The sequence below is a fragment of the Acidobacteriota bacterium genome, assembly GCA_016196065.1.
GTDB lineage: Bacteria > Acidobacteriota > Terriglobia > Terriglobales > Acidobacteriaceae > Acidiflorens.
Genome location: JACPYL010000025.1, coordinates 403,567 through 461,237, shown reverse-complemented (window position 1 = coordinate 461,237; position 57,671 = coordinate 403,567). Strand labels below are relative to the sequence as shown.

At 57.6% G+C, this 57,671-nt stretch carries 51 protein-coding genes and 1 tRNA gene (2 of these 52 only partly in view); 30 read left to right on the top strand and 22 right to left on the bottom strand.

Going from position 1 to position 57,671, the window contains the following annotated elements; all coding sequences use genetic code 11:
• The 3 genes in view from HY010_19840 to HY010_19830 are tightly spaced (at most 8 nt apart) and all read right to left on the bottom strand, a layout consistent with a single transcriptional unit that may run on beyond the window.
• Positions 1–729: the 5' portion of a histidine kinase gene (locus HY010_19840; protein MBI3477992.1), read on the bottom strand. 339 nt of this gene lie to the left of the window's left edge; only the first 729 of its 1,068 coding nucleotides appear in the window; its start codon is at positions 727–729; the stop codon falls past the left edge of the window.
• A gap of 8 nt (positions 730–737) precedes the next feature.
• Positions 738–1,412, bottom strand: a complete 675-nt coding sequence (locus HY010_19835; protein ID MBI3477991.1) for a hypothetical protein — start codon at positions 1,410–1,412, stop codon at positions 738–740.
• Entirely contained in the window at positions 1,402–1,659 is a 258-nt protein-coding gene (locus tag HY010_19830) for a hypothetical protein (GenBank protein ID MBI3477990.1), read from the bottom strand. Before HY010_19830 ends, HY010_19835 begins: the two co-directional genes overlap by 11 nt.
• A gap of 328 nt (positions 1,660–1,987) precedes the next feature.
• On the opposite strand from HY010_19830, the gene HY010_19825 reads away from it, so the two are divergent.
• A complete protein-coding gene (locus HY010_19825; GenBank protein MBI3477989.1) occupies positions 1,988–2,401 on the top strand; it encodes a hypothetical protein in 414 nt (137 codons plus the stop codon).
• A 273-nt stretch (positions 2,402–2,674) separates the two neighbouring features.
• Positions 2,675–3,622 carry a branched-chain amino acid transaminase gene (locus HY010_19820; protein ID MBI3477988.1) on the top strand — a complete coding sequence of 316 codons (948 nt, stop codon included), beginning with the start codon at positions 2,675–2,677 and terminating at the stop codon, positions 3,620–3,622.
• A 44-nt stretch (positions 3,623–3,666) separates the two neighbouring features.
• Here the strand turns inward: HY010_19820 and HY010_19815 are convergent, their stop codons facing one another.
• Positions 3,667–4,569 (bottom strand): hypothetical protein, encoded by a 903-nt coding sequence (locus HY010_19815; protein ID MBI3477987.1) that lies wholly within the window; start codon positions 4,567–4,569, stop codon positions 3,667–3,669.
• Positions 4,570–4,874: 305 nt separating this feature from the next.
• Here HY010_19815 and HY010_19810 point away from each other — a divergent pair, with 305 nt between their 5' ends.
• Together HY010_19810 and HY010_19805 are read left to right on the top strand one after the other, a co-directional pair.
• A complete protein-coding gene (locus HY010_19810; GenBank protein ID MBI3477986.1) occupies positions 4,875–5,306 on the top strand; it encodes a hypothetical protein in 432 nt (143 codons plus the stop codon).
• Between the two features lie 208 nt (positions 5,307–5,514).
• Positions 5,515–6,408 (top strand): hypothetical protein, encoded by an 894-nt coding sequence (locus tag HY010_19805; protein ID MBI3477985.1) that lies wholly within the window; start codon positions 5,515–5,517, stop codon positions 6,406–6,408.
• Positions 6,409–6,454: 46 nt separating this feature from the next.
• Here HY010_19805 and HY010_19800 read toward each other — a convergent pair whose 3' ends face one another.
• Positions 6,455–8,827, bottom strand: coding sequence for a winged helix-turn-helix domain-containing protein (locus tag HY010_19800; GenBank protein MBI3477984.1), 2,373 nt, complete (start codon positions 8,825–8,827; stop codon positions 6,455–6,457).
• A gap of 257 nt (positions 8,828–9,084) precedes the next feature.
• Here HY010_19800 and HY010_19795 point away from each other — a divergent pair, with 257 nt between their 5' ends.
• From HY010_19795 to HY010_19775, 5 genes are all read left to right on the top strand, one after another.
• Positions 9,085–10,143 (top strand): hypothetical protein, encoded by a 1,059-nt coding sequence (locus HY010_19795; protein MBI3477983.1) that lies wholly within the window; start codon positions 9,085–9,087, stop codon positions 10,141–10,143.
• Between the two features lie 124 nt (positions 10,144–10,267).
• Complete coding sequence (locus tag HY010_19790) at positions 10,268–10,984, top strand: hypothetical protein (GenBank protein ID MBI3477982.1); 717 nt, start codon at positions 10,268–10,270, stop codon at positions 10,982–10,984.
• 166 nt (positions 10,985–11,150) lie between these two features.
• Positions 11,151–11,681, top strand: a complete 531-nt coding sequence (locus tag HY010_19785; GenBank protein ID MBI3477981.1) for a DinB family protein — start codon at positions 11,151–11,153, stop codon at positions 11,679–11,681.
• 209 nt (positions 11,682–11,890) lie between these two features.
• Complete coding sequence (locus HY010_19780) at positions 11,891–13,012, top strand: type IV pilus twitching motility protein PilT (GenBank protein ID MBI3477980.1); 1,122 nt, start codon at positions 11,891–11,893, stop codon at positions 13,010–13,012.
• A 242-nt stretch (positions 13,013–13,254) separates the two neighbouring features.
• Positions 13,255–13,866: a hypothetical protein gene (locus HY010_19775; protein MBI3477979.1), complete on the top strand. Its 612-nt coding sequence runs from the start codon at positions 13,255–13,257 to the stop codon at positions 13,864–13,866.
• Positions 13,867–13,921: 55 nt separating this feature from the next.
• On the opposite strand, the gene HY010_19770 is transcribed toward HY010_19775, so the two are convergent.
• From HY010_19770 to HY010_19760, 3 genes are all read right to left on the bottom strand, one after another.
• Positions 13,922–15,055: a tetratricopeptide repeat protein gene (locus HY010_19770; GenBank protein MBI3477978.1), complete on the bottom strand. Its 1,134-nt coding sequence runs from the start codon at positions 15,053–15,055 to the stop codon at positions 13,922–13,924.
• A 105-nt stretch (positions 15,056–15,160) separates the two neighbouring features.
• Complete coding sequence (locus tag HY010_19765; GenBank protein ID MBI3477977.1) at positions 15,161–15,637, bottom strand: hypothetical protein; 477 nt, start codon at positions 15,635–15,637, stop codon at positions 15,161–15,163.
• Between the two features lie 98 nt (positions 15,638–15,735).
• Positions 15,736–16,380, bottom strand: coding sequence for an NAD(P)-dependent oxidoreductase (locus HY010_19760; GenBank protein ID MBI3477976.1), 645 nt, complete (start codon positions 16,378–16,380; stop codon positions 15,736–15,738).
• 196 nt (positions 16,381–16,576) lie between these two features.
• Between HY010_19760 and HY010_19755 the strand changes: the two genes are divergently transcribed.
• The 5 genes from HY010_19755 to HY010_19735 all read left to right on the top strand — a co-directional run bounded on the left by HY010_19755 (position 16,577) and on the right by HY010_19735 (position 24,580).
• On the top strand, positions 16,577–17,890 hold the full coding sequence (locus HY010_19755; GenBank protein ID MBI3477975.1) for an amino acid permease: 1,314 nt from the start codon (positions 16,577–16,579) through the stop codon (positions 17,888–17,890).
• A 39-nt stretch (positions 17,891–17,929) separates the two neighbouring features.
• Positions 17,930–19,705, top strand: a complete 1,776-nt coding sequence (locus HY010_19750; protein ID MBI3477974.1) for a CocE/NonD family hydrolase — start codon at positions 17,930–17,932, stop codon at positions 19,703–19,705.
• Positions 19,706–19,748: 43 nt separating this feature from the next.
• Positions 19,749–22,274, top strand: coding sequence for a CehA/McbA family metallohydrolase (locus HY010_19745; protein ID MBI3477973.1), 2,526 nt, complete (start codon positions 19,749–19,751; stop codon positions 22,272–22,274).
• Positions 22,275–22,485: 211 nt separating this feature from the next.
• A complete protein-coding gene (locus tag HY010_19740) occupies positions 22,486–24,174 on the top strand; it encodes a PD40 domain-containing protein (protein ID MBI3477972.1) in 1,689 nt (562 codons plus the stop codon).
• Positions 24,175–24,199: 25 nt separating this feature from the next.
• Positions 24,200–24,580, top strand: a complete 381-nt coding sequence (locus tag HY010_19735; protein ID MBI3477971.1) for an energy transducer TonB — start codon at positions 24,200–24,202, stop codon at positions 24,578–24,580.
• A 55-nt stretch (positions 24,581–24,635) separates the two neighbouring features.
• Here the strand turns inward: HY010_19735 and HY010_19730 are convergent, their stop codons facing one another.
• Together HY010_19730 and HY010_19725 are read right to left on the bottom strand one after the other, a co-directional pair.
• Positions 24,636–24,968: a carboxymuconolactone decarboxylase family protein gene (locus tag HY010_19730; GenBank protein ID MBI3477970.1), complete on the bottom strand. Its 333-nt coding sequence runs from the start codon at positions 24,966–24,968 to the stop codon at positions 24,636–24,638.
• Positions 24,969–25,039: 71 nt separating this feature from the next.
• Complete coding sequence (locus HY010_19725) at positions 25,040–25,768, bottom strand: SDR family oxidoreductase (protein ID MBI3477969.1); 729 nt, start codon at positions 25,766–25,768, stop codon at positions 25,040–25,042.
• A gap of 79 nt (positions 25,769–25,847) precedes the next feature.
• On the opposite strand from HY010_19725, the gene HY010_19720 reads away from it, so the two are divergent.
• The 3 genes from HY010_19720 (at position 25,848) to HY010_19710 (ending at position 27,858) form a co-directional block, all read left to right on the top strand.
• Entirely contained in the window at positions 25,848–26,198 is a 351-nt protein-coding gene (locus HY010_19720; protein MBI3477968.1) for a helix-turn-helix transcriptional regulator, read from the top strand.
• 95 nt (positions 26,199–26,293) lie between these two features.
• Positions 26,294–27,070, top strand: coding sequence for an SDR family oxidoreductase (locus tag HY010_19715; GenBank protein ID MBI3477967.1), 777 nt, complete (start codon positions 26,294–26,296; stop codon positions 27,068–27,070).
• A 35-nt stretch (positions 27,071–27,105) separates the two neighbouring features.
• Positions 27,106–27,858: a hypothetical protein gene (locus tag HY010_19710; protein ID MBI3477966.1), complete on the top strand. Its 753-nt coding sequence runs from the start codon at positions 27,106–27,108 to the stop codon at positions 27,856–27,858.
• Between the two features lie 27 nt (positions 27,859–27,885).
• Here the strand turns inward: HY010_19710 and HY010_19705 are convergent, their stop codons facing one another.
• Both HY010_19705 and ada read right to left on the bottom strand, forming a co-directional pair.
• The gene (locus HY010_19705) at positions 27,886–29,076 is read right to left on the bottom strand and encodes a hypothetical protein (protein MBI3477965.1); all 1,191 of its coding nucleotides are present in this window, start codon (positions 29,074–29,076) and stop codon (positions 27,886–27,888) included.
• Positions 29,077–29,287: 211 nt separating this feature from the next.
• Positions 29,288–30,352: a bifunctional DNA-binding transcriptional regulator/O6-methylguanine-DNA methyltransferase Ada gene (gene ada / locus HY010_19700; protein ID MBI3477964.1), complete on the bottom strand. Its 1,065-nt coding sequence runs from the start codon at positions 30,350–30,352 to the stop codon at positions 29,288–29,290.
• 153 nt (positions 30,353–30,505) lie between these two features.
• Between ada and HY010_19695 the strand changes: the two genes are divergently transcribed.
• Positions 30,506–31,216 (top strand): carbohydrate-binding family 9-like protein, encoded by a 711-nt coding sequence (locus HY010_19695; GenBank protein MBI3477963.1) that lies wholly within the window; start codon positions 30,506–30,508, stop codon positions 31,214–31,216.
• Between the two features lie 150 nt (positions 31,217–31,366).
• Positions 31,367–31,861, top strand: coding sequence for a hypothetical protein (locus HY010_19690; protein ID MBI3477962.1), 495 nt, complete (start codon positions 31,367–31,369; stop codon positions 31,859–31,861).
• A gap of 112 nt (positions 31,862–31,973) precedes the next feature.
• On the opposite strand, the gene HY010_19685 is transcribed toward HY010_19690, so the two are convergent.
• Together HY010_19685 and HY010_19680 are read right to left on the bottom strand one after the other, a co-directional pair.
• Positions 31,974–32,615: a hypothetical protein gene (locus HY010_19685; protein MBI3477961.1), complete on the bottom strand. Its 642-nt coding sequence runs from the start codon at positions 32,613–32,615 to the stop codon at positions 31,974–31,976.
• Positions 32,616–32,745: 130 nt separating this feature from the next.
• Positions 32,746–34,188, bottom strand: a complete 1,443-nt coding sequence (locus tag HY010_19680; protein MBI3477960.1) for a tetratricopeptide repeat protein — start codon at positions 34,186–34,188, stop codon at positions 32,746–32,748.
• Positions 34,189–34,461: 273 nt separating this feature from the next.
• Here HY010_19680 and HY010_19675 point away from each other — a divergent pair, with 273 nt between their 5' ends.
• The 4 genes from HY010_19675 to HY010_19660 all read left to right on the top strand — a co-directional run bounded on the left by HY010_19675 (position 34,462) and on the right by HY010_19660 (position 38,408).
• On the top strand, positions 34,462–35,541 hold the full coding sequence (locus HY010_19675) for a DUF481 domain-containing protein (protein MBI3477959.1): 1,080 nt from the start codon (positions 34,462–34,464) through the stop codon (positions 35,539–35,541).
• Between the two features lie 152 nt (positions 35,542–35,693).
• Positions 35,694–35,770, top strand: a tRNA-Val gene (locus HY010_19670).
• Positions 35,771–36,002: 232 nt separating this feature from the next.
• The gene (locus tag HY010_19665; protein MBI3477958.1) at positions 36,003–37,010 is read left to right on the top strand and encodes a hypothetical protein; all 1,008 of its coding nucleotides are present in this window, start codon (positions 36,003–36,005) and stop codon (positions 37,008–37,010) included.
• A 15-nt stretch (positions 37,011–37,025) separates the two neighbouring features.
• Positions 37,026–38,408 carry a sigma-54-dependent Fis family transcriptional regulator gene (locus HY010_19660; GenBank protein MBI3477957.1) on the top strand — a complete coding sequence of 461 codons (1,383 nt, stop codon included), beginning with the start codon at positions 37,026–37,028 and terminating at the stop codon, positions 38,406–38,408.
• Positions 38,409–38,508: 100 nt separating this feature from the next.
• Here HY010_19660 and nrfD read toward each other — a convergent pair whose 3' ends face one another.
• The 4 genes from nrfD to HY010_19640 all read right to left on the bottom strand — a co-directional run bounded on the left by nrfD (position 38,509) and on the right by HY010_19640 (position 42,920).
• Positions 38,509–39,681 (bottom strand): polysulfide reductase NrfD, encoded by a 1,173-nt coding sequence (gene nrfD / locus HY010_19655; GenBank protein MBI3477956.1) that lies wholly within the window; start codon positions 39,679–39,681, stop codon positions 38,509–38,511.
• Positions 39,682–39,684: 3 nt separating this feature from the next.
• A complete protein-coding gene (locus tag HY010_19650) occupies positions 39,685–40,437 on the bottom strand; it encodes a 4Fe-4S dicluster domain-containing protein (protein ID MBI3477955.1) in 753 nt (250 codons plus the stop codon).
• A 31-nt stretch (positions 40,438–40,468) separates the two neighbouring features.
• Entirely contained in the window at positions 40,469–41,128 is a 660-nt protein-coding gene (locus HY010_19645) for a glycine cleavage system protein H (GenBank protein MBI3477954.1), read from the bottom strand.
• 286 nt (positions 41,129–41,414) lie between these two features.
• Positions 41,415–42,920, bottom strand: coding sequence for a sodium/solute symporter (locus tag HY010_19640; GenBank protein MBI3477953.1), 1,506 nt, complete (start codon positions 42,918–42,920; stop codon positions 41,415–41,417).
• A gap of 107 nt (positions 42,921–43,027) precedes the next feature.
• Here HY010_19640 and murQ point away from each other — a divergent pair, with 107 nt between their 5' ends.
• The 4 genes from murQ to HY010_19620 all read left to right on the top strand — a co-directional run bounded on the left by murQ (position 43,028) and on the right by HY010_19620 (position 48,222).
• Entirely contained in the window at positions 43,028–43,972 is a 945-nt protein-coding gene (murQ, locus tag HY010_19635; protein MBI3477952.1) for an N-acetylmuramic acid 6-phosphate etherase, read from the top strand.
• A 119-nt stretch (positions 43,973–44,091) separates the two neighbouring features.
• The gene (locus tag HY010_19630; protein MBI3477951.1) at positions 44,092–45,849 is read left to right on the top strand and encodes an ABC transporter ATP-binding protein; all 1,758 of its coding nucleotides are present in this window, start codon (positions 44,092–44,094) and stop codon (positions 45,847–45,849) included.
• Between the two features lie 56 nt (positions 45,850–45,905).
• Positions 45,906–46,745, top strand: a complete 840-nt coding sequence (locus HY010_19625) for an alpha/beta hydrolase (GenBank protein ID MBI3477950.1) — start codon at positions 45,906–45,908, stop codon at positions 46,743–46,745.
• Positions 46,746–46,944: 199 nt separating this feature from the next.
• Entirely contained in the window at positions 46,945–48,222 is a 1,278-nt protein-coding gene (locus tag HY010_19620; GenBank protein MBI3477949.1) for an alpha-hydroxy-acid oxidizing protein, read from the top strand.
• A 14-nt stretch (positions 48,223–48,236) separates the two neighbouring features.
• On the opposite strand, the gene HY010_19615 is transcribed toward HY010_19620, so the two are convergent.
• The 4 genes from HY010_19615 to HY010_19600 form a co-directional block, all read right to left on the bottom strand.
• Positions 48,237–50,168 (bottom strand): NAD(P)/FAD-dependent oxidoreductase, encoded by a 1,932-nt coding sequence (locus tag HY010_19615; protein MBI3477948.1) that lies wholly within the window; start codon positions 50,166–50,168, stop codon positions 48,237–48,239.
• 118 nt (positions 50,169–50,286) lie between these two features.
• Complete coding sequence (locus HY010_19610) at positions 50,287–51,474, bottom strand: hypothetical protein (GenBank protein MBI3477947.1); 1,188 nt, start codon at positions 51,472–51,474, stop codon at positions 50,287–50,289.
• A 169-nt stretch (positions 51,475–51,643) separates the two neighbouring features.
• Positions 51,644–51,871, bottom strand: a complete 228-nt coding sequence (locus HY010_19605; GenBank protein MBI3477946.1) for a CDGSH iron-sulfur domain-containing protein — start codon at positions 51,869–51,871, stop codon at positions 51,644–51,646.
• A gap of 49 nt (positions 51,872–51,920) precedes the next feature.
• Positions 51,921–52,490 carry a YdcF family protein gene (locus HY010_19600; GenBank protein MBI3477945.1) on the bottom strand — a complete coding sequence of 190 codons (570 nt, stop codon included), beginning with the start codon at positions 52,488–52,490 and terminating at the stop codon, positions 51,921–51,923.
• 154 nt (positions 52,491–52,644) lie between these two features.
• On the opposite strand from HY010_19600, the gene HY010_19595 reads away from it, so the two are divergent.
• From HY010_19595 to HY010_19585, 3 genes are all read left to right on the top strand, one after another.
• The gene (locus tag HY010_19595) at positions 52,645–54,003 is read left to right on the top strand and encodes a nucleotide sugar dehydrogenase (GenBank protein MBI3477944.1); all 1,359 of its coding nucleotides are present in this window, start codon (positions 52,645–52,647) and stop codon (positions 54,001–54,003) included.
• A gap of 278 nt (positions 54,004–54,281) precedes the next feature.
• Positions 54,282–55,532 (top strand): glucose-1-phosphate adenylyltransferase, encoded by a 1,251-nt coding sequence (gene glgC / locus HY010_19590; GenBank protein ID MBI3477943.1) that lies wholly within the window; start codon positions 54,282–54,284, stop codon positions 55,530–55,532.
• A gap of 103 nt (positions 55,533–55,635) precedes the next feature.
• Positions 55,636–57,671: the 5' portion of a M13 family metallopeptidase gene (locus tag HY010_19585; protein ID MBI3477942.1), read on the top strand. The gene runs 28 nt beyond the window's last position; the window shows 2,036 of its 2,064 coding nt (coding positions 1–2,036); it begins with the start codon at positions 55,636–55,638; the stop codon falls past the right edge of the window.

The following is a 57,671-nucleotide window of genomic DNA, read 5'->3' as shown; positions in this document are numbered from 1 at the left end:
TGCCATTTTCACCCGTGCTCCAAAGCGAACTTTCTCGATCGCCAGATAACCGCGGATGAGCGCCAGTTCTTCCTCGATCGTGATCGCTTCCTTCCCGCCCACGCGCAGCGTTGTGCGCAGAAAGTCAGCCAGCAGGATGCACATGTCCCGCGCCTTGCCTCCGTCCACGCTCGTCAGTGCACTGATCGAGTGCAGGCAATTGAACAGGAAATGCGGATTGACCTGAGCCCGCAGCGCTTTCAGTTCAGCATCTCGCGCGAGAACACGGGCCTCGAGTGCTCGCTCTTGGGCCTCTCGCGACGCTTGTTCCGCTAACAACACATAGTGAAAAGTCACCGACAGCACATACAGTAAAACGCCGGTCACCCACGTGAGGGGCAGATACCCCACAACGCGCTCATTCAATCCCGCGAAGATTGCCCAGTGTGCGAGTCCAGACGCCAACGCTCGTGCCAGCTGGACCCATACCGTACTGATCACGACGGCTGCGGTGAAATGCGTCAGCAGCAGCCTCAGAAAGCTTGACGACTCCACCGGCGTCGTCTTGCACGGATACCACGCCGCCAGGCAGAGAAACGCATACACAAAGCACAGCGGCACCGTGAGTGCCGCTGCCACCATCCAACTCTCTCCCGCCCGCACGAGCAGGTAGACCAGAATTCCTGCCAGCGGAACCCATGCGAGTAGATACAACCCGAGGCGGCGGAGATGGGAGAGTATGGGATGCATCCGGTCCCTTAGTTCCTCACTTCAACGCCACCCATAATCGCGATGCCCTTCACAACGAGCGTTTTGGTCGGGTTTACACCTTCTCGAGCCTTCAAGCTGTGTCCACCCATAAACGCGCCCACCTGCATCGAGACCGCCCAATTTTCCGGAATGCGCAACACGCCGCCACCCATGAAGGCGGTCACGTTCACGACCGCCCGATCGCCGGCGATGTCCGCATCCCGTAGATCGATATCAAACCCGCCCATGAACGCGACCAGGTCGCCGCCGCGAAAATCCTTGGAGCGAATGCGATATTCCCCGCCTCCCCAGATGGCCACCACATTCAAATGCCCCGACTGGACGCCGTCATCGCCCGTCTCCGGTTGCTGGAACGCCCGCCAAACCATCACCCCTCCAGCCGCAATGATGAGGACGGGCCAGAACTTCTCGATCCGCACATGAAAAAAGCCCAACTGGTTCAGTTCGATCAAAACGCCGGCCGTCATGAGCAAGATTCCCCACGGCCGCGAGCGTTCTGACTGAAATATGTTGATGAAGCCCACGAATATAAAGACGGTCGCCCAGAAATTGAACCAGTCGTGGATCAGCCCAATCTGACTGAGCAGGAGCAGCGCGCCGAAAACGATCAACGCTACGCCGCTGAGCACTGCCGAACTGATGCCATCATTCTTACAGCTCATGTCGGTCTCCTTCGTTCGCTGCCGGCTGGTAAGGTTCCGCCGGCATTGCAATCTGGTCGGCCATCACGAGAATTGCTCCTACCGCTACCAGCAACATGGAGGACAGGCTATGCGCCGCTGCCGGATAAAGGGAACTGGTCCGCACGAGGACCGTAAGTTTATCAAAGAGGAACGGGGCGCCTGCCACGACCATGATCCCTGCCAGCAACGTCGATTCCCATCGGTTCGGTTGATTTTTGCTTGTCATCGCTAACTCTCCTGCCTGAACTTCTTTGCTCTGGGGACAAGTTAGCCGTTCTCTGGCAGCCCGTCCTGCGGTTTTCGGCCAACGGAGGCCCCCTACCGGCGAATGACGGTTCCGGTCGGCTAGGACTGGTTCTCAGGGCCTCTCCGCTAAACCCCTTTTCCGTCAATCACTCAGAGGGCGTTGATCCTCTAAGAACTTACGTAACAGTTACTTATAGCCTATGCCGTCCTTCCGTCAGGCCACCCCTCCTACGGAATCGGGCCATGTACGTTCGCGTGGCCTCCGCCTAAGCTGATGTTGTTCCCCCAATGGGGCTGGAGACAAAAAAATGAAAGCACTTCTGGTAATCCTGGCACTGACGATGACCGCGGCGGCACAGAACTTCGTGGGATCGAGTTCTTCGCTCTCGTCCATGCCGGACGCGCCCAGCCAGCATCGTTTCTGGACCCTCGAGACCAAGATCAACACTGGTATCTTCGCCGGCCTGGTTGCCGCCGACGCCATCACTACCCAGCGCGGACTGGCCCAGGGCTACCGCGAAGCCAATCCGATCATGCGTCCCTTTGTTACCCGCGGGACCATCGGACAGGCTGCTGGATCGGCCCTCGGCTTCGGCGCTGGCCTCGGTACCGTCTATCTTCTGCACAAGACCAATCACCACAAAGCGGAACGCATCGCGATGCGCCTGATGATTGGAGTCCAGAGCGCAGTGGTTGCCAGCAACTCCTTTACGACTCGCTAGAAGCTGCGAGTTGAATTACCGCTCTACAGTTTGTGGATTGTGATGTTTCGAGTTATACAGGGGCTGCGGAGGAACAAAGCATCGTTTCCTCGCAGCCCGCAACTTTTTGTGCCCCACGAAGCTTCCCGCCGAGTCGCCGCACGCTATAATTTCAACAACGATTTTGTTCCGCCTCGTTGGCCTGGCGCCGACGAAAGCTGCACCGGATGTGTTGAAACCCCCGGCAGCTTCCGCGAATCTCTAATAACGTGATCGAAACCCGAAGGAGCCTTCATGGCCATTCAGAAGACCGACAAAATCTGGCACAACGGCAAGTTCATCCCCTGGGATGACGCCACTCTCCACGTGATGTCGCACGTGGTCAATTATGGCTCCTCGGTATTTGAAGGCGTTCGATGCTACGCGCTGCCTACTGGCCCTGCCATCTTCCGCGCCCAGGAGCATGTCCAGCGTCTACTGGATTCGGCGCGCATCTATCGCATCGACGTGGACTTCACTCGTGAAGATATCCTCGCCGGACTTGTCGACCTCATCAAGAACAACGGAGTGTGGCCGTGCTACATCCGCCCCATCGTTCTCCGCGGATACGGCGAAGCGGGAGTGAATCCTTTCAACTCGCCCACCGAGGTCTACATCTGCAATTATCCTTGGGGAAAATATCTTGGAACCGATGCTTCCGAGGGCGTCGATGTTTGTATCTCTTCGTGGACGCGCATCGCTCCCAACACGCTGCCTGCTATGGCGAAAGCGGGCGCGAACTACATGAACTCGCAGCTCATCAAGATGGAAGCCATCATCAACGGCTATGCTGAAGGAATCGCCCTCGATGTGAACGGCTACGTGAGCGAAGGTTCCGGTGAAAACCTGTTCGTTGTCCGTAATGGAATCCTGCTGACCGCGCCGCTCGGAAACTCCGTGCTACCCGGTATCACCCGCGACTCGGTTCTGCAGATTGCGCGCGATCTCGGCATCAAGATTGCCGAACAGCAGATACCTCGCGAATCTCTCTACATTGCCGACGAGGTCTTCTTCACAGGGACCGCTGCTGAAATCACTCCCATTCGCTCGGTCGATAAAATCAGCGTGGGACAGGGTGTGATCGGTCCGATCACCAAGTCGATCCAACAGGAGTTTTATGGCATCGTTCGTGGTGAGAAAGCCGACCGCCACAACTGGTTGACCCCGGTCCCGGTAGGATCCAAGCAGCCAGTCGGAGTCTAAAAGAAGGCTCGCGAGCCACCGCCTGGTGGTCGCGAGCCTTGTCCTTACGAAGCGATGCTCTCCATCGCCGCGTGGCCGGTCTTCGGATACATCTCACCGATCATCTGCTCGTCGAGTTTCGAAAGATGAGTATTGAGCGGAGTGCCCTTGCCATCCGTGAACAGCGACCCGTCGAACTGGTACAGCATGATCGACTTCTTGTCGAAGCGCGTCGCGCTGATTCCGTTCGGCGAATACTTCTGGAGAATATTCTGATCAATGTCGTCCTTGGTCCAGTAGTTGGGAGGCCCCGAGAACGCCGCATACACGGCATTCACATCCCACTTCAAGTGTTCGTTCGGTTGCTGGTGTTCGTGGATGCACCCGAGCGCATGCCCGAATTCATGCACGACAACGCGTTCGTATTCCTTATCATCGGTCTCGTCCGTCAGCCAGCCGAAGTTCATGGTGGGCTGATATTTCGGAAAGTAGTCGGTAACGAGGCAGTCCGTCCCGACGGCCGACCATGATCCCGAGTCTGCCTGAAACGAAATACGGATTTCCGAATCCGGATCGTCGCCGAAATTGAGTTGAACGTTCGCATAGTCTTCCCACTTGCGAGCATTGTCCTGTACTTTCTGACGCTGCACATCGTCTCCATCGAGAAACTTGCAGCGTAGAGTATGGCCATTGTCCCACTGCTTCTGGACAATAATGGCCATCCTCGCCACGGTGATGGGATGGTTCGCATCCAGTTCTCCCAGATTTTCCACCTTGGCCACCTGCTGGCCAAAACTGGCCCGCGGAGAAGCTTCCCTGGATTTGACCCCGGTCTTTGCTTGTAAAACGGCTGCGTAACGTGAGACTGCGGCCCGCTGCGCCATCGAACGCGCAGGCGCGTAGCCCTCGGGAATGACCCGATCGAAGCAGATACGACGTACTTTCTCTTTTCCTGAATTGTCAGCCATGTTGCCTCCAAAAAGACGAAGAGACATTTGGAGCCCGGACTTGCTGGTCGGGAAGTGGCGGCGCGAAAGGGAAGGTCGTGCGCCTGGGGAACTTCCAACTTCTACTCCCTGCCAAAAGCGGTGTCAAGCATCTTGCAAGGGAGTCTGTTGAAAACCGCATTTCCGTTCGCAACTCACTCCATGAAAAGCCTTTGTCGCGGGGATACAAAATTCACCCCATAGGGATGCCGCGGGAATTGCTCCCCGAAGCGAACCATGCAAAAGTCTCGCCATTACGAGCGGCACCGCCGCCCAGGAGAAGAAAGATGACGAAACAATATTTCAAATGGATGAGTTTTTGCTGGGCCACTCTCGTGGTTTTGTCGATTTCGCAGTTGGTCTCGGCGCAAGTCCGGGTTGAAGGCAACGCGCCCGATTTGCCGCTTGCGAAAGTCGACGCAATCTACGAGACCGCCTTTCGAGTTGTTGCCCAGGAGTTCCATCTTCCCGATGGTTCCAGGGATCGCGTACCGGTCACCTTGGTTCTCGGTGATCGCGACGAAGGAGTAACCGGAGATGAAGTTCAAAAAATCTACACCATCTACATGCAGCGCTGGGATGAAGTCAGGTTCGCCCTGGCAACGAGCCGGATTGCCGTCCAGCATCTCGTGTCCGACGAGCGCAAAAATAGAATGGTCGAGGACATTCTCCGTCGCGCGAATCGGATTGCCCCGGTTTCCGCGCACCTCATGCGATAGAACCGGGTGACTTTGCTGCAGGATCAAAGCCGAAGGAAGCCATCGGTCAATCTCCCGGAAAAAACTACGGCAAGTCCTCTGAAGTGGGCGACCAGCAAGGAATCCGGCTTGACATTCGGATAGGAAACCGACAAACTTTCGAGCAATCTGTCGTTCTTCCCGTCAAAAGCAATTCAATTTCAGACTCAAGAAGTTCTTGGAGGTTTCCATGAAGCGAGCATGGCGTTTTCTCATGTTGGGCCTAACGCTGACAACGGCAGCGCTAGCGCAAGTGCCGGATCAGTCTACCCAGGATGTGCCCCTCACCGGCCTGGTCGATGCTCTTCTGGGAGTGAATGTGCGTCCGTCTCTTACGGCCAACTGCCCTCCGCCGGTGGTGGGGTTGCACTGCGTTTACTATGCGGGCGATTTCAATCCCAAACCGGCCAAAGAGCCCAATGGATTGTTGAACGGGATTTTCATCGACGGCTCCAATATCGTCGATGGCCAGGTATGGGTTCCGTTCCCGATCAAGAAAAAAATCGTTGTGCACGGTGTGCTCATTAACGAATTGTTTACGAGTCCTCCTCCGGCCAACCCGCCCGCCCATTGGGAAATTCGTCAGGGCATCACGACCGGCAATGGCGGCACGGTGCTGTGCGGAGGGGACGAGACGGCAACGTTAAACGGGCCGACTGGCCGGACGTTCCTCGTCGGTGTCACGACCTACGTCGAATATAACTACGTGATTCTGATCGCGGACCCGAACAACTACTGCACGCTGACGATTCCCCCCGTGGGGCCGGAGGACCAGATTCTTCCTCCGGGCGGACACGGCCAGTGTCCTCCGAACTGCTATGTATCCGGTGGAACCAACACTTCCGGTGCCGCGGCGGCGGACGCGCCACTGACCACGAACATCGGGTATTTGTCGGACGCTCCCATTACCGCGCAGCATCATCGCGGGTTGCCGAACATTCCCGACAATTCATTCTTTAAGTCGACGTTTTATGGAGTGAATTTTGTACCCGCCACGACAGTATGTGCCGCCGGTCCACCGGAAGCTCTTTCGACGGTAGGTTGCCACACCTTCTCGATTGGCATCATCGGGACGGGAAGGTAAGCGTGGCAGGAGCAGATTGCTGGGGAGAGTATGCGTGAATCGAGCTTTACTGCAAGGCTGCAAGCTCAGCTTTTGCTGATCGGAGCGTGGGGTGATCAGAATCCGCGTCACTCCACAGGGAAAGGAAGCGCCCGAAGGAACTGCGCGCATTGGCGCTATCGCCCGCGCCGGCGTAGGCGCGTCCGATCTGAAGATGGGCCAAAGCAGCCAAGGGAGAGTTCCAGACGATACCGCGGTGGGACAAAATCTTCTGGAACTCAACTGTGGCCTCGTTCCACTTATGCAAGGTGAGATACGCCTGACCTCGCAAATAGACGGGATACATGGTTGCTCCGGCCGTAAAGGGAGGCTTGCCTCCTCCGAGTTCGTAGGGAGTCACTGATTGCAGGTGAGCAATCGCAGAAGCGCCGTCGTGCCGATCGATTGCAACCGCGGCCCGGATTGTGGGCAGCCAGTACTCGGTCAACAGAGTATTTGTCGGGTAGTTCTTGTGCAGTGCTTCAAGCAGTGCTTGCGCGCGGCCTACATCGCCGGCGCGGGCAATCGCGAGTGCGGCGGCAAGCTGTTTGTCCCTCGCTGAGGTCAGGGTGAGAGCTAGTTCAGCCTTCTTCGCCGCCGGGCCGCGGTTGCCTAACTCAGACTCTCGCAGCGCCTCACTGACCAACCAGCCGGCTGCCGCTTCCTTGTCGTTCGCGCGCAGCGCGGCCGCCAACGCTCGACCCGAAAAGTCGCTCGCTCTCCGAAGCCGTCCGTGGAAAGCTTCGGTGTCAGCCTGGCTTGCCAGGAGCAAGTCTTCACTTCCGGCGTCAACGGCTGCCGAAACACACCGCTCCATCTCCTTCTCGTCATTCTGCAGAAATGCCAGCTGGTAGTAGTTGATCAGCAAGGGGTCGGACAGCTTCCGCGTGCGCGCCTGTTCCAGGATCGTTTTTGCCTCCTGCAAACGATCCAGGTTTACGTAGTCAGAAAACAGGTTGGAAATCAGGAGCGAAGTATTGGGCGCCAACTTCACGGCCTCAAGATCTTCGGCCCATGCTTTTTCAATCCACCCGAGATTTGCGTAGCCGGCGCCAATATTGACGCGCGGAGCCAGATCGCGAGGGTAAATCTGTCGCCACTGCTCGTTTACCTGGATCGCTTTCTCTTGCTCTCCCGTAACGTTGAGAAAGTATGCCGAGTCGATGGAGAATCGCTCCCGCTCGCTTACCCGGTCTCGGAGGTGGTAAGCCTTTGCGATGAACTCCGCGGATAACGCGGCTTGTCCAAGATTCGCATGCACAATTCCCAGTCCCACGTTCGCTACGGCGAAATTCGGATCGATCGCGATGACCCGCTGGAACAGCGGCAGGGCTGCCGCATCCCCTTTGGATCTCCAGGTCCTCATGGCGACGCCGTATGCTTCGAGTGCTTCGAGCGATGCCGTTCCCTCGAAGAGCGGTGTGTCGTGCTTCTGAATTGACGCCAATGATTCACCGAGCTTGCCTCGAACTGATCTCGCTGCCTCATGCAGTTTGGCCAACACGTGCTCGCGGCGGTCGGCTTCCTGCTGTTCCACGTGCAGGGCATTGCCGTCATCACAGGCGACGGCCTTCAAAGTAATCGCGTAGTGTGTCCCGAGTCCGGTGATCGAACCGAGCAGCATCGCTTTGCTGTTGGCTCGCTGACAAACTTCGCGAGCCACGTCCGGAGTTAGCGGAGTCTCAACCGGACGTTCCATGAATCGCAATTGCTGGCGGACGGAACTGTCGGACAGGATATTCAGGAAAGGCGACTGGCTCAGGTCGGCCAGCAGACCTTCTTTCAGGGCGTCGTCAAAGACGCTGTCGCCGGTCTTGTTAACAAAGTCGGCCACCAGGATGGTGTCGCGATCGGTAAGCGTGTGTGCCGAAGCCCGCCCAAAGACTGCATTTCGGAACGCCGGAATCGCCAGCAGCAACAATCCTGCGCCAACGATCCCCAACGTGATCGCCAGATACCTGTGACGCGGGGTTACGACTGCAAACGTTTCGGGTTTTGTTTCCTGGGGTGAAATTTTAACGGTTGCGGTCGCCGCCGGTTCCTCCAGCTCTGGCTCAATTGATTCCTTTTCGACTGGAGCAATCAGTCGATACCCCCGCCGTGGCAACGTTTCGATGTAGGTGGGCTTGTCGGCCGAGTCCCCCAGGGCATCGCGCAGTTTATTGACCGCCTTGTTCAGGCTGTGGTCGAAGTCGACAAAGGTGTCCGACGGCCACAGTCGGCGCACGAGTTCCTCACGTGTGACCAGTTCGCCGGGGTTTTCCAGCAAGGCGAGAAGGACTTGCAGCAGTTGGACGGTGAGCTGGGCCTTACCACCGTCGCGGGTCAGTTCTCCCGTGCTGGTGTGCAGTTCAAACGCCCCAATGCGGATCACCCGGGAACTGGGGGTCGGCTTCGGCATAGGCCCCCTCCCTGGAAGATTGTGGATGAGTCTACCATCTCGCGGCGCGCCTGCGCTCAGCCACTAACTCACACCGGAATAACAAGTTCCGCTGGGGACTGAGAAGTCACCTCACGGGGATGCCACGGGCATTGTCCTTCTGACGCGACTGACGGAAAGTGCACCCATCGCAAGCAGCTTTTGTGCGGCGGCGGTGCAAGACGGGAAGCTGTCGCCGCACACGAAGCGTTCGCGAAATTATTCAGGAGAACAATCCAATGACATCCGCGATTTCAGCCGTAGGGAAGCCAAAACAAACGTTCAACCGTAACCTGCTCGCCGTCGCGGTGCTGGCGAGCCTCATTCTATTGACCTTTCCGGGAAAGACCTTTGCCAGTGACACCGAGCAGTCGGCCGGTGCCTGGGGAACAACCTCTTGCCCGGGCGGCGCCAACCTTGCTGCTCCCACGCCCATCACAGTCGCTCCTTTTCTTACCCTTTCCAACGCCGAATTCACCAGCGCCGGGGCGTCACTACGAAACCGCGGCGGCAGTGCCATCCAAATCAGCGGCATCGTGCCGCCGGTTAGTGCCGCCTTTCTGTATTGGGCGGTGATCACGAACGGCGCACCGCCCGCCGCGGTGCAAAGCCTGAGGATCAAGCGGCTGGCACCCGCGCCCGCATCGGGCAACGTGAGGGTTGTTGGCACTCAGGTTGGAACCGGGCCCGCACCCTGCTGGCCGGGAACGCAAGTGACCGTGTATCGAGGCATGATTCCCGCTGCGGTCGCGACGGGCAACGGCCTCTATCAGGTAACCCTTCTGGCCGGAGCAGGCGGCCGAACCGACGGAGCGGATCCATTTGATCTTCCGATCGTGAATCCACTTTGGGAGGGTGCCTCCATCGTCATGGTCGGCGCTGGCACCGGACTGGTCTCGATCTACGATCGCGGCGGCCTTGCCGGCAATACGTTCGTTCCATCTGTTCCGTTTAACTACACGCTCGCACTGCCCGTGATGGCGACCCGCTTTACCTACATGGACAACATTGGCGCGGACGGTCAACACGACCAGAGTCGCAGTCGCACGGCTGTCCGGGAAGAGTCCAACGAGACCACCAACGTGAACGGGCTTGCCATCGCAGGCATCGGTGCCGAGTACGTCGACAGCGACTGGAACGGTAGCTCGGGCCTGCCCGTGCCCGGTCTGTGGGACGACACCGGACACGACATCACAACAGCCGCCCTGGGTGCCGGCGCGCTGAACATCACCATTTTCAACTCCGGACCGACCGCGACCGATTGCCTGGTCACGGTTGCCAACGTGGTCCGGCAATAGTTCCCCGGCTTCAGAGCAATTCGGGAGCAACCACTGGAACGCAATGTATTCGCGCAGGGTCGCTGCTGCCAGCGCATCGACCAAAACCATCACCTCAAAACCCAATACTCAAGGAGAAACAGTCATGAAAAACCTACTCACCCTGATCGCGGTTCTGGTAGTCCTCAGCTCCGCTGCCTTCGCGCAATACGAAACCGACCATTTCAAGTGCTATCTGCCAACCGCGACGAGCGCTATTCCCGTGCAACCCGTCGTCCTGGTCGATCAGTTCGGTACCAGCGCCGCAAAAGTGGGGAACATCTGGCGCTTTTGCAATCCCACCGTTAAGGATCACAACGGGATAATTACTCCCATCACCAATCCGGATGCGCATTTGGCCCTTCACAAAGCCGCCGGACAACCAATCGTGACCCGCGAAGTGCAAATCGAAAATCAATTCGGCGCGCAGACAATCGTGACCGGGCAGGCACGCTTTCTCGCTGTTCCAACTCAGAAGGAACCACACGGACCGGCATTCAATCTGGATCACTTCAATTGCTACGTGGTCACGAATGGCAATCCGATAAACACGAAAGTCGGTCTCACCGATCAATGGTTCAACTCGGCGCACAAGGTGGGCAAACCGTTCCTGTTCTGCAATCCTGTGCAAAAGACGCACAACGGAATCGTGACCCCGATCACTCACCCCAAGGATCACCTGACTTGTTACAAGATGACGGTTCGTCCATTCGACAAGACGGTGCAGCTGCACAACCAGTTCGGCGATCCGCTGTTCCGCAGCAAGCAAGCCGACATGCTGTGCGTGCCCACCACGAAGTTACAGTGGAAGGTAATCCCCTGATGAAATAGCCACCTGGCAGATCCCAGGCCTCGTGTTGGTCGAGACCTGGGAAGTCTGCTCCCGCTCGTTTGCTCTCCATCATCCCCGTGGACTAGAGTAATTAGCGCCTCTCCAGAGGCGTCCCTGTCCACGCTTCTGCAACCTGCTTCAAGAAGGAGAAACTCCGATGGCTACCACTCCTGAATTTGCTCTGGCTTTTCGAGACGCCATGCTCGACGGCTTCACCAACGAAGTAGAAACAACCAAGAAGGTCTTCTCGCGCATTCCCGACGACAAGCGCGACTATCGACCCGATCCGCACGCGCGCACTGCCTGGGAATTGGCCTGGCACATCGCGAACACCGACATTCAGTTCCTCGACGGAATCGCCGACATGAAATTTGCGATGGCGAGTCCAGCCGAAGCCGACAAACCCAAGAATGTGGCTGAACTGGTGGCGTGGTACGACCAGAATTACAAGCGCGCTGCCGGACGCGTCCGTGCACTGACGGGCGAACAGCTGGCGACTCCGGTCGATTTCATGGGTGCATTCAATTTTCCAGCCGCGATGTATCTCGGATTCCTCAACAACCACAGCATCCACCATCGCGGCGAACTCGCGACTTACCTGCGTCCGATGGGAGCGAAATGCCCGTCTATTTACGGAGGCAGTTACGACGAGCCCTTCCAGCCTGCCAGCGCCGAGACTGCGGCCTGATTGATCCCTTGTGCGAGATGTGCAGAGCCGCCCAATTGGGCGGCTTTTTTAGTGGCCTGACGCCAGGAGTTCTCTATGGCCCTGCCGGGCACTGCCAAGTGTCTGATACTAAAGGGCCTTGCAACGCCTCGGAAGTCCCATTACCTCCGTCATCTCGTACCCGCCCCCGCTTCGCGCCATCATAGGGGAGTTGCCGGAGTCTTGCCCGAATGAATATTGATGACCTGTTGCGCATTGCTATGGAGCGTCGTGCATCCGACTTGCATTTGAAGGTCGGGAACTATCCCCATCTGCGCATCGATGGCGAACTGACTCCGCTCACCGACCAGTCGCGTGTCTCCGCCGAAGACATGCTGAACATGGCGTTCAGCATGATGTCCGCGCGCCAGAAACAGAAGTTTAAAGAGACCACCGAAATCGATATGGCGTACGGCGTCGCTGGCTTGGGACGATTCCGTGTCAACGTCTTTCAGCAACGCGGCAACGTCGGACTGGTGCTTCGCGTCATTCCGACCAAGATCCGCGCACTTGACGAACTGTTTCTGCCCAAAGTGGTGGAACAGATTTGCGACATGCCTCGCGGCCTGGTGCTGGTCACCGGCGTCACGGGTTCCGGCAAATCGACCACTCTCGCTGCGATGGTCGACCGCATCAATTCGACTCGCGCCGAACACATCATCACGATCGAAGACCCAATCGAATTTCTGCACCGCGATAAAAAGGGATACGTCAACCAGCGCGAGATCGAAGTAGACACGCCTTCGTTTGGTGCCGCGTTACGCGCCAGTTTGCGTCAGGATCCGGACGTGATCCTGGTCGGCGAAATGCGCGATCTGGAAACGATCGGAACCGCGTTGCATGCGGCAGAAACCGGCCACATGGTTTTCTCCACGTTGCACACCCTGGACGCGGTCGAAAGCATCAACCGTATCATCGCGATCTTTCCGCCGCCGGAACAGAAGCAGATCCGGCTGCAACTCGCAGCGGTCTTGCGAGCGATCGTCAGCCAGCGCCTGGTGCGCCGTTCGGACGCCGAAGGCCGCGTGCCTGCGGTCGAAGTCTGCGTCACTACGGCTTACATTCGCGAATGTATTCTTGTGCCCGAAAAGACGCGCGCCATCCGCGACGCGATCTCTTCCGGTACATCGCAATACGGCATGCAGACGTTCGATCAGTCCCTCTGGGATCTGTTCCAGGCAGGATTGGTCGGCTATGAGACGGCTCTCGAGAACGCCTCCAACGCCGACGAATTCAAACTCCGTATGCAGGGCATTGCATCGACATCGGACTTGTCGCGGCAATCCATGCAGTCGGCCGGGTTCGGACGATAGATCACGGATTGGAATCGGTATCTGGGACGCGCGAAAGCGCGCCCCTTTCTATCGCCTAAAGCCGGCGCCTGCCCCAGTCAGAAGTGGTCCTTCCCATCGTGGCTACCCACGGGCGTGGAACTAACACCCCTCCAGGCGCGTACCTATAGCACCATGTCACGGAGCTGACAGGCGTTCGCTGTTAAGTTGTATGTCCTCCAAGAGCGCAAGGCTCAAGGTCCTGTTCCGGCGGGGAGAGACAAATGGAAGCATCAACGAACAACGTGGGGACTGTAAAAAAGTTTTTTGGCGCCATCGGAATTAGCGTTCTGGTGATCGTTTCCGTGTATTTGCTGTGGAGTTCGAGCGTTTCCGATGTCGGGCGGTTAAGGAGCGGCAAGCGGATTGAGATCCGGGCTACCAGCGGCAAGGTCGAAGTCCTGGGCACGCAGAGTCCGGACGTGCACGTGAACATCGAAAATGTCAGCGCCGAATCGGCAAAAACTGCGCGGGTAAAGATTGATCGTAATCGCAATCCGGTTCTCATTGAAATTGAAGACCTGCCGACACTCTCCACCGCAGTCGTAGAAGTGCCCAAGGACTCAAGCCTCGCGATATCAATGATGGCGGGCGAACTTCAGATTGCGAACGTGGACGGAGACAAGGTGTGCCTGCTGCGTTCGGGCAAACTGTCGATCGACGTGGGCGACCCGGAAGAATACAAATCCGTGCGCGGCTTTGTGTTTGCCGGCGATATTCACGCGCCGGCCTTCGATCGCGAAAAAGGCGGCTTGTTTCGGATGATGACCTGGAAAGGTCACGGTAAGACCATGCTGGATGCCCACGTGAGCGCGGGGATGCTGGAATTGAAGTAGCAGTTTCCAGTATTCAGGTCACGCCGGGCAAACTGAACTGCATCGGCGAGAATCGTTATTTGTTTTCGCTTGCCGGAGGCGTTGCAGCAGCTGACAGCCGGGCGATCTCGTCGAGATGTCTTCGGGCTTCGGCGATTTCCGCAGGTTTGTTCGAGAGGTGCAGGAACATCTGCAGGTGTTGCGCTGCTTCCCGGTAGTCTGGTTTCTTCAGCAGGGCCATTCCCAGCATGTATTCCAGTCGAGGGATACGATGCTCAGTATCCATCTGCAGTCCTCGACGAGCGCTCTTTTCCGCGCTGGCGAAATCCTGCAAGCAGTAGTGCCCGATCGCATTCGCGAACCAAGCCTCCGGAAAACTGACTGGATTGAGAGCGAGCAATTTTTCGCTGATGTCGGTCAGTTCTTTCCAATGTTCGGCATGGTGAGCCAGTTCCATCAGGCCGTGATAGGGGTTCACATACTTGGCGTCGGCGGCGATGGATTGTTCGAAAGAAGTGCGCGCGGCTACGAGATCATTCTTCTGCTGTTGCACGCGCCCTAGTTCAAACCAGGCAACAGCAAATCTCGGATAGAGCGCCACCGCCTTTTCGAGTGATTTCTGAGCGTCGTCCCAGTGGGCTTTCTTTTCCTGCTCTTGGCCCTTCTCCAGAGCTTTCCTGGCGGTGGAGGGAGCCTCCGCAGTCGTGGCGCTGATCGTGAATCCTTCGACGTTGGCCATGCGGTGGAGAATGATGCGACCGACATCGGCGCTCTGGTCGCCGGAAAAACGGGCGCCGAGTTCCAGGACGTCGGAGGTGAATCCTGCGAGCGAGGCTTGCAGTTCACAATCCTTCAGGTCGCGACGTTCGTTGCGTGCGTTGGCCGTGCTTTGCATCGGTGTATCCGCATCAAAGCCAATTTCACTGGTGACCGAAGCGCGGCTCCCAAACTGGAAACTGAAACTCCCGTGTGAATCGGTATGAGTCTCCGGGCGTCGTTGTCCACGGCATATTGTTTGGATCATCGCTGGTTCCGTTAGCGGACTGCCATCCTCAACCACCACCTTCCCGCTCAGAAAGATCGTAGTGTTGGGCGAAAAGTCAGGGGCGGTAACTCGTGGACGGCTGGGCGTCCGGCGCCCAACTTGGGCGGAAGCAATCAAGGTGGTCGAAACGACGATCAGGCTGGATATAGCGAGAAGGCTTTTCATGGACGCCCCCACGGCAGCAACATTGGGAGGAATTGTACTCCCGATGGAATCGCCCAATTGTCAATTTATTGTCTGGGGCGCGGTGCAGGGCTACCAACTGAAGGCCTAGTTGGGCTTGCGGAACTTGCTGTCGGCGAGATAGCGCAGCATGATGGCGTCGGACGCGTTCTGCATATGCTGCTGCTTTTCCGTTTCGGGTACGTGGGGCACGGGATCCTGCCGCAGGCTCTGGCGGAGCTTCTCGCCCATCTCGGAGCCGCTGGTCATGACTTGCATGTAGAACCACAGGAAGTGGCGCATCTGGTCGAGCGCCGATTTCAGCACATTCAGTGATTCCATCTCGGGGGGATCGGAGAGGGCTTCCATCAGTTCGGGATCGTTGGGCGCCTGCATGGCGGCACAGTTCAGTTCACGCTGGATGGCGCGCAGGTCTTCGGTAACGCGCAGGATGCGTAGGTGGATCTCGTCCATGCTGGCGCGGTTTTCGCGGTCCATGAGGTCCTTTCCAATTTGCAGGCCCGCAGTCGGGCCGATCTTGCAGGTACGGCCGCTTCGCGGCTCTATCTGTTCCGGCTTGATCACCTTCGCATCTGCTGCCGCAGGCGAACAGATTCCCCGTGTGCATGTGCTTCCGTAATTGAAGAAATGGGATTTCTAAAAGGCACGCCGGGCGGGCGTTTTCATGCGGTTTGGCGGGCTTGTGCGCGGGCCAGCGAGGCTTGGGCAGTCCGAATGCCGGGTACCCCTACGATCCTTAGGCCCTGAACTGGCGATTCAACGGCCTCGACGAGCGCCATGATCATCTGCTCGAGAGTGACCAGTCCGAGGCGCTGGGCGCCTTCCCGAGTGAACGGCAAAGCCTCCATGACCTTGTAGAAGGGCAGGAGCGCGTAGGGCCACTTGTGGCCGGGGCCGAGGACATACCAGGGGCGCAGAATTGTGGCGTTGAGGCCGCGCTGCTTGATCAGGGCTTCGCATTCGGTGCGCACGGCTATGTAAGCCTTCATCATGGGCGCGGGGTGCGCGACGCTCAGGTAGACGAAATGGGCGATCCCGCTGTCCGCGGCAGCATTGATTGCCTCGCGGGCGGCGACCAAGTCGATGGACTGGAACTCGGCAGCCTTGGCGGGCGATGGATGGGCGACTCCGACCAGGTGAATGAAGGTGTCGGAGGGGCGTATCAGATGTTTGTAGGTATTGGCATCGAGAGCGTCGCCAGAGACGACTTCGCTTCCGCTCGGCAGGTTACCTTTGGACGCCGGACGGACCAGACCGCGGACGCGGTGGCCACGGTGCAAAAGGGCGGGGATCAGGGAACTGCCCATGTAGCCCGTTCCGCCCGTAACGAAAACTCGACGGGACTCAGCACATTGGGGAAGCTGTTTTACCTTGAGCAACAACCGGATGTCAGAAATCGAAGGTGGCACTTTCTTAGTACACTCCGCAGGGCTTTTTGGATTCTCAAAAGCGAGACAAGAAGTTTACCGCGGATTCGACTCGCTGTGATACAAACGGGGCGCGATGACGACCACGATCCCGAATCCAAAGGCCGGACTGGTGCGGGCAATCGGGCGCTGGAGCCTGGTCGCGCTGACCGTGAACTCGATGATCGGCAGCGGCGTGTTCGGACTCCCAGGAACGGTGGCTGCACTGCTGGGAAAGGAAAGCGTTCTGGCGGTGCTGATTGCAGGAGCCGCGATCGGCGTCATCATGATGTGCTTCGCAGAGGTGGCATCGCAATTTTCGGAAGCGGGCGGACCATATCTATATGCCCGCACCGTTTTCGGGCGACTCGTCGGCTTGGTGGTGGGATGGACTTTCTACCTCGCGCAGTCGGCGGCGCCGGCTGCGAATGCCAATTTGTTTGTCATCTACCTGGCGGAGTTCTGGCCGGGGGCAAAGGCTGCGCGATTCTTAATCCTGACGGCTCTGGTGGGATTGCTGGCCCTCATTAATATCCTGGGCGTGCGTGCGGGGACGCGAGTCAGCAACATCTTCACGATAGCCAAACTTCTTCCATTGCTGATGGTGATTCTGGCAGGTGCGGCGGTCACGATCTTTCATCCGGCTCCGATGGCGCCAGAAGGACCGCTCGCGACCAGCGTCTGGTTGAAGGCGATGGTGCTGCTGGTGTTCGCCTTTGGCGGGTTCGAGACTGCGTTGGTGCCGCTCGGGGAAGCGAAGAATCCGAAGCGCGATGTGGGATTCGCACTGCTGATGGCGCTGATCGGGTGTATCGCGATCTATGCCTTGGTGCAGTGGGTGGTGGTGGGAGTTCTGGGTAGTGGAGCGACGACGGACCGTCCTCTGGCAGAAGTTGCACGGATCGCGATGGGAAATCGCGGTGCTGCGCTGGTGGCCATCGGCGCTCTGATCTCGGTGTATGGATACCTTGGCGCAAAGCTTCTGTCCATGCCGCGCACCACATTTGCTCTCGCCGAAAGTGGAGATCTGCCTGGGCCGTTTGCGTGGGTGAGCCGCCGATTTCATACGCCTTGGCTTTCGATCCTTGTATACGCCCTGACAGTTTGGGGGCTGGCGCTTTTCGGCAACTTCTCCTGGAACGTCACGCTCTCGGCAGTCGCACGATTGTTTTACTACGGAGTCGTTTGTGCTGCGCTCATCGTGTTGCGCTACAAACAACCGGGGGTGGCGCGGTTTCGCATCCCGGGAGGGCCATTGCTGGCGGTGATTGGAATCGGACTTTGCATCGCGATGTTTGGGCAGGTGGACTTGAGCCAGTCGCGGATTTTGAAAGTGACGGTAGGTGCCGCCCTGCTGAATTGGGTGTGGGTATGGCTGCGTGACCATTTGAAAACGGCTGCGCAAGCCTGACTTGTCCCGAGGCCTGTGGCAGTGTTAGCCTCAGCGCCGATGAGATTCCGATCCCTGGTGTGGTGCTGCCTGGCCCTGCTCCCGGCGAATTTTTGTTTTCTGATCGCGCAGGAGTCGAAAACTTCCGCAGCGGAATATTTCGTCGAAAAAAATGTTGCCGTTCCGATGCGCGATGGCATTGTGCTCCGGGCCGACGTACTTCGTCCGCAAGAGTCAGGCCAATATCCAGTCCTGGTTTACCGCACTCCATATGGAAAGGACGCCGCGCAGGAGGACTACACAACGTTTCGCCATGGCGTTGAGCGTGGGTACGCAGTCGTGGTCGTCGACGTGCGTGGCCGTTATCACTCGGATGGTCAGTTTCGGCCGTATGAAAACGAGGGGCGTGACGGCTACGACACGATCGAATGGGCAGGCACGCAGCCATGGTCTAGCGGTGCAGTCGGAACTTTCGGGCTCTCGTATCCCGGGGCAGTGCAGTGGCTGGCGGCGGTGGAAAGTCCTCCTCATTTGAAGGCGATGGTTCCGGCGATGACGTTTTCTACTCCGCAGAATTTTTTCTATGCGTGGGGAACGTGGGACCTGTCCTGGATCGAGTGGATATGGGACAACATCGCGTGGGACACGCGGGTGAAGAAAGACCTGCCAGGACCGCGCACGAATGATGAAGCGCTGGCCACATGGAAGGACGAAGGCCGGAAGATGCTTGCGACAGTTCCGCTGCAGGACGTCGAGGCTCTGAAGAAGGTTGCTCCTTATTACTTCGACTGGTTGCGGCATCCGGCAGAAGATCCGTGGTGGGACTGGAGTGAACTGCGCAATAAATACGGCCGCAATCCCGCGGCGGTCCTGAACCTATCGGCGTGGTATGACGACAACTATGGCCCCGAGGGCGCGACCACGAATTTTGCTGGTTTGCTTAAGGAACGTTCCGGGGAAAAAGATCCGCGCACGCACGTGCTGTTGGGTCCGTGGGTGCATGGGGTCGACAACACTGCGAAGACACGTTCCGGGGAGCGCGAGTTCGGAGCCTCGGCCGCAATTAACTACGACGACGTTGTATTGCGCTGGATGGATCACTATCTGAAAGGCGCGGACAACGGCGTGGAGCGCGAGAAGCCTGTCCGTTATTTCGTCATGGGGAGGAACGAGTGGCGCGAATCCGATGTGTGGCCGCCGGCAAGTGAGAAGACCTCCTTCAAATTGAATGCGGCGAAGAATGGGGCCCATATCCGCACTCTGGCGACCGGTTCAGCGGCGAGTCAGGAGACATTCAGCGAATTTGTTTCCGATCCGGCGCATCCAGTCGTGAATGCCTACGCTTCGTCCGGCGGACACGACTATCGCAAGTTGGTCGATCGCGAGGATGTTCTGACGTTCGATTCCGCGCCGCTCGAATCCGATACTGAGGTTACCGGCCCCATTTCTGCGCATATGTTCGTTTCCTGCGATTGCCGGGATATGGATGTCTGGGTGCGCCTGTTGGATGTGGCCCCGGATGGCACGGCGTTCAATCTGATGAGTCCGGGACTCGATGTTCTGCGTGGCAGTTATCGCGATGTGGCTCACGGAAGGCAATTGCTGGAACCCGGGAAAGTGTATGAGCTAACCCTTGATCACCTGATTACCAGTAACGTTTTTCTGAAAGGCCATCGCATGCGGGTGCAGGTGTTTGGCAGCTTTTCGCCGAACTTCTCGCGAAATTTGCAGACCGGGATGTCGGAAGTGACGAGTGCGAAGATGAAGCAGGCTCGCATTCGGGTGTATCACGGCGGCGCGCGGTCGTCCGAAATCGTTTTGCCGGTGATTCGCTAGCGCCGTCACGTTGTTGTGAAATGCTTGATTGAGCGGAGGGCTCTTGTTCAAGTCCGGTCTTGTATTTCTTCTTTTCCTCGCAGCCAGTCTTAGCGCATTTGCCCAGCGTGAGCCCGTCCTCAAACAGATTGACCTGCCTCATTCTTATTACTTCCGCGAAATGTATTTGCCGCAGTTGACGACTGGTCCGAGTGCGGCGACATGGTCTCCGGATTCGAAGAGCCTGGTGTACTCGATGGCGGGGTCGCTGTGGAAGCAGGAGGTGGGCTCTACAAAAGCGGAGCAGCTCACCGCCGGTCCGGGCTATGACTATCAGCCGGATTCGTCGCCGGATGGGCGCTGGGTGGTGTTCGACCGTTACGATCACGACGCGGTGGAGTTGTGGGCACTCGATCTACACAGTGGATATGAGATGGCGCTCACTTCGGGCGGCGCTGTGAATCTCGAGCCGCGCTTCTCGCCTGACGGAAAGCGGCTGGCATTTGTGTCGACTTCCTACAAAGGCCACTTTCATATTTTTGCCGGCAGCTTCGAGGGCGGCAAACTCAGTGATGTCCAGCAACTCACTCCAGAGAATGTGAGTGCTTTGCCTCGCTACTACTACAGCAGAGTCGATCACGAGATCAGTCCTGTGTGGTCGCGAGATGGATCGGAAATCCTTTTCATCTCCAATCGCGGACATATTCATGGAACCGGCGGATTCTGGAGAGTGAAGGCACAGCCCGGGGCGGAGGCTCGCGAAATTCATTACGAGGAGACGACGTGGCGTGCGCGTCCGGACTTCTCGCCGGACGGCACACGGATGGTCTATGCGTCCTATCTGGGACAGCCCTGGCACCAGTTGTGGGTGATGCCGTCCGCGGGTGGCGATGCGCTGCCGATTTCTTATGGAGACTACGACAATACGAATCCACGATGGTCGCCCGATGGGACGAAAATCGCTTTCATTTCGAACCGCAGCGGAAATACTTCGCTCTGGGTGCAGATGATTCCGGGCGGCGCGCAGACTCAAGTCGCAGCTCGCGAGCGCAAGTATCTGAAGCACATGGGACAGTTGTCTCTGGGCATCGTCGGACCGAACGGAAAACCGGTGGCCGCACGGATATTTGTGACTGCGTCAGACGGCCGGGCCTATGCGCCCGATAGTGCCTGGATGCATGCCGACGACAGTTTCGTGCGCTCCGAGCGTCCGTTCGAAGCGCACTACTTCGACACCGCGGGGAATACGAAATTTATGGTGCCCGCGGGGCCGGTGAAGATCGGCGTCATGCGAGGATTCGAATTTGGATTCGAACAACGAACCGTGGGAGTCGTCGCGGACACGATTTCGGCCGTCACGGTTCATTTGCGGCCAAACATTCCTTATGAGCCCGCGGAGTGGGTCAGCGGCGATGTGCACGTCCACATGAATTATGCGGGCACGTATCGCAACACTCCGTCACATCTCATCGAACAGGCGGCGGCGGAAAATCTGGCGGTGATTGAGAATCTGGTCGTTAACAAAGAGCAGCGCTTTCCGGATATCGCCACTTTCTCGCCGAAGATGGATTCGGCTTCGAATCTCAATCATCTCTTGTTGCACGGGCAGGAATTCCATACGAGTTATTGGGGACATCTGGGCCTGCTTGGGCTGAAGAACAATCTCATTCTGCCGGGCTATGCCGGATATCCCAACACGGCGGCTTCGAGTTTGTATCCGGCAAACCTCAACGTAGCCGACATGGCGCATGCGCAAGGGGCACTGGTGGGATATGTGCATCCGCTGGAGAGTGTGCCCGACCCGTCGAAGGACGATCCTCTTAGTTACGAACTACCCGCTGACGTTGCTCTTGGAAAGGTGGACTACATCGAGGTCGTCGGCTTTGCGGATCATAAGTCGACAGCTGAGGTCTGGTACAAACTGCTCAACTGCGGGTTCCGTTTGCCGACCGCTGCGGGCACGGATTTTATGGGCAACTACGCGTCTCTTCGTGGCCCAATCGGACTGAACCGGGTGTATGCGCAAGTTAAACCGGGTCCGTTGAAGATCGGGCCGTGGCTCGCGTCGATCAAAGCTGGACGAACGTTTGCGACCAACGGTCCGCTGCTGTGGTTTGAGATGGGAGGGAAGACTGCGGGCGAAGAGATTCAGCTAAAAGGCAAAGAGACGAAGCAGGAAGTGCCATTCAAAGTTGGACTCCGGTCTATCGTGCCGCTCGACCATTTGCAAATCGTGTGCAACGGGAAAGTGACGCGGGAAATTGAGTTGAAAGGCGATCGCAAGGCAGCGGATGCTTCGGGCACAGCCGCGCTCGACGGCAGCGGGTGGTGCGTTCTGCGGGCCTATAGCGACAAGGCCGAGTATCCGATCCTGGATCTGTACCCGTATGCCACGACCAGCCCGGTGTATGTGTCGATGGCTGGAGCGCCTCTGCACAGCCCGGCGGATGCAGCCTATTTCGTTGCATGGGTGGATCGGCTGATCCTGGCTGCAAAGAGCAACAAGTCCTGGAATACCGAGGCGGAGAAGCAGTCGGTGATTACGGCTTTTCAAGAGGCTCGCAGCAAGTACGAGGCGTTGTCACACTGAATCCGGCAGTGGCTCAATTTTGAGGTTAGCCTCTGCCTGCGGACTCAAAATGACCAATACCAGGATCCCAGTGAGTTGCCTGCTGTGGCCGAAAGGCGTTACGCCCGTAACACATTGTGTGACTTTGTTAATGAGACTCGGATGAGTACTTTGCTAGCATCCCGGCATGCTCTATACGACCGGGGGAGTCTGTAGATTTTCTCTGTCTCGATTGGCGTCGCTTTTGCTGTTTGCCGCCATTGCAGCGCCTTGCGCTGACCATCCAAACGATTCCATCACCAGCACCCAGCCGACGGTGACTTCGGTTACCCAGATCACTCGCGACGGCATGAGCAAGACCAACCTGTTGGCGGATGAGTCAAGCCTGTATGTCACGGAATGGCCGGCGGCGCGTCATCTGGTCGCGCGCGTTTCGTTGCAGGGCGCGGACCGAGCTGTCATTTCCAATGCATTTTCGAACGTGCAAGCACTGGATATCTCTGCTGACCGCTCCAAACTCCTAGTGGCCCCGATTCAGGGTGGCGCGGACAGCGAATTCTGGACTCTGCCAACCCATGATGGGACTCCCAAAAGAGTCGGTGAGATGACTGGCCGCGATGCGGCCTGGTCCGCCGACGGCCAGCAATTGGTGTTTGGCAAAGGGTCGAAACTCTACCTGGCTAAGGCCGACGGATCATCGGCCCACGAACTGTTTACAGCGACGGGATCGGTGTTTGGAACTCGATTCTCGCGCGACGGAAAGCGCATCCGCTTTACGGTTGGGAACGCAGATCAGAATGCTACTTCGATCTGGGAAGTGGGCAGCGACGGATCGAATCCGCATGCCGTGCTCAGCAAATGGCAGAGCGGCAACGAGGCGTGCTGCGGCAACTGGACCGCCGATGGCCGCTACTACATTTTTCAGGTGAACCAGAGCGCGCCGACTGCGATCACCACACTTTGGGCACTCGCCGAGTCCGGTTCAACGGGGATTCCGGTACAACTGACGCGCGGACCGATGTCGTTCGGGAACGCTTCTCCGGCAGCCGACAGCAAGAAAATATGGGCGATCGGGGTGCAGCCCTTTGGCGAAGCGGTGAAGTACGATGCCGCCACCAAGGGTTTCGTGCCGCTGTTGTCCTCGGTGTCAGCCACGGATCTCAACTACTCGCCTGACGGCAAGTGGGTGGCTTTTGTCTCGGTTCCGGACGCCACGCTATGGCGGTGCCGGGCTGATGGCAGCGAAAAAGTCCAGCTCACCAAGGCGCCCGAACGAGTGGCGTTGCCTCGGTGGTCTCGCGATGCCAGTCGAATTGCGTATGTGAGCATGGAGCCCGGCAGTCCGGCCAGAATTTCGATTGTCTCGAGAGCTGGGGGAGATGCCCAGGACATGCTCAAAGAGAGCCGCGGACAGATCGACGCGAACTGGTCGGAAGATGGCAATCACATCCTGTTTGGCTACTTCCATGACACGGCCGACCTTGATATTCGCATGATCGACCTGAAGACGCATCAGGTGACGACGATCCCCGGGTCGCAGGGATTGTTCAGCCCGCGATGGTCTCCAAACGGAAAATACATCGCCGCACTGTCGCCGGATTTCACGAAGGTGATGCTGTTCGATTTTCAAACGCAGAAGTGGTCCGTCTGGTTGGCCGAGCCCGCTGGCGCGGTGAATTATCCAGACTGGTCAGCCGATAGCCAGTATTTGTACTTCGACGATCTGGTCACTGACGAGGAATCGATTCGCCGAGTGAAAGTCGGGGAAAGCCATGCCGACCGAGTGTTCAAGCTGGAAGGGATCGAGCGCTATTCGGGTCCGTTTGGCCTTTGGAGCGGACGCACAGCCGATGGTTCCTGGATGTTCGTTCGTGATCGCAGTACGCAAGAGGTGTATCAGTTAAGCGTAGTACTACCCTAAGACTGACGACGAGGTCGTGTGACTTATGTCGAAGTGTCTCGCTAAGGTCGGACACCAAGAGATCGGACTGCGGTTGTTGTCGCTCGCCGTCATGGTGACGGCGGCCTGGCTCGTGAACCCTCAACCTCTACGCGCACAGACGGTCGACCAGATCGCCGTGGAGAGAAAAGTTGTCGCGCGAGTCGAACCGGAATATCCAGAAGCTCTGAAGCGCCTCTACATCGGTGGCGTCGTGAAGGTGGAGGCAGTGGTCAGCGCCAGCGGTGCGGTGGAGAGCACACAGTTGCTCGGAGGAAGCCCGATCCTCGGCCAGTCCGCGATGAAAGCCATCAAGCAATGGAAGTTCGCACCCTCTGCCGCCAAGGAAAAGCTGGTCGTGCAAGTGGGGTTTGATCCGCACCGGTAGCCGGCGTTTCCTGAAGCAACCGGGTTTCGTTTTTTGATTTCGGCGAATTACGAGATCAAAACTGATCGTAGAACTTGAGCGCCATCGCCCCGTGTGTGGCTGCGCCACCGGCACGCAGGGCCGCGGCAATCAACGAGCTTTCGGTGATCTCTTCACGAGAGGCGCCCGCTGTCTTCGCGGCCTTCACATGCGCCTCGATGCAATACGGACACTGCGTGGTGAACGCAACCCCCAATGCTATGAGTTCGCGGTACTTCCTGGGAATGGCGCCGTCTTCGCGCGCAACAATCTTGTCCAGGTTGAGCCATGCGGTGAATTCGGTGGGCGCAAGTTTGCTCATCTCCTTGAGGAATCGTAGGTCGGCCGCATCATGATAGTGTTCGCTCATATTCTCCTCTTCGTTACAAAGATGTCAGCTACTTTGCCATGAATCCGTTCAATGCAACAACGTCTGGCGTCCTACCATTTACCCGCGTGAGCGCCACCGTCAACGTGGATCACTTCTCCGGTGATGAATGGAGCCCGCACCAGGAACAGGGCGGCGTCAACGATCTCCTGGACCGTGGCCAACCGCTTGATCGGGTGCAGTCCCTTTAGAAATTCGTGGTTTTCGGGTTTATGCATCGGCGTGTCCACGATGCCCGGTGCGATCGCATTGACCCGGATTCCCTCGGCTGCATATTCAATCGCCAGGCCGCGCGTCACCGCGTTGAGGCCGCCCTTGGTCAAGCTCGTCAGCGCTGCGGTTACTCCAGCAACCGGTTGCTGGGCCAGTGTCGTACTGATCGTGATGATCTGACCCCCGCCGTGCTTCTGCATATGGCGGGCGGCCGCCTGCGACATGTAGAAGAAGCCAGCCAGATTGGTTGAGAGTACGCGCTCGAAGTCTTCAGGCGTGTAGTCGACAAATGGCTTGGGCACGAAGATACCCGCGTTGTTGATGAGCACATCGACCGTGCCGAATCGTTGCTCCGCTTGTCGGATCACATTCTGTGCGGTGGACGCTTCGCCGACGTCGCCATCGACAAGGAGCAGGTCGTCGGATGGCACCAGCGTGCCAGCGGTTGTGATGTGGCGCGAGTTTGCGACTACGTTGAAGTCTTCCGCGAGGAATCCGCGCGTGAGTCCGAGACCGATGCCGCTTGAGGCTCCGGTAATGAGTGCCGTATGTTTGCGATTTCTGTTCATGCCTACATAGATGGAACGGGCCGGAGCCAGGATTCGCCTGCTGTGCAGAATCGGGTTACCATTTGGAAAGGCGTTGCCAATGGTGAAGAGACGGAAAAGCAAAGTGCTGCCACCGCCCGCGGAGTGCCCCTTGAGTCAATGTATGCGTCTGCTCGCGGGGACATGGACCGCCCATGTGATCTGGTATCTGCGGGAAGGGGAACGCTGCTTCACGGAATTGCAGACCGACATCGGCCGAGTCTCGGCGAAGATGCTCACGACCCGGCTTCGCAAGCTCGAACAGAATGGAGTGATCGAGCGGATCACACGGCGAACATCCCCGCCGACCGTCTGGTATTCGCTGACTCCCGTCGGACTGGAACTGTGCGCCGCGCTCACGAATGTTGTTGGCGTCGCCCAGCGGCTGCAAGGGCGGCAGCTCTGTCCGTAGAGGGCCCGTTTCGTACGTTCTGCCGTGTGGTTTACAATCCCCCCTCACACTTTCATTTGTCCGCTTCGACGGTGGTCTCACTTCAAGGAGAGTTCATGGCAAAGGATCTAAACGGCAAAGTTGCAATTGTTACTGGCGGGACTTCAGGGATTGGCCGCGACGCCGCCATTCTTTTCGCTAAGGAGGGCGCCAAGGTGGTGGTTGCCGGCCGCCGGGAAGTGGAGGGCAAGGAAACCATGGACCTGGTCGGTGCCGAGGGCGGCGACGGCCTGTTCGTAAAGACGGACGTGTCAAAGACTGCCGACGTGCAGGTGCTCGTCCAGAAAACGGTGGAGAAGTTTGGCCGCCTGGATATCGCGTTCAACAACGCCGGGGTCGAGGGCGCATGGACTCCGATCGTCGATCAGAGCGAAGAAGCCTGGGACAGCACCATCAACATTAACCTCAAGGGCGTGTGGCTATGCCTGAAGTACCAGATCCGCCAGATGCTCAAACAGGGAAGCGGCGGAGCGATATGCAACATGGCGTCAGTCGCGGGATGGATCGGTTCCGCGGGAGCGGCCACGTATTGCGCGAGCAAGCACGGCGTGATCGGCCTGACCAAGTCCGCCGCGCTGGAAACCGCTCGCAGCGGAATACGAATCAACGCAGTGTGCCCGGCAGTGATTGAAACGCCGATGGGAGAACGCATCTTCGGCGCGCCAGAAATGAAGAAGTATGCCCTCGGACTTCATCCCATCGGCCGCTTTGGAACTCCGATGGAAATCGCGGAAGCGGTCGTCTGGATGTGCTCAGACAAGGCTTCGTTCATGACTGGGCAATCCCTGATTCTCGACGGTGGATTTCTGGCGGGACCGAACTCGCCTGCGTAGAATCAGCTTTAATCGGTTAGATCTCCGGAGGAATGATGGCGACAGCCACGGTACCTGGAAATCCGGTAAAGACCTCGTCCAGCCTGCCCGGACGGCGTTTCGATCACGTCTTTTTTTCGACAATGGCCGCGCTCATTCTGGTTACGGTGTTTGTTGGTTTTGCGCACACCTACTATCTTGCGGGATTGGTTCGTGCGCCTCTACCTAGCCTGATTATTCACTTCCATGCGATCGCATTTTCCAGTTGGATACTCTTGCTCATCACCCAGACGTCGCTTGTTGCAGCGGGCAGAGTGGACATTCATCGCCGTCTCGGGATCGCGGGGTTCATCCTTGCGTGCGCGATGGTGATCCTGGGAGTGATGGCGGCTACTGATTCGCTTGTCCGGGAAGCTGGGCCGCCGGGCAGAGACGTGAAATTCTTCTATGTCATTCCGATGTCAGCGATTCTGATGTTCGGCACGCTGATGGTGTTCGCGTATCGCAATCGATCGAATCCCCCGGCGCACAAGCGGCTCATCTTGATTGCAACGATTGAGCTATTGGTGGCCGCCATCGCTCGCTGGCCCTTCTCCATGGTCTACAAGCATGCGGCCGTGGCGACACGGTTTTCCTATCTCTTCCTGTTGGCCTTGGTGGCCTATGATTTGTGGTCGACCCGCAGAGTCCATCGCGCGACGCTATGGGCGGGCGCGTTCCTGGTATTTATGTCGCAGGCGAGATTCCTGATTGGGCAGACCGCCGCCTGGCACTCGTTTGCGGGTTGGGTGCAACAAATAGCCCGCTAGGCCACGGCGCACCGCGGTGTCTGACGATCAAGGCGTGAATTTGAAAATGACTCCGCAGCCTGCAGGATTGCAGTTCAAGTCCCCGCCGCCGGATGCAGCACCATAGATGTTGCCGGCGGCATCCTGGATGAGTGGTCCGGGACCAGCACCGTCTGCGCCACCAGTGAAGGTGTGGAGCACCGTTTTGTGCCCCGACGGATCGAGCTTGAAGAGCGTGCCTCCGGTGTCGAGAAAACCAGTGGTTCCATAGAGACTCCCGGCCGCGTCCATCACCATGCCGCCTGCACGGGCGCCGTCTGCGCCGCCAGCGAAAGTGTAAAGCACAGTCTCTTTGCCATTCGTGTCCAGCTTGAAGATGACTCCAGGGTTGCCGGGAAACAGACTGGAGAACGTGGTTCCGTACAGATTGCCGGCGGCGTCCCGGATTAAATTGTTCCAGGGTTGATCGCCATCGGTGCCACCGGTGAAGTTGTAGAGGACGGTTTCGTTCGCTGCCGGATCGATCTTGAACACGGTTCCGTGGCCCAATGCCCCGCCAAAGCCGGTCGTGCCATACAGGTTGCCGGCCGCGTCCCGAAGAAGAGGTCCCTGAGGATACTCGCCATCCCCTTGCCCGGTTGGAAACGTGTGCAGCACGGTGTAAACCCCTTTGGCAAGGCGAAATGCTGTTCCGTGGTCAGCCGGCCCACCGAGTGTCGCGGTTCCGTAGAGCGCGCCTGTGGCGTCTCGAATCACGCCAAATTGAGGGAAGGATCCAAACAGGGCGCTCTTTCTTCCGAAGCGGAAAATAATGGTTTCCTTGCCCGCCTGGGTCAATTTGAAAATAATTCCGCATTGCCCGCCGCAGGCTGGATTCGTCCTGCCGCCGCGTGGAGTGGTGCCATAGATATGGGCGCCGGTTTTGTCGACGACCGGTCCCCAGACGGGCCACCAGCCGTCGGGCGTGCCCGCAAAAGTATGGAGCAGCGTGAAATTGCCGTGGGTGTCCACTTTGAATACAGTTCCGAAGTTGTCGGGCACGCCGCCGTGCATCGCCATCCCGTAGACGTTGCCGGCCGGGTCGAGTGCCACCGGCCCTATGGGCTGAAATCCCTGGGAGAGATCGGAGAAGGTGAAGAGCACGCTGAAAGTCTGCGCGCCGGCGCTTGTGGTCAACAACATGAACGCTGCCACAAGCAGAATCAGGCACGCTGGACGCTGGGAACACTCCGATTTCATAACTCCACCTTGGCTTTCGGACCATGACGCCCGACAACGCCAGTCGGGGGGAAACACAGCATTCTCGGACGGGGGCTGTCCAAGTTGTGCCCGCGGACGCCAAGCCAGCCGATGCTACGCCGCGGACTACGGGTAGTCAATTTGTAGAGGTTGGAACTGCGGGCGTCCGCAGAAACCTTGCAAGACGCCCGAAGCGATTTGCGATTGAAGACTAGACTCCTGCACCTTGCTCCATCGCAAGCAACTGCTCCTTGCGCTCAAGCCCCCAGCGATAGCCGCCGAGTTCGCCGTCTTCGCGGACCACGCGGTGGCAGGGGATCGCCACGGCAACCGGGTTGGTTGCGCAGGCGCGGGCTACGGCGCGAGTGGCTTTCGGCATGCCGATCTTCTTGGCTACGGCGCTGTAGGAACGAGTTTCTCCACGCGGGATACGTTGTAGCGCTTCCCAGACGCGGCGCTGGAAAGCCGTCGCGCGTATGTCGAGGGGAATCGAGGGATGTGCATCCTGATTCGTCCCTTCAATCAGGCGCTCGAGTTTTTCGTGCCACTCGGCCATGGCTTCGTCATCGCGGCGGCGAGTCGCGAAAGGGAACTCGCGCATCAGGCCTTGCTGGAGTTCGGCTTCGCTGTCGGCGAACTGGATCGCGCAAATACCTTTGTCAGTGGCGGCGATCAGCATCGGTCCCAACGGAGATTTCGCGATCGTGAAACGCACTACGGCCGCAACCGCTCCCCGGCGATATTTTTCCGGCGTCATGCCGAGTTGCGTTGCGGTGCGCTCGTAAAGGCGGCTGCTGGAGCCGTATCCAGCGGCATAGAGAGACGTGGTGACGGAGTGCCCGGCCTGGAGGTTGTGCTTCACCTGGCGCAGGCGGACCGCGTCCATGTAGGCCTTGGGCGAAACGCCGAGCACGGACTTGAAGGTGCGCTGCAAGTGGAACGGGCTGCGTCGAAATTCCTTAGCCAGTCCAGCGAGGGTCAGGCGGTCTTCGATATTCTGCTCAATGTAGCGGCAAACGGAGCGTACCAGTGCGGCCTGCGGATTCCCGTCAATTGCCTTCGGACGGCAACGCAGGCAGGCGCGGTATCCTGCCTTTTCGGCCTCCATCGGGCGCTCGAAGAAGCTTACGTTTTCGCGGCGCGGTCGCCGAGAGGGGCACGATGGACGGCAGAAGATTCCGGTGCTCGCGACAGCGAATACAAAAGCGCCGTCCAGTGCGGAGTCGCGGTCGGTAACAGCTTGCCAGCGGCGGGTGTCGATGGGATTCGTTTTCATGACTGCTGCCTCGGAGAGTATCGCATTGGTTGCCATGCAGATAACATAGGGCAGGACGGCCGGAACGGACTATCCGATTGTTGCGGTCAAAACGAAATCGGGAATGCAGCGATAGCTTCGGACTGGGATCACCATGGGATCGACGAGATCTTTATGCGAATATGGATGGCCGCGTTATTCTGCTTCTTGCCCTCTCTAGCTATGAGCCAAGTAAATACAAACGATTGTTCCCCGGGAGCGGATAACATCACGGCCACACGGGTAACCCGCGACATCCCACTCGATGCGAGGCATCCCGCTCCAGAATGGCAAACGGCGCAAGGCGTTTCGTTCTGCTCGGATTGGCAGGGAAAGAATCCGGATGCAGAACGGCAGACGGAAGTCCGTTTGCTGTGGACGTCGCAAACGCTCTACCTGCGTTTTGAATGCCGTTATCGGGAATTGTTTTTGTTTGACGACTCGGATGCGAGCGGCCGTCGCGATCAGCTCTGGGATCGCGATGTGGCGGAGACATTCCTGCAGCCGGATCCCTCGCGGCCTCGCTATTACCGCGAATTGGAAGTGAGTCCGAACGGGATGTGGGTGGATCTGGATATTTTTCCCGAGGGGCGTCGCGATCTCAAAAGCGGCCTGCAGAAATCGGTGTGGCTGGATTGGGAACATCACACCTGGGCGGCGGAGTTGGCGATTCCGATCAAGGCGCTGACCGATCATTTCGATCCCACGGCAGAATGGCGCGTCAATTTCTTTCGCGTCGAAGGACCGCGGGAGCCAAGATTTTATGCTGCATGGCGAGCGACCGGAACGCCGGAGCCGAATTTTCACGTGCCGTCGGCGTTTGGAAAGTTGCGGTTTTCGTATTGAGGAAAACTAGAAGTGCTTATCCGCGAAGTCGCGGAGAGTCCGCAGAGGACGCAAGGAAAAACCGGGTAACCCGTCACAGCAAAACGTGGCGCCTTCGTTTACTATTTCACGTTCAATGGCAAGCAATTCAAATTTAGCGAGGAGCACTATATGTTGAACTACCGTCGTACTGGGATGTGGTTGATGGTTTTTGTGGCGTTGGCCTTGAGCCAGGCTGGCGCGCAGATTCTTGCCGGCGATGCGTTGAAGAAAGTCGTTCCGAGCGGATATTTCTTTGCCAGCCAGAGCGCACAGGTGCAAGTGCGCAACTCGGTGGCCGCCAAGACTGCCGCCGGACATATCGTCGCCGCCGGCATGGTGGATACCTCGGGATACTCGACCTCGATCCAGGAAAAATATCAGGGCTTCTTCATCACCGAAACCAAGGTGACGTTTGACGGAGGTTCGCTGGAGCCGGGTGCCTATGGTTTTGGATTTAAAGACGGAAAGTTCCTGGTCATGAATATCGCGGCTACGGATTTGTTCTCTGTCGCGACCAAGGCCGATGATCAGCAGAAACACCCCGTCCCGATGAAGTTGGAAAAAGACGGCGACGGATACCGCCTGTATGCCGGCAAGAACTACGTGGCGTTCAAAGCAGAATAGCTAGAAAACAGTTCTCGGTTCTCAGTTGTCAGTTCTCAGTAAGCCCGTTCCTCATCTCCGGTGGAGGCTTTTGACTCTACTGAGAACTGAGAACCGGGAACTGAGAACTGTCTCAATGCGACAGTGGCTGATTCGAGCCTAGCAACAGGCCGATTCCTGCGCGCCTGCGCAGCTCCGAGAGCAATGCGGCGGCGGCGTTGATGTAGGTCTTGCTGGGATCGGAAGTGTCTGCCCACACTGCCGCGTAGACGATCTGAGCGGCTTCTTTCACGTCCATGTGAAGCGTGGCTTCCAGGCGATCCGCCTGCTGGCGCAACTCGCCGTAGCAGGTGTGGCACACGGCCGCCGGCTCAAAGTCGGTGGAGTGATTCTGTTCAAGCACGCAACGGAATGTCGCGGCTGCGTTGATCTGGGTGTGCGACGCGAAAGCTTGCGACTTCAGTTCCCGCAGAAACTTCTCGCGCTCATCTTCTAACGGGGCGCTGGATTCCGCACTGGCCGCGACCGGAGCCACCGGCAACGGTGGGACGGCGCGCGGCGATACTCGCTCGGCCGTCTTGCAGATCGGGCAGGCGTCGATGTCCGCGGGATAGTAGGCCCGGCAATTGGAGCAGGGTAGTCCATAGCCAACCGCCTTGGGATCTGGCGAAGCCCCGAGTACACGCGGTGGATGCTCCCTGCCAGTTCGTTCCGCGGTGATTCCGGCTGGAGTGGCGGTTTTTGCCTTGGCTTGTTTTGCGGCAGTAGTTTCCATCGTTGCACCCCTGCGGTACAGCCGAGCTTCTGAAACGCCTTGCTATCAGCCATTTTAGGGCGGTTAGGGCTGGGGGGCGACGCACGTCAGTGCATATTTGGAGCCTGCCCACTGGGACAATGGCCGGTCGCTACTTAGAGGCGGTAATCAGCTTCACGACCTCCTGCATACGGGCCCGGTAAAGGTCCTGCGCGGGGTCCATGTGGGAGGCGATTTCAAGCTCCGAGAGAGCTTCTTCGTAGCGGTTCAGGGCCACCAGGCAGGCGGCCAGGGAATAGTGGTTTTGCGCGCTATGGTCGAGGCGCAAGGCCTGACGAAATTCCGTTTCTGCCTCGTCCAGTTGCTGGACATTCACGAACGCGGTGCCAAGATAGTGATGGGCGAGCGCGGAGTCCGGGTTAAGGGTCACCGCCTTGCGCAGAATCACGACTGCTTCTTCGTCTCTGCCAGACAACAGCAAGGCCTGACCGAGAACGCGATGTTCGGCCGCTCCAGTCGGATTGGCACGGATGGCGGCCTGCAACTCATGAATCGCAGAAGCGTAATCGCGTTTCGACATGTAGGCACGGGCCAGGCAATTGTGACCGCCGTCCCATTCCGGATTCTGTCGTGAAAGCTCCTGAAATTCTGCGACCGCGCTGTCAAAGTTGTTCTGATCGCAATACGTGTTCCCGAGATTGTTGCGGACGCTGGCTTCCTGCGGATTCAGTCGCTTGGCCGCGCGGTACTCGGTGACGGCATCCTCGAGTTTTCCCATATCGTGCAGGACCACGCCCAGGTTGCTATGCGCTTCCCAGAAATCAGGACGCAAGCTGAGCGCGTGACGATACGCAATCGCGGCGCGCCGCAGATCGCCCTGGTCGCGCAACGTGATTCCCATGTCGTAATACACGTCTGCGTTGGCGGGTTCGCGATCGAGTGAATGCTGAAAGGCGTTCAGGGCTGCGTCGTACCGTCCGCCAGCATAAAGGGCCAAGCCGAGATAGCGATATGCTTCAGCGTTTCCGGGATCCATGCTCAGGGCTGTGCGCGCTTCAGAAATTGCGTTTGCGGAATCGTCGTCGCGGTAGAACAGATAGGCAAGCTGGTTATGTGTTTCCGGGAAGCCGGGCATCAGCTTGGCGGAGTCGCTGAAGACGTCGAACGCTTCCTCGAAACGGTTTTCCTGACGCAAAATCGTTCCCAGAACAAACTGTGCCCACGGGTTCTCGGGATTGTTCTGAATAAAGGAGCGGACCTTACTTTCCGCAACGTCGTATTTCCGCGCACGGACTAAATCAGCAATTCCGGCGGCCGGACTGGAACAGTTACAGGCTGGATTGGCAGTCGATTTTCTTGTTGAAGCGCGATTCGCGAGGGAACTGGTCGCGGTCTTGTCGGCCGCGCTCCTGCAGGCACTCGCTGCGTGGCACGACAAGCTGTGCTGCTGCGTGAGGCGCTCGATGCGGGGTGCCGAAATGCCCCCTGCTTGCCACCAAAAAAGAGCGTCTGTCGACGTGGTTGAAGGAGTCTGGTCGGCGAACGAAATACCCGCCAGCGCGATTACGATCCAACCCAGGAGACAGCGATTCACGAGAACCTCCACCATTGCGCCACAACGGCCTGTGGCAAAAATAGTCCGCTGCGCGGTCGGACGATAGGTCACGGAAGTAATCAGTCAGGCAGATTCTGTCTGGCGCCGCGACCGCCGTGTTCGGATTGCGATACAATTTATGAGATTTAGAAGTTGGCCATCCGGAGTCATAACCGATCTTGCCAACAATGACTCGTATGTTTCGCTGTTCCAGTAAATTCATTTTTCCCACTTCGTGAAACAAAATATCGAAACAATACTTAGGAGGAGTCTGTGCGTAGCTGGATAGTGGTGAGTTTTCTTTGTTTTCTATTTGCGGTATCTGCATTCGCGGATCAGGTCACGCTCAAGAATGGCGACCGTTTGACCGGGTCGATCAGCAAGTCCGACGGCAAGGAACTGGTCATCAAGACCGACTATGCCGGAGATGTGACCGTGAAGTTCGATGCGATCCAGTCCATTACCTCGGCAGGTGATCTGAACGTTTTCATGGGCGACAAAACAGCGGTCGGTCCGGTAACGACTAATGGAGACAACATCGTGGTGGCCACCCGGTCCGCCGGTGCGGTGGAGGCGCCGAAGGCTTCGATCACGACGCTGCGTAGTCCCGGCGAACAGGCTGCCTACGAAAAGAGCCTGCATCCCGGCTTCGGAGAAGGCTGGAACGGTGGTCTGAATCTCGGTTTCGCGCTCACGCGCGGCAATAGCGCCAGCAAGAATCTCAATATTGCTTTCGCAGCCACGCGGAAGGGATTCAAAGACAAGCTGTCTCTGTACTCGACCTCGGTGTATGCCACCAACGACAAAGAGGGCGCGTCGCCATCGACCACTGCGAATGCGATCGGCGGCGGGGCTCGTTACGACCGCGATTTCGCGCCGCGAGTGTTTGGGTTCGTCAACGGTGATTTTTATCATGACGAACTTCAGCACCTCGACCTGCGCTCGGTCTTTGGTGGTGGAATCGGCTGGCATGCGATCAAGAGCGAGAAGACCAGCCTCGACTTGCTGGCCGGCGTCAACTACACCCACGAGAGCTACGGTGCGTTCCTGCTTGGCGACGGTACGCCGGTGGGCGCAGTTTCGCGCAGCCTCGCCGGTCTCACGTTGGGCGACGAGTTCACACACAAATTGTCGAAGAGTACGGTGATCACGCAGAACCTGTATTTCTATCCCGACCTGACCAATACGGGAGAGTATCGCGGGACCTTTACATTCGGGACCGTGACGAAGATCAACAAGTGGCTCGGCTGGCAGAATACATTCGGAGACATCTACGTCAGCCAGGTCCCGGCTGGGACAAAGAAGAACGACATCTTGTTCTCCACTGGTCTCAACTTCTCATTTGCTCACTGAGAAGTCGCTTTCTGGGAAGAAGAGCAAGGCGGTCGCTAGGGAGGACGGAGTTCCACAACTCCTCCCGTCCCCGCCCAGAATTGCCTAGTCTCGAATAAAGTCGGTACAATGAAGCGGCCGCTGTTTGGTAGCAGAAGCCGCAAAGCACGTATAGGCCCGTAGCTCAGTTGGTTAGAGCGCCTCCCTGACACGGAGGAGGTCGATGGTTCGAGTCCATTCGGGCCTACCAAACACTCTTCCTGCCTGTGATCTCCCACCGGTGATCGTTGTTGCATCAATCTTGACCCGTACGTGATTGCACTCGTGGTGTCCATCTCCTGAATTAGACGCCTGTTGTCAAAGACTTGGAGGGGTATTCCAACCCTCCGGGCACCCTGCGCTGTGATACCGATCACTGCGATTCCGGACGATCCGTTCCATGTTGTAAGAAGGATGCATCCGCACTGGACAGAGGCACGAGTGTGCTGAACTTGACTGGGAGCGTGTTGCCCGTCCTGGAAACATCCGGAAACTTCGAGTTGCCGGCGGCACGCTACTTGTTTTCGATTGTAGTCGCAGGGCTAGTAGTGATGTTCGTCATGTGGCGCCTTCAGCGCCGGGAGTGGGAACGAGCCTGCGCATCCCTGAAACAAGCGAAGGAAGCGACCCAGCAGTTGGAGCGTGAGCGCAACACGGCTCAGAACGAACTCTTTCGCCGCCTGTTTGAAGATCGGGAATTGAACAAAGAGAAGTTTCAGTTCCAGGCTCAATTGGCGGAATACGAAAAATATTCCACGCTCGCTCAGTTGGCTTTGGGAGCGGCTCACGGGATCAACAATCCACTGCTTGGCATCCTCTCGCATCTGGAGCTGGAGCTAAAAGGCGCCACCGATCCCGAGCAGCGGTGGGAGGTCGAGCAATGCATCGCGGGCACGAAGCGTATTGCGGCTACTCTACGCGGGCTCGTCAACTATGCTCGTCCCGGCCCACTGGTATTGAGTAACCTCAACCTGCATCGTCTGATTGCCGATACGCTCGGCTTTCTCGAAGGGCAACCAGCACTCCGCGGCAAACACGCCGAGAATCGAGTCCCCGAAGACCTGCCTAATATTCTTGTGGACTCCAACCAGCTTTCGCAGGTCCTGATGAACCTGCTCATCAACGCGGCAGAAGCCACGGACAACGGTGGCCGTATTGTCGTGTCAGCGAGCAAGCTGCCCTTCGAAGAAAATATTGAAATCCGCGTGCATGACACCGGCTGCGGTATTTCTCCGGAGATTCTGCCCCACATCTTCGAACCATTTTTTACGACCAAATTAGGCAAGGGCACGGGCCTGGGGTTGAGTATCAGCCGTACGTACATCCGCAGAAATAATGGCGACATTCGAATCGACAGCGTGTTGAATCGTGGAACCACTGTGACCGTTACATTGCCCATCCGGCAGGAGGAGTCACACAAGTCGAAAGAACAGTCGGAAATCGTAGTGTAACGATTCCCAATCACCATGCCCTATTCCGCACTCATCATCGACGACGAAGAGCTGACGCTGCGAACCATCTCGCGCGGTTTGCGCCAGGATGGATTCGAAGTGTTCACGGCCTTGTCGGGTGAAGATGGCCTGAAGCTTTTTCACGAAGAAAAGCCGGACCTTATCTTGCTGGACATCGTCCTTCCTGGTATCGATGGCGTCGAAGTGTTGCGCCAGATAAAACAGGCGAATCCGACTGCAATCGTCGTCATGATGAGCGCTTATCACATGGTCGAGCGAGCCGTAGAAGCCATGAAACTTGGTGCGTTCGACTACCTCGTCAAGCCCTTCCCGCGCGATGACATGATGGCGGTCCTGCAGCGGGCAGAAGAAGTGCTGACGTTACGAGTGCGCGTGCGGGATTCCGTAGAATCCGAAAAGGGGCGCTACAACTTCGGACGCGTGATCACGCACAATCAGGTCACGATCAAGATGCTGGAGGTCGCGCGCAAGGCCGCGGAAAGCGATCACACTACGATTCTGATCCAGGGCGAGAGCGGCACCGGCAAAGGAGTGCTTGCTCGTGCCATTCACTATGCGAGTCCGCGCAGCGCGATGCCCTTGCTGGAACTCAACTGTGCCGCTCTTCCCGATGCGCTGTTGGAGAGCGAGTTGTTCGGCTACGAACCGGGAGCCTTCACCGATGCGCGGCGCCGGAAGGAAGGGCTGCTGGAGCGGGCCAGTGGCGGCACCTTGTTCCTCGACGAAATTGCAAACATGTCCGCGAGCGTGCAGGCGAAGATGCTGCGTGTCCTTGAGGAAGGAACGTTCATGCGGCTGGGAGGAACGGCCACGATCAAAGTGGATATCCGTCTGGTCGCTGCCACCAACGACCAACTGCGCAATGCCATCACGCAAGGCCGGTTTCGTGAAGACCTCTATTACCGCCTGAATGTGGTACAGCTTTACATTCCTCCGTTGCGCGAGCGTCGCGAAGATATTGTGCCGTTGGCACTGGAGATTCTCCAGCACTTGAACCACGAGCTAAAGAAAAACTTCACTGGATTCAGTCATGGAGCCGCAGACTTGCTGGAGCAATATCACTGGCCCGGCAACATCCGCGAACTGCGAAATGTGATTGAGCGCACCATGATCCTGACGCCCGAAGGAGAAGTAGAAGCGGACCACCTTCCGGAAGAAATTCGTGACCAGCATGAGGAGAAAAGAGCGGGAGAACCCTTTTCGGTGGTCGACATTTCTCCGACTGGCGAACAGTTCCTGAGCCTGCGGGAGATGGAGGACCACTACATCGATCAGGTTCTCGCTGCGACTCGAAATAACAAGACGCAGGCATCGCGCATTCTCGGGATTCATCCCACCTCACTGCAGCGAAGGCTTAAAGGGAAGTCGTCGGAATAGCAGTGCTGCTGCATTGAGGCGGACTGGGCGTCCGTTAATCATTCTGTATCAACTGAAAAGCCCCGGACTCTTCGCCCGGGGCTGAGCAGTGCATGCGAGTTTATGCGTTACCGGGTTGCCCCATAACCATCAGCTGTTGCGGTGGTGTCTTCCTCGGCAAGATATCCAGGTAGATCACGGCGTAACGGAAGGCCACGACGGCAGCAGTGATGGTTGCGAAAGTGGCTGCGAACTCTGTCCACTTCGGAATGTAGTACGTCCCCGAGGTTGCCTGCAAGCCAGTGATGGAGACATTCAGCCGGTTGGTCATGAAGCCCATCACGACCAGCGCGCAGACCCAGTACAAGTTCTGCGGAACATTACGCACTTTGTCCATGTTGAGCAGGATCACAGGTGCAATCACCAGCAGTGCGATCTCCAGCCAGAAGGAGAGTGTTTCTTCGCGCCACATCCAGAGGTAGGGCAGGGCATCGCGGTTAATCAGATCAATCGCCCGGAACAAGCCATAGACTCCGAGCAGTGGTGCAATTACCCAGCTTACGTCGCTCAGGATATTCATGTCCACACGAACGTTCAGCGAGCGCACGCACAGGTAGATCGCCATGATGGTGACTGCCAATCCAGCCGGGATCGCGGACAGATAAAACATCGTGGTCAGGTGCGGTGTGTACCAGAGCGGATCGAGTCTGCCTTTGGTGATCAGGTACAGTCCGCCGAGGAATGATTGATGCATGGAAGAAAGCAGTGTGCCGACTACCACCAGTGCGATCAGAATGCTGTGATGCCAGCGCAGGTATAACTCGCGCGCTTTCTTCCAGGGAATTTTCTCTACCAGCGCAGGAGAGAACTCCAGTGCCAGCACCGAGCTGTAAAGCATCACGCACCAGGAAACCTCAAACAGTACGGAATGCCGGTTCCACATGAAAATCGGGTGCCAGATTCTCCAGGGCAGCCCGAGTTCGTACAGCATGCCGATCATGACGGTGGAATATCCCAGGAACGAGATGAGTACGGCCGTCCGCAAGATCGGGCGGTAGCGCTCAAAGCCCAGAAGGTACACGGCTGCGGCAATCGCGAACCCGCCGGCCGATAAGCCAACGCCGCACAGCGTTCCTAATCCAACCCAGAGGCCCCAGGGCTGAGGATCAGTAAGGTTGGTGGAAGCTTGAAAGCCGAGCGCGAATCGCGCATACATCGAATAGATACCAGCAGCGAAAATCAACGCAACGATTGTGCGCCAGAGACTGATCTTTGGAAATCGAGTGGTGGTCATGGCTCAACCTCTTTCCTGTGTAGAATTTTCGCGGGCTTCGGCGAGCGCGACTTCCGCGCGGCGTCGTGTGATCCAGTTCAGGCCGCCGAGCACGGCGCCACCCAGCAGGATCACCGTGGGCCCTTCGCCCAGCGCACTCGCTGTCAACATCGGCAGCGGTTGCTTCGGAGCGGCAGCGAATCCAAGTTTTTCGAACGGCACGTCAGAAATGAAGAAGATCGAAGTTCCGCCCGCTTCGTCGCTGCCGTAGATATGGTTGACGTATTTCGAATTGTTGACGATGCGACGTTGCGCTTCCTGCAAAATATCTTCGCGATTGCCTGCGATGGAAGCCTGCACGGGGCATGCCTCGACACAGGCTGGCTGCTGGCCGTTCGCCAAACGCCCGGCGCACATATCGCATTTCTTCACATAGGGAGCGAGCTTCGTCCATTCGTAACGAGGCACGCTGAACGGGCACGCCACCAGGCAGTAGCGGCAGCCGATACATTTGGCGCCGTCATAAGTGACCGGACCAGCCGAGGTCTTCTTCAGCGCGCCGACTAGGCATGCTGATGCGCATGCCGGATCCTGACAGTGCATGCACATCCTGCGCGTGAATCGGTCACCACGCTCTTCAATCACCGTGAGTGCGGTGGGAGAAAGCTTGGCCTCGGTATCCATCGGGAAGCCGTGGATCTGCTTGCACGCCTGCTCGCAGCTCCGGCATCCGATGCACTTCGTGATATCGACCAGGATTGCTTCTGTGGTTGCCATAACTCGTATCCTTTCCGTAGCCGGGTTCTATTTAGGACAGGAAGAACTCTTCGGCTACTTTCTGTCGCAATTCTGGAGAAAGCTTCGGCAGCAATCCGCAGATCGGGCCGCCGCCATCCTGCGCCAGTGCAGGAGTGGGCGATAGCATCGCATTCAGCCGGATCAGGTTGTGCTGCATCCAGAGCGGCACCATCCCGCCCTGTACGAGATTGCGCTGATTTAACTGGAGATCGGGAGACTTCACGACCGCGATCCAGGCGTTGTCGTAAGGGTCCTTCATCAGCAGACTTGGATCTTGCAGGACATCGTTGTTGATCGCCGTGATTACACCTTCGACCGGCGAGAGAAGATCGATGCTGGTGCCGCCACCGCTGATGGTGATGAGCTTCTGTCCTTGACGGACCCAGTGATCGGCTCCGCGCACATCAATGTGGTCGATCGTTCCCATGAGGTTGGTGACGAACTTGTCGATTCCCACTCGCGCATCATCTGCGCCTTGCTTCATGGCCCACATGTGTCCGGGATGAAAGCAATAGCCCTGCGGGACATCGAACCCGTACTCGCGCTTAACCAAAGGCTGCTGCGGTCGGGCAACGATTTCCGTTTCCAGTGAGGGCCGAACTTTTGGGTCAATAAAATATCGGACGCTGATAATCAGAAGGAACATCAGCAGTACCACCAGAATGGACATAGATCCTCCTCGCACGCTCAATGCCGCTGCTCTGCGAATCCGACGCATGCTCTGCGCTGGTTTCATCCTCATCAAGTGCACGTCAGTGACAAAATCGAGAGGGTGTGCGATTTGTTACAGGGCTTGGAGTTAGCGCGACGGAGGACCTACGAAGCGGATTGCAGCTACCGCACTTTGCAGCTGGTTACCGCATTTTGCATGAGTTGTATGCGACGGGCAGAGCCGAGCACTAACAGACCTAGTTTCAAAACCTTGCAAGATGGCCAGGGAACTTGGATGCGGCGATTCAGCGGGTGACTCGCGAGTGGAAGTCCTCGCGGATCTTCTTGGATTCAGCCCCTTCAGGCAAGAGCAGGCTCGCAAGGTAGCCAACCGCAAACGTCACGATGCTCCCTAGCGCCACGTACCAAGTGAATGGGACCTTGGTGAACTGCCACAAGTAGACATTAAGGATGAAGCCGCAGAGCATGCCCGCCATGGCGCCATGTTCGGTGGCTTTCCGTGTAAGCACTCCGAGCAGAAAGACACCGAGCAGGGAACCGTAAGCGACCGAGGCGATCGACAGCCCCATCTCGACGACCTTGCCTCCCTGTCGCGCCAGAATCGCGAGTCCAAAAAGGATCACTCCCCAAACCACGGTGGCAACGCGCGAGAGGAAGAACTTGCGGCTGTCACTGGCATTCGGGCGCAGGTGAGCGTAGAAATCTACGATCGAAATTGACGAGAGCGAGTTCAATGCCGCGCTGAGATTCGACATCGCGGCCGCCAGGATCGCAGAGATCAGCAATCCGCTTATGCCGTGGGGCAAGTGAGTGACGACGAAAGTGGGGAAGATGACATCGGTTCTCCGAAATGCGGCTTCTGGCGGAAAGAAGCGGTAAAAGACGAACAGCATCGCGCCGATGAACAGGAAGAGTCCAAACTGGAAGAAGATCGCGACTCCACTGAAGAGCAATGCAAGCTTGGAGTGGCGTTCATTGCGTGCCGCAAGCAAACGTTGCACGATGAGTTGGTCCGTGCCGTGACTAGCGGTGGTCAGAAACGCGCCGCCGATCAGGCCGGACCAGAACGTGTATGTCTTGAAGAAATTCCAGGAGAAATCGAATACGCGGAACTTGCCAGCGTCGCCTGCGACCTGGTGAATCGTGCTCCATCCACCGGGCACCAGGTGGAGCAAGGTCACGAACGCGACCAGAGTGCCAGTTACATAAATCCCCATCTGCACGACATCGGTCCAGATGACCGCCGCCATGCCGCCTTCGAAAGTGTAGAGCAGTGTCAGAAAGGTGACGATCGCGATGGCGGCCAAGTCGCGTCCGAAATCGCCCAGGCCGACGAGGAAACTCGAGAGCGCGATCCCGATCACGATTGCCACCGCGAATACCCGGACGCCTTCGGCAGCTGCGCGAGTAATCAGGAACAGGCCGGCCGTGAGTGCGCGAAGCTTCTGGCCAAAACGGCGCTCGATCAACTGGTACGCGGTGAAAAGCTCGCCGCGAAAATAATGGGGAATCAGCAGAAAACTGATAATGACACGCCCGACCAGGTAGCCGACCACCAGTTGAAGAAAGCCGAAGTCCTTTTCATACGCCAGTCCAGGGACGCTGATGATCGTCAGCGTGCTGGTTTCCGCTGCAACAATGGACAGCGATATCGCCCACCATGGAATACTGTTGTCGGCGAGGAAGTAATCCTTTAAGGAGCGCTGCTTTTTGCGAAAGCGCAGGCCAAAGACCGTGATACCCGTCAGGTAGAGAGCGATGACAGCCAGATCCCAGGCATTTAAACCCATCGAGCTTTTCCATTTTGGCGCGCATAGGCGCCAACGGTTCACGAAGCACGAGGATATCATTAGAAATTGGTTCATTCGAAAGTTGAAACGAGCCATCTCGAACCACCCTGGAGAAGCGAGTGAAACACGCAAGAGTGCCGGACCTGAGAAAGTTAGGCACAGAAAAAATCAATGCGGCATCGATCAATCTCAGCCGGAAGAGTTCCATCGAGATTGCGCGCATCATCAACTCGGAAGATGCCAAGGTGGCGGGTGCGGTCAAGCGCGCACTGCCGCAGATTGGACATGCCATCGATCTTATCTCCGGCGCGTTGCGCCAGGGCGGGCGCCTGATTTATGTCGGTGCAGGCACGAGTGGCCGGCTGGGTGCGCTCGACGCCTCCGAATGCACACCCACGTTCAATACGAATCCTCGGACGGTGCAGTACGTGATTGCCGGGGGAAAGCGGGCGCTCGCGGCCGCAGTGGAAGCAAGTGAAGATTCCCTGACTCTCGGCCGCAGCGAACTTGCTCGAAAGAAGCCGGGCAAGAAAGATATTGTGGTCGGCATTGCAGCTAGCGGTCGTACTCCGTTTACGATCGCAGCACTCCGCTACGCGCGTGCCCATGGATCGAAAACCATCGCGGTCTCCTGCAATCGAAATTCGCCGCTTGGACGGTTGGCGGACGTCTCGATCGTCGCCGAGGTTGGTCCCGAGGTTGTCGCAGGTTCGACGCGAATGAAGGCGGGCACGGCGCAGAAGATGATCCTCAACATGCTTACCACCGGCGCCATGACGCGGCTGGGCTACGTGTACGGCAACCTGATGGTGAACGTGCACGTGAAAAATGAGAAGTTGGCTGGGCGGGCGTTGGCGATCCTTGAGTTGACCGCCGGGGTTGGACGGTCCGTCGCCAGGCAAGCTTTGAAGAACTCAGGCAAAAACGTGCCGGTAGCGCTGGTGATGTTGGAAGCGAAGGCCAATCGTGTGGCCGCGGCCAAAGCTCTGAAGCTAGCGTCCGGAGACGTTGGACTTGCCATTACAATCGCCCGGCGCGGTCAGCGACTGTAGTGGCCAATTGGCCTCTTAAAAGCGGCCTCCCGCATTTGCAAAACAACCTTGCATTCCTGAATCGCGGCGCTTCCTCTACCATCTAAAAGAACATTGCCGTTGTAGCTGCCCTGGAAACCATGAATCTTCTTTATCGCTATGCGAAGCAGTACTGGAAACTCTTTGTCGTAGCTTTGTTGCTGGCCGCGACCAATCAGATCTTTTCGCTCCTCGATCCGGTGATCTTCCGCCATGTGATCGACAACTACGCCACCAAGTACCACGATTTCACGCAGGCGCAATTTATCCGTGGCGCCGGGCTGCTGCTGTTAGCAGCGGTGGGCGTGGCATTTGTGTCGCGAGTGGCCAAGAATTTTCAGGACTATTTCACGAACGTGATCGTGCAGCGGCTCGGCGCGAAGATGTATTCGGACGGCATCCGCCATTCGCTGGAATTGCCCTACCAGGTGTTTGAAGATCAGCGTAGTGGCGAGACGCTCGGAAAACTGCAAAAAGTCCGCAGCGACGTGGAACGGTTCATCACGGCGGCGATCAACGTTCTTTTCATTTCGCTGATCGGCATCGTGTTTGTGATGATCTATGCCTTCCGCGTGCACTGGTCGATCGCCCCGGCATTTCTGATCACCGTCCCCATGCTCGGCATTATCAGTTCAGTGCTCAGCAAGAAGATCAAGAAGATTCAGAAGACGATTGTCGCCGAGACGACTGCGCTGGCGGGATCCACGACGGAATCACTCCGCAACATCGAACTGGTAAAGAGCCTTGGACTCGCGCATCAGGAAGTGGTCCGCCTGAACGGAGTCACCGGGAAAATTCTCAAACTCGAACTCAAGAAGGTGAAGTACCTGCGGAGCTTGAGCTTCATCCAGGGGACATGCGTCAATGCGCTGCGCACCAGCATCCTGTTCCTGATGCTGTACCTGATTTTCCGGCAGCAGATCACGATCGGGCAGTTTTTCTCGCTGATGATTTATTCGTTCTACATTTTCACGCCCCTGCAGGAACTGGGGAACGTGATCAATATCTACCGCGAGACGGAAGTTTCGCTGGCAAACTTCCAGCAGATACTCGATACCCCACGGGATCCCAAGCCTGCCAATCCCGCACCGGTAGATGAGTTGATGACTTTGCAATTTGAGCGCGTCAGTTTTCAGCACCAGAGTTCGAGCCTGCCGGCGTTGAATGAAATCAGCTTCAGCGCGGCTCGCGGCGACACGATTGCTTTTGTCGGACCGTCGGGAGCAGGCAAGTCGACCCTCGTGAAACTTCTCGTCGGACTGTATTCGACCAAAGAAGGTACGATTCTCTACAACGGTATTCCTTCCAATCGCGTGGACCTTGATCTACTTCGAGAGAAGATTGGTTTCGTCACCCAGGACACTCAGCTGTTTTCAGGTTCGATCCGCGAGAACCTGCTGTTTGTGAATCCCACGGCCACCGACGAGGAATGCATGGAAGTCCTGCAGCAGGCAGCGGCGGATAGCCTTCTATCACGTGCCGATCGTGGACTGGACACGCTGATCGGCGAGGGCGGCGTAAAAGTTTCCGGCGGCGAGAAGCAACGGCTCTCGATTGCGCGCGCGTTGTTGCGCCGGCCGCAGTTGCTGGTCTTCGACGAAGCGACTTCTTCGCTCGACTCACTGACGGAAGAAGAAATCAGCCGGACGATCCGCGAGGTGGCGACGAATCAGGAAGCGATCACCATTCTCATCGCTCATCGCCTGTCGACCATCATGCATGCGGATCGCATCTTTGTGCTCGAACGTGGACGCATCGTTGAATTTGGCGGTCATTCCGAGTTGCTCGATCAGAAGGGCCTGTACTACGCAATGTGGCGGCAGCAGGTGGGCGAACGCGAAGCAATTGCAGCGAGCTGATCCAGTCCTGCTGACACGGTCAGAAGTGGGGAATCACAACTCAAAGGAGGCAGCCTATGCCTACGATCACAATAAAAGATGGCACCGAGATTTACTACAAGGACTGGGGTACGGGACAGCCCGTCGTGTTCAGTCATGGTTGGCCACTCAGCGGCGACGCCTTCGAAGACCAGATGATCTTTCTGGCGGAACGCGGATACCGTTGCATTGCTCATGACCGCCGCGGCCACGGCCGGTCCAGCCAGCCCTGGAACGGCAACGAGATGAATACCTATGCCGACGACCTCGCAACGCTGACCGAAAAACTCGACTTGAAGGATGCCGTCCACATCGGGCACTCGACGGGCGGCGGAGAAGTGGCGCGGTACATCGGACGCCATGGCACCAAGCGAGTCAGCGCCGCGGTGCTGATCAGTGCGGTGCCACCGCTGATGTTAAAGACTGCGGCCAATCCTGCGGGCTTGCCCATGGCGGTGTTCGACGAGATCCGTGCAGCTGTTCTAGCGGACCGCTCGCAATATTGGAAGGACCTGAGCATGCCGTTTTACGGATTCAACCGCCCCGGCGCTAAAGTTTCCGAGGGACTGCGTGAATCTTTCGGGTTTCAGGGCACCCTTTGCGGCCTCAAGGCCGCCTACGATTGCGTCAAGGCATTTTCCGAAACCGACTTCACCGAAGACCTCAAGAAGTTTGACGTGCCAACGCTCATCCTTCATGGCGACGACGATCAAATCGTCCCCATTGGCGCGGCCGCGATGTTGTCGTCGAAGCTCGTGAAGGGAGCAACGTTGAAGGTCTATCCGGGGTTCCCGCATGGCATGTGCCAGACCGAAAAAGACCAGATCAACGGCGATCTGCTTGAATTCCTGGAAAAGGCGCAACGCATCGCAGCCTAGTCGAACTTCGGACTTGTCATCCTGAGCGAAGCGAAGGACCTGCTTTCTGTTTGTGCACGGCTCAGGATGACAATTCTTCATCACCGCAAGAGACGTCTATTCCTATTCACCCCGGCAGTCTTTTCCAACCTTGCTAACCTTCCGTCTTCACTGATAGCGTGGAGCGCGATCCAATCCTCTCCCGGGAAGAGACACAGTGATGCAAAGACCAGAAGAGAATGTTAAAGCGCGTCGCCGGTTTCTCGGCTTCTTGGCGGCCAGTCCGCTGCTGATGAGTGGCGGTCTGATTCACGGTCCGCTTGCGAAGATGCTGGCGCTGCATCCATTGGACGACAAGGGCGCGCAGACTGCCTTAGAAGGGATCGCAGCGGGCGAGAACCTCATCACCAGCGCCGACCAGGCATTCGATGTGCTGGACTTCGAACCAGTTGCGCGCAAGGTTCTTCCTCCCGCGCATTTTGGATATCTCGCCACCGGCGTGGATGACGACGCCACGATCCGCGCCAATCGCGAAGGCTATTCCCATCTGGAGATCCGTTCGCGCCGTCTGGTTGATGTCAGCAAGATCGATATGTCGGTGAAACTCTTCGGGACGCCCTGGACTTCGCCAATCGTGATGTGCCCCGTCAGTTCCCAGAAAGCGTTTCATCCAGATGGAGAAGTTGCATCCGCAAAGGGAGCCCGGGCCAAGGATCATCTGTACATGCTGTCCACGGTTGGAAGCGCTTCCGTTGAGGAAGTAACTGCCGCACGCGGCGCACCGATCTGGCAGCAGCTCTACGCAACCGATGTATGGGATCTGACGCGCGCGATTGTGAAACGCGCGGAGGCGGCGGGCTGTCCGGTACTCGTTCTTACCGTGGATTTGCAGTCGAACAGTAACCGGGAGACGCTCTGGCGTGCGAAGAAGGTCGATACGCGTGATTGTGCGGACTGTCATCAGCCAGGATTCGGCAACTACCTGCACCAGTTTCCGATGTTCGACGGTCTTGACGTTTCAAAGGTCCGTGATCTGCATCCGCCCTCGATGAACTGGGATTTTGTGGCGCGGCTAAAAGATTCGACGAAGATGAAACTGGTCATCAAGGGTATCGTGACCCGCGAGGACGCGGAACTGGCTGTCAAGCATGGCGTCGATGGCCTGGTTGTGTCTAACCATGGTGGACGCGGTGAAGAGACGTTGCGCTCGACCATCGAGTGCCTGCCGGAAGTTGTGCAAGGCTGTGGCGGGAAGATCCCTGCGCTCCTCGATGGGGGAATTCGGCGCGGCACTGACATCTTCAAGGCGCTTGCGCTGGGTGCGGCGTCAGTGGGTATCGGACGTCCTTATAACTGGGGACTTGCGGCTTTCGGGCAGCCCGGCGTGGAAGCGGTGCTTACAATCCTGCGGCGCGAGTTGGAAACAATTATGCGGCAGGCGGGAACGCCATCGGTTGCGGACATCACGCGCACGCACGTGGTACCTCGGCCAGCCTGACAAGCGAATTGAACTTATTTCTTCGCCAGTTCCTGTACCGCGCGATAGGCCTGGTCAATCGCGCAGTCCGTGTAGGCGTAGGCATCGGCATCGGCGTTCGCAATTGCTATCCGGCCGAAGGGCTTACGGGCTACCTGGCACGGAGTCTCGCCTCCATTCAGCCAGAAATCGTCGAACAGGGAGTTGTACTGGTAGGCGTAACCGTGCGGCCAGCGGTTCACTGTGATTTCCTGGATATCACGTGCGGGATCGAATCCGCCCGGACCGAGCATGCGCGCTAACTGCTCCCGGATATTGCGTTCGTACGTTTCCCATGTCGTGGTGTAAAGCTGGATGCGCCCAATCTTGTGCTGCTCGCGGCCGGTGCGGCCCGGTTTGCATGCGGCTTTCATCATGTGAACCACGATCGGCTGATCGGGCTTCTTCGTGCATTCGTATCCCCCGATGGAAACGGGCAGATCCAAATTCACGAATGAGTGATACATATTTGGGCAATAAATCGAATTGACACCGAGTTTTTCGAATGATTTCCAGTTGCGGAGCACGATGTTGTTGTAAAGGAGCGGAACTTTTTGTGCCGAGGCAAGCGCTTCTTTCTGCGGATCGGGCAATTCCTGCGCAATGTAGGGGATGACGACATGCCAGCAGGCCAGAATGCAGTTCTTTGCCCGGACACTCTTGAGATTCTTGCCCGTCGCGTAGGTGATCTCGACTTCTTTGGCGGTCGCCGGATCACCGACATGCTTCACCTTCACGACAGTGCTGTTGAGACGAATCCGCACTGCGGACGAAGTGGTGTCGAGCTTGGAGTAGTCAGCCTTGGCAAGAACGACGTCCGTTGCCGTTGTGCCGGGGATGGCCGAAGGGTTCAGTTTGCGCACCAGCAGGCGTGCGATGCTAGCGTTGCCGTCCGGAAAGTGGAAGAAATATTTGTCGGCTTCTTCACTGCGGATCGTGTCGCGGTTCTGCCCTTTGCCAGGAGCAGGGTCGAGCGCGAGGCCGGCGAATCCGGGGAGTTCGAGTCCCCATGCATCCTGCGCTGAAACGCCGTCGATTCCAAAACCAAATAGTGGATGCGGCATGGACTGGAAAAGCTTGACGAGTTCGCCGCTCACACCGATGGTCTCGGTCAGGTATGCGGCGTAACTCATCCGGGCGAGCTTGGCTTTCTTCTCGTCCGATGTCAGTCCCGGCAAATAGTCCTTTTTCTCGGTGAGCAGGCGGACAAAGTCCTGTTTCGCCTGTTCCGACAGCGGAGCGTCTTTCAGGAACGCCTGTAACTCAGCCTGGCCCGTCGCCGCATTGATACCGCTTTCGTCGCCGCCCGCGCGAGCCGGGTTCACAACCAGTTTGTCCGCTCCGAAGGTTTCCTTGTCGAAAAAAATATGCGGCTTCAATCCGAACGAGCGATAGAGATCCTTGTCTACATATTTTCGATAGGAGGGAACATCAATGCCGAGTTCCTCGATCAGCGCCTTTGCTTCTTTGCTGTAAGGAGAGGGACTCTCGATCGAAAATGTACCGCCAAATCCGAGGATGGTACGGTCCCCGGCGTGAAATTCGTTGCGCTTTGCATGACCTCCGAAGTCGTCGTGGTTATCGAGGATGAGGACTCGGGCTTTCTCGCCCGCGGATTGGCGGAAATAGTGGGCGGCAGAGAGTCCGCTGATGCCTCCGCCCACAACTACCAGGTCGTAGGATTCGCCCGTCTCGACAGGTTTGGACGCATCGTCCCAGAATGCCCGGTCGCGAAGCTTGTGCATGTTCTCGAAGGAGCCGACGTGCGATCCACGCAGCCCGGTCTTAGTCGGAGGATAGTAGCCAGCGGCGTTCTGAGGCTCGAGATCAGTGGCGGCTGCCGCCCACATTTCCGGCGGAATCAAGGCTGCCCCCGCCGTCAATGCCACTCCGTTCAAAAAGTCGCGGCGCGTGATGCTGGCGCCCATCCCTAGTGCTCGGTCCCGTTTGTCTGACAAAAGTGCCTCCGGCGAGGGAGTTTACCACTGTGTGAGGTTCCTGGCTGTGCGATGCACGCTTCAGGCCGCGAGTGGCATGCGCGCTGCTCTATTTCCTTTTTCCTGCCCCTGGAACGGCAGGCTCTTGTTGCTGCTGCCGGGCGGCGACCTGAATCGCAGGGTCCCAAAGCGTAGTGTTCTGTTCGATCACAATTACGCCGATTTGGCCTGCCAACGAGGTCAGGGACGCGCCCACCCATGACACTCGGAAATCTTCCCGGCGGTCGCCGGACGCGATGGAGACGATGTCGTTGACCCGCAATTTTGCCTGAACACCTTCCAGTTGTGCTCCACGCCGGCTCACGTTGCTCGTTCGGACGGTTTCCACGAACGATTTGCCATGGATGTCGGTACCGCTGATCTCGACCGGCAACGTAACGTCGATGCGCGGTTCGGCCCGATCGCCCAATCTCTGGGCTCGCAGATCCTCCAGGAATTTCTCGATCGGCATCGAATCACCTTGCCGGATCAAGGTAAGGAGCGCATCGAAGGGATCGTCCGTTGCTCCTGACGGCGCTGCGGCACGGATCGGCTGGACGGCACGCGGGCCTTCCTTCCGTCCAACGAATACACGGGGCACTTCGCGGTGAGTCGTCAGCTGCGCGATAAGTTCCTCGGCGCGGGCGCGATGATCCTGTTTTATAGAAGTAAACTCAATTCCCATTCCTAGATTCGGATGAGAGGCGCGGACTACCCCGTCCAGAAGACATTCTGAACTTGCCACTCGAACGCTGATGAGGACCGGAGTATCCACGGGCAGCAGGTCCACAGCCTCCAGGTAACAAGCGCCAGCACTGATGTCCGTTAAGCGCCAACGGCGGCCGGCAGGAGCAGGTTGCGTGGCCGCCGCGGGTTCCGGTACGTGAGGGCTGCTTGCGGCCGGCTGCGGAGCCTCTTCGATTTTCCAGTCGGATGGGGCGTATTCAATTCCCCAAAAGTTCCCAGGGGTATCGAGTTCCAATCCAAGGAGCCATGTTTCCGGCTCTCCACCCAACGAAACAACGTCGGCGACGCGCGCTGTAACGTGGCGTTTGGCGGAGACAATTTCAAGTCGAACGGGGAGGTCGCGCGGGAGCGCGTGTTGCGTAATCAGGCCGCATCCATGCGCGTTGACGAGCGTGGTCTTGCACTCCTCGGAAAAATCCCGCGCCGGATCAAGACTAGTGATGAGAATGGGGATTTCAAGCGGCAGCCTCGTACTACGACGAATGGCGTGTTGTTTTGGCGAGGCGTTCATGATCACGCGAGCCGGCGTGCCAGCCCCTGAGAATCCATGCTAGATCATTGGAAAACCGCCGTGTAAAGCATTTCGGCGGTCCCGGTTTGCAGTTAGGTACATGCCTGCACGAGGGGCGGCATGCATGTCGGTGAGGAGGGGGAGGATCGCGGCACCGACAGGACTGGAACTATCCCTCGGCTTTGACAGCCGCTTCGGCAGCGAGGAATCCAATCTTGCTGTGTGTGCCATCACAAAATGGCTTGTTCACGGACGCACCGCACCGGCAGAGGGAAAACGCGGGCTTCCCAGTAAGGTCGTACTTGTTGCCGCTAGGGTCGACCAGTTCAACCAGGCCATTGGGATCCTCGACGCGAAATGGGCCGTTGGGGCGGACCGTGATTTTGACTTGTGACATGCAGCCTCCAGTGGGATGAATGATCAAAACTAACACAGCTTTGTCGTGCTCACTTCCAGCGATCCACCGCCTCAAACCACACTCGCTTCGCACATTCATCGAACGTCGTCTTCGCCCACTCGCGATTCGTCCACCATTGATATCCGAAATGACCCTCGTCCTGCGCGGCGGCAACGGAGAACTGATATTGCGGCAAGCGCAGGCGCAGTATCCGCAGTGCGCGTCCCGTGTGGGAAGCGGAGGTTACGATCAGCACGCGATGCACGCCGAGTGGCTGAAGGCAGCGATTGATGTCGTCACTTTCGGCAAACGTGGAGAAGCCCGTAATTGGACACACCACGATGCGGTCCTTCTCAGGCAGGGATTGAATGTAACGCTGCGCCAAATCAATGAGCGGTTGTTGGTAGAGAACATCGTGCGATTCCACATCCAGAAACGCGCGCGGGGCCATTCCCTGACGCAACAACTCGACCGCACGCTCCGGACGCACAGACGTTTCGCCCGCCAGCACGATGATGGCGTCCGAGGGTTGCGGAGCGTCGACAACCAGCAAGCGCCCGGCCTGACTGGCAAGCACCAGGACGCCGACAAGAAAGAGAAGGATCAGCCGAATGCGCATGCGAATCTCGAAATGTTACTAAGGAATGCGCGATCCTGGGGAATTCGATTACGCGAGTAATCACCCATTTGTGCCATGCTCATGAAAATACAGCGAAAAGGCCTATTTCTGCGGCTGGAAGCAACGTGTTCGATGCTAGAATTCTCTTGGACTTATGACCACTCAACTGACCTCTTCTTCCCTCCTGACTGACCTGAAAGCCCGCATTGAAGCCCGCAAGGCGAAAGTGGGAATCATTGGTTTAGGCTACGTTGGACTTCCGCTGGCATTGCTCTACAGTGAGCAGAAATTTCCCGTGACCGGGTTCGATATCGACCAGAAAAAAGTCGATACCCTAGCCCAGGACGGCTCCTACATCTTCCGTATTTCGCCGGAAGAGATCAAGGCAGCCAAGAGCAGCGGTTTCAACGCTACCTCGGACTACGCGCGCATCACCGAGATGGACGCCATCATCATCTGCGTGCCCACTCCGCTGAACGAGTATCACGAACCCGACCTCAGCTATATCACCAATACCACGCACGCGGTCGCGCCTTACCTGCGCGCCGGACAGATCGTGATCCTCGAGAGCACTACCTATCCCGGCACCACCGAAGAAGTGATGATTCCGATTCTCGAAAAAGAGAATCGTGCGGGATTGAAAGCGTCGCGTTCGGGTGCAGCCAGCGATCAGGAATTCTGGGTTGCGTTTTCGCCGGAACGTGAGGATCCCGGTAATACGCAGGTGGCCCGCCACGATATCCCGAAAGTGATCGGCGGTCTCGACAAGCAAGCCACGGAAATCGCGGCCGCATTGTACGGTTCAATTTTCCGGCGCACCGTTCCGGTGTCGTCGCCTGCTGCCGCGGAAATGACCAAGTTGCTCGAGAACATTTACCGCTGCGTGAATATCGCATTGGTCAACGAACTCAAGATGCTCTGTCTCCGCATGGACCTGAACATTTGGGAAATCATCGAAGCCGCTGCCACCAAGCCGTTCGGCTTCCATCCGTTCTATCCGGGACCCGGCCTCGGCGGACACTGCATTCCCGTCGACCCGTTTTACCTTTCCTGGAAGGCGAAAGAGTTTGATTTCCACACGCGTTTCATCGAACTCGCCGGCGAAGTGAACTCGGCGATGCCGTACAACGTAATCTCCGCCACGATCGGCGCCCTCAATCAGCACAAGAAGGCGATCAATGGGTCGAAGATCCTGGTGCTCGGCGTGGCCTACAAAAAGGACATCGACGATCTGCGCGAATCTCCAGCGCTGACCATTATCGAACTGCTGCAAAAAGAAGGCGCCGAAGTCAGCTACAACGATCCTTATTTCCCGTTCGTGGGTCGTGGCCGCAAGTACGACCTGCAGATGAAGCGTACTTCTCTCGACAATCTCGGCCAGTACGACTGTGTGCTGATCGTGACCGACCACACCGACTACGACTACAAGAAGATCGTGAAAGAAGCCCAGTTGGTTGTAGATTCCCGCTACGCAACGCGTGGCATCGACAGCAAGAAGATCGTCCACTGCTAGGGCAGTTTCAGCAAGAAAGAATCAAGTAGAGACGGGGCTTGCCCCCGTCTCTTTTTCTTGCGCCGACAACGTGGCGTCCTACCGAGGAGGCGAGCGGCGAGCCGGCCCAACTCGCCTTGCCGTCAAATTTTTTCCCGCGCCTTTTCCTGTTACTTCCGGGACGGTTCCCGCGCCAACCTCGTGCTGTGCTAGTATTCGGCGGTTGACTGTGGTTTCCGGACCCTAGGCGTCATTTTCGGAACCGCGGCACGTAACCGTTACGATCTCACGGTGCACCGATGAAAGATACACTCGGAGTCCTGCTCGCGGGAGGCGCGGGCGAACGTCTTTATCCCCTCACCCGCGATCGTGCCAAGCCGGCGGTTACATTTGGCGGGATCTACCGCATTATCGATATCACTCTCTCCAATTGCCTGAATTCCGGGTTGCACCGCGTCTACATCCTTACCCAGTACAAGGCACTCTCCTTGAACCGGCACATCCGCGAAGGATGGAATATTTTCGGGCGCGAGATTGGAGAATTTGTCGAGATCCTGCCGCCCATGAAGCGGGTGAGCGATAACTGGTATATGGGCACAGCCGACGCCGTGTATCAGAACATTTATTCGATCGGCTCCGAGCAACCCAAGCATGTGCTGATCCTTTCCGGCGACCACATCTACAAGATGGATTACAGCATCATGCTGAAGCAGCACAACGACGCCGGCGCGGACGTGACGGTCGCGACGATCCTTATGGACCCCGAGGAGTGTCGGCACTTCGGCGTGGTCGATATCGATCGCGACAGCCGCATCGTCGGCTTCCAGGAAAAGCCGCAGAAGACCGACCTGCGGTCGCCCTACGACGCCAACATGATTTCGGCGTCGATGGGCGTCTATATCTTCAACACCGATGTCCTCATTCCAGTGCTGTTGAAGGACGCGGAAGACCCGACGTCAAGCCACGATTTCGGCAAGAACATTCTGCCAAAGATGCTTGCGGACTACCGCGTTTACTCGTTCAACTTCATTGATGAGAACAAGAAAGAAGCGCAGTACTGGCGCGACGTGGGCACATTAGAAGCTTTCTACGAAGCCAATATGGACCTGGTTTCCGTGTCGCCGGTGTTTAACCTCTACGACGAGCACTGGCCGATCCGTACCTATCAGCGGCAGTATCCACCGGCGAAATTTGTGTTTGCGGAAACCGGCCGGACGGGCCACGCCCTTGACTCTCTGGTGTCGTCAGGCTGCATCGTGTCTGGTGGATCGGTACAGAACTGCGTTCTCTCGCCAGACGTGCGCGTGAATTCCTATAGCGAAGTGGAGTCCAGCATTCTCTTTTCGCACGCTAACGTAGGACGCCGCTGCAAGATCCGGCGGGCCATTCTCGACCGCGATGTTCACATTCCCGAGGGGACCAACATCGGCTACGACGCCGAAGCCGACCGCGAACGCTATTTTGTGACGGAGAGCGGTATCACGGTGGTGACACGCGATTACTCGTTGTTCGAGAATCCCGTCGCGGTGGACTACTTCACGAGCGAGTAGCCCAAGTCTCACGGCAGGTTTGATCCTCGGCTAACCAGACACGGAGTGCCGCGTCTCTACAAAGGACGTCTGTTTCCCGGTTTCTTCAAATTGCGAGGTCGTTATGCGTTTTCTGTCTGTGGCTCTCCTCTTGATGGTCTCATCATTAAGCTTTGGCCAAGCCGCCCCGGTTGCGGCTGCGGTTAAACCTTCGCAGCGTTTCAGCATCGACAACCTCGACAAGTCGGCCGATCCCTGCACAGACTTCTATCAGTACGCCTGCGGCACCTGGCTGAAGAACACGGAGATTCCCGCCGACCAATCGTCCTGGCTCAGCTTCGCAGAACTCGATGAGCGCAATCAGTACACGATGAGAGACATCCTGGACAAAGCCGCGGGCGCGCCCAGTGGACGCGATGCTCTGACTCAGAAGATCGGCGATTTCTACGGCTCCTGCATGGACGAGAAGGCCGTCGAATCCCGAGCCAGCGCGCCTCTGAAGCCAGCGCTGGACCGCATTGCGGCCGTGAAGGATAAGTCCGCGCTCATCGACGAACTCGCCCATGTTCATCTCCAGGGAGCGCGCGGATTGTTTGCCTTCTACTCTTCCCCCGACCTGCACAACGCGGACATGGTGGTGGGCAACATCGATCAGGGCGGACTCACACTGCCGGATCGCAGATATTACGTGGATGGGGAGAAAGATACCCCTGACCAGCAGCAGAAGATGGCGGAGATGCGCCAGCACATGATCGAGTACGCTACGCAACTGTTTACCTTGACGGGACAGACTCCGGCACAGGCGGGCGATTCGGCGAAGACGGTACTGCGCATCGAGACCGGCCTGGCCAAGGCCTCCATGGATCGCACCCTCCGCCGCGATCCGAAGAATCGCGATCACAAAATGGCGCGCGACCAGGCGGTGGCCCTGGCTCCGAATTTCTATTTGGCCCGCTACTTTACGGCCGTCGGGACGCCCGTGTTTACAGAGCTGAATGTTGTTAACCCCGACTTTTTCAAGGAAGTGAACGGCCTGCTGGAGACGGAATCGCTCGATGCTTTGAAGACGTACGTGACCTGGCATGTGTTGAATGGTGCGGCACCCTGGTTGTCGAAGGAATGGGTCGACAACAATTTCAAAATGCGGCAGTATCTCAGCGGCCAGAAACAGATTCAGGATCGCTGGAAGCGGTGCGTCGACGAAACCGACAGCGATCTCGGAGAAGCGCTGGGACAAAAATATGTCGAGGTCGCCTTTGGAGCCGAGAGCAAGCAGCGCATGCTGAAAATGGTAGATGCGCTTGAAAGATCCCTCGATCAGGACATTGCGGGCTTGCCTTGGATGACCGGCGAGACCAAGAAGCAAGCCAAGGTCAAACTCGACGCGATCCGTAACAAGATTGGCTATCCCGACGTCTGGCGCGACTACAGTTCGCTCAAGGTCGAACCCGGCGATCTAATGGGCAACATTCTGCGCGCCAACGAATTCGAGGCTCGCCGACGTATCGCGAAGATCGGCAAGCCTCTCGATCGCAAGGAATGGGGGATGACTCCACCCACCGTGAATGCGTATTACAGCGGTTCGTATAACGAGATTGTTTTTCCGGCCGGCATCCTTCAGCCGCCATTTTTTGACAACAACATCGACGATGCCGTGAACATGGGCGGCATCGGAGTCGTGATTGGCCATGAACTTACTCACGGTTTCGACGACCAGGGCCGCAAATTTGATCCGCAGGGAAATCTGCGCGACTGGTGGACGGAGCAGGACGGCAAGGAATTTGAAAAGCGTGCCAGTTGCGTGGCCGACGAATACAGCAGTTTCGTCGCGGTAGACGACCTGCATCTGAACGGACGCCTCACACTCGGCGAAAATACAGCTGATAACGGCGGCGCGCGCATCGCGTTGATGGCGCTGCGCGAAATGGTTGCGGCCGACAAGTCCGGCAAGGCTGCCGAAAAAATCGATGGCTACACTCCGGAACAGCGATTCTTCCTGGGATTCGGCCGGGTATGGTGCGAGAAGCGGCGTCCGGAACTGGCGCGTACGCTTGTGAACACGGATTCACACTCTCCTGGAAAATATCGTGTGAATGGCGTGGTCCAGAACATGCCCGAATTTCAACAGGCGTGGGGATGCAAAACCGGGCAAGCGATGGT

Bases quoted from the DNA above. Each gene is read 5' to 3' on its own strand.
- HY010_19600 (MBI3477945.1), bottom strand. From the start codon at position 52,490: ATGCGCATTCGGCTGATCCTTCTCTTTCTTGTCGGCGTCCTGGTGCTT.
- HY010_19825 (MBI3477989.1), top strand. From the start codon at position 1,988: ATGAAAGCACTTCTGGTAATCCTGGCACTGACGATGACCGCGGCGGCA.
- HY010_19790 (MBI3477982.1), top strand. From the start codon at position 10,268: ATGAAAAACCTACTCACCCTGATCGCGGTTCTGGTAGTCCTCAGCTCC.
- HY010_19755 (MBI3477975.1), top strand. From the start codon at position 16,577: ATGACGACCACGATCCCGAATCCAAAGGCCGGACTGGTGCGGGCAATC.
- HY010_19630 (MBI3477951.1), top strand. From the start codon at position 44,092: ATGAATCTTCTTTATCGCTATGCGAAGCAGTACTGGAAACTCTTTGTC.
- HY010_19800 (MBI3477984.1), bottom strand. From the start codon at position 8,827: ATGCCGAAGCCGACCCCCAGTTCCCGGGTGATCCGCATTGGGGCGTTT.
- HY010_19735 (MBI3477971.1), top strand. From the start codon at position 24,200: ATGTCGAAGTGTCTCGCTAAGGTCGGACACCAAGAGATCGGACTGCGG.
- HY010_19640 (MBI3477953.1), bottom strand. From the start codon at position 42,920: ATGGGTTTAAATGCCTGGGATCTGGCTGTCATCGCTCTCTACCTGACG.
- HY010_19780 (MBI3477980.1), top strand. From the start codon at position 11,891: ATGAATATTGATGACCTGTTGCGCATTGCTATGGAGCGTCGTGCATCC.
- HY010_19650 (MBI3477955.1), bottom strand. From the start codon at position 40,437: ATGGCAACCACAGAAGCAATCCTGGTCGATATCACGAAGTGCATCGGA.
- HY010_19830 (MBI3477990.1), bottom strand. From the start codon at position 1,659: ATGACAAGCAAAAATCAACCGAACCGATGGGAATCGACGTTGCTGGCA.
- HY010_19785 (MBI3477981.1), top strand. From the start codon at position 11,151: ATGGCTACCACTCCTGAATTTGCTCTGGCTTTTCGAGACGCCATGCTC.
- HY010_19660 (MBI3477957.1), top strand. From the start codon at position 37,026: ATGCCCTATTCCGCACTCATCATCGACGACGAAGAGCTGACGCTGCGA.
- nrfD (MBI3477956.1), bottom strand. From the start codon at position 39,681: ATGACCACCACTCGATTTCCAAAGATCAGTCTCTGGCGCACAATCGTT.
- HY010_19645 (MBI3477954.1), bottom strand. From the start codon at position 41,128: ATGTCCATTCTGGTGGTACTGCTGATGTTCCTTCTGATTATCAGCGTC.
- HY010_19720 (MBI3477968.1), top strand. From the start codon at position 25,848: ATGGTGAAGAGACGGAAAAGCAAAGTGCTGCCACCGCCCGCGGAGTGC.
- HY010_19710 (MBI3477966.1), top strand. From the start codon at position 27,106: ATGGCGACAGCCACGGTACCTGGAAATCCGGTAAAGACCTCGTCCAGC.
- HY010_19760 (MBI3477976.1), bottom strand. From the start codon at position 16,380: ATGGGCAGTTCCCTGATCCCCGCCCTTTTGCACCGTGGCCACCGCGTC.
- HY010_19820 (MBI3477988.1), top strand. From the start codon at position 2,675: ATGGCCATTCAGAAGACCGACAAAATCTGGCACAACGGCAAGTTCATC.
- HY010_19595 (MBI3477944.1), top strand. From the start codon at position 52,645: ATGACCACTCAACTGACCTCTTCTTCCCTCCTGACTGACCTGAAAGCC.
- HY010_19730 (MBI3477970.1), bottom strand. From the start codon at position 24,968: ATGAGCGAACACTATCATGATGCGGCCGACCTACGATTCCTCAAGGAG.
- HY010_19605 (MBI3477946.1), bottom strand. From the start codon at position 51,871: ATGTCACAAGTCAAAATCACGGTCCGCCCCAACGGCCCATTTCGCGTC.
- ada (MBI3477964.1), bottom strand. From the start codon at position 30,352: ATGAAAACGAATCCCATCGACACCCGCCGCTGGCAAGCTGTTACCGAC.
- HY010_19750 (MBI3477974.1), top strand. From the start codon at position 17,930: ATGAGATTCCGATCCCTGGTGTGGTGCTGCCTGGCCCTGCTCCCGGCG.
- HY010_19695 (MBI3477963.1), top strand. From the start codon at position 30,506: ATGCGAATATGGATGGCCGCGTTATTCTGCTTCTTGCCCTCTCTAGCT.
- HY010_19835 (MBI3477991.1), bottom strand. From the start codon at position 1,412: ATGAGCTGTAAGAATGATGGCATCAGTTCGGCAGTGCTCAGCGGCGTA.
- HY010_19690 (MBI3477962.1), top strand. From the start codon at position 31,367: ATGTTGAACTACCGTCGTACTGGGATGTGGTTGATGGTTTTTGTGGCG.
- HY010_19815 (MBI3477987.1), bottom strand. From the start codon at position 4,569: ATGGCTGACAATTCAGGAAAAGAGAAAGTACGTCGTATCTGCTTCGAT.
- HY010_19610 (MBI3477947.1), bottom strand. From the start codon at position 51,474: ATGAACGCCTCGCCAAAACAACACGCCATTCGTCGTAGTACGAGGCTG.
- HY010_19795 (MBI3477983.1), top strand. From the start codon at position 9,085: ATGACATCCGCGATTTCAGCCGTAGGGAAGCCAAAACAAACGTTCAAC.
- HY010_19625 (MBI3477950.1), top strand. From the start codon at position 45,906: ATGCCTACGATCACAATAAAAGATGGCACCGAGATTTACTACAAGGAC.
- HY010_19620 (MBI3477949.1), top strand. From the start codon at position 46,945: ATGCAAAGACCAGAAGAGAATGTTAAAGCGCGTCGCCGGTTTCTCGGC.
- HY010_19615 (MBI3477948.1), bottom strand. From the start codon at position 50,168: ATGGGCGCCAGCATCACGCGCCGCGACTTTTTGAACGGAGTGGCATTG.
- HY010_19715 (MBI3477967.1), top strand. From the start codon at position 26,294: ATGGCAAAGGATCTAAACGGCAAAGTTGCAATTGTTACTGGCGGGACT.
- HY010_19685 (MBI3477961.1), bottom strand. From the start codon at position 32,615: ATGGAAACTACTGCCGCAAAACAAGCCAAGGCAAAAACCGCCACTCCA.
- glgC (MBI3477943.1), top strand. From the start codon at position 54,282: ATGAAAGATACACTCGGAGTCCTGCTCGCGGGAGGCGCGGGCGAACGT.
- HY010_19725 (MBI3477969.1), bottom strand. From the start codon at position 25,768: ATGAACAGAAATCGCAAACATACGGCACTCATTACCGGAGCCTCAAGC.
- HY010_19810 (MBI3477986.1), top strand. From the start codon at position 4,875: ATGACGAAACAATATTTCAAATGGATGAGTTTTTGCTGGGCCACTCTC.
- HY010_19775 (MBI3477979.1), top strand. From the start codon at position 13,255: ATGGAAGCATCAACGAACAACGTGGGGACTGTAAAAAAGTTTTTTGGC.
- HY010_19805 (MBI3477985.1), top strand. From the start codon at position 5,515: ATGAAGCGAGCATGGCGTTTTCTCATGTTGGGCCTAACGCTGACAACG.
- HY010_19770 (MBI3477978.1), bottom strand. From the start codon at position 15,055: ATGAAAAGCCTTCTCGCTATATCCAGCCTGATCGTCGTTTCGACCACC.
- HY010_19705 (MBI3477965.1), bottom strand. From the start codon at position 29,076: ATGAAATCGGAGTGTTCCCAGCGTCCAGCGTGCCTGATTCTGCTTGTG.